The 57,671-nt window shown below is 60.5% G+C and carries 53 protein-coding genes and 1 pseudogene (2 of these 54 only partly in view); 24 read left to right on the top strand and 30 right to left on the bottom strand.

Annotated features, from left to right (window positions below; genetic code table 11):
* Window positions 1-758: the 3' portion of a DEAD/DEAH box helicase gene (locus tag ACA054_RS07880; RefSeq protein ID WP_497688897.1), read on the top strand. Its footprint begins 583 nt before the window's first position; the window shows 758 of its 1,341 coding nt (coding positions 584-1,341); its start codon lies off the left edge, out of view; its stop codon occupies window positions 756-758.
* Between the two features lie 905 nt (window positions 759-1,663).
* Here ACA054_RS07880 and ACA054_RS07885 read toward each other — a convergent pair.
* Together ACA054_RS07885 and ACA054_RS07890 are read right to left on the bottom strand one after the other, a co-directional pair.
* Window positions 1,664-1,939: a hypothetical protein gene (locus ACA054_RS07885; RefSeq protein WP_497688898.1), complete on the bottom strand. Its 276-nt coding sequence runs from the start codon at window positions 1,937-1,939 to the stop codon at window positions 1,664-1,666.
* 103 nt (window positions 1,940-2,042) lie between these two features.
* The gene (locus ACA054_RS07890) at window positions 2,043-2,777 is read right to left on the bottom strand and encodes a DUF899 domain-containing protein (protein ID WP_497688899.1); all 735 of its coding nucleotides are present in this window, start codon (window positions 2,775-2,777) and stop codon (window positions 2,043-2,045) included.
* 178 nt (window positions 2,778-2,955) lie between these two features.
* On the opposite strand from ACA054_RS07890, the gene ACA054_RS07895 reads away from it, so the two are divergent.
* Window positions 2,956-3,345: a transcriptional regulator gene (locus ACA054_RS07895; RefSeq protein WP_497688900.1), complete on the top strand. Its 390-nt coding sequence runs from the start codon at window positions 2,956-2,958 to the stop codon at window positions 3,343-3,345.
* A 127-nt stretch (window positions 3,346-3,472) separates the two neighbouring features.
* On the opposite strand, the gene ACA054_RS07900 is transcribed toward ACA054_RS07895, so the two are convergent.
* From ACA054_RS07900 to ACA054_RS07910, 3 genes are all read right to left on the bottom strand, one after another.
* Window positions 3,473-4,336, bottom strand: a complete 864-nt coding sequence (locus ACA054_RS07900) for a DUF6279 family lipoprotein (RefSeq protein ID WP_497688901.1) — start codon at window positions 4,334-4,336, stop codon at window positions 3,473-3,475.
* A 77-nt stretch (window positions 4,337-4,413) separates the two neighbouring features.
* Window positions 4,414-5,136, bottom strand: a complete 723-nt coding sequence (locus ACA054_RS07905; RefSeq protein ID WP_497688902.1) for a TorF family putative porin — start codon at window positions 5,134-5,136, stop codon at window positions 4,414-4,416.
* Between the two features lie 206 nt (window positions 5,137-5,342).
* Entirely contained in the window at window positions 5,343-5,531 is a 189-nt protein-coding gene (locus ACA054_RS07910) for a PFL_1563 family small protein (RefSeq protein ID WP_172668627.1), read from the bottom strand.
* Between the two features lie 347 nt (window positions 5,532-5,878).
* Here ACA054_RS07910 and ACA054_RS07915 point away from each other — a divergent pair, with 347 nt between their 5' ends.
* The 4 genes from ACA054_RS07915 to ACA054_RS07930 all read left to right on the top strand — a co-directional run bounded on the left by ACA054_RS07915 (window position 5,879) and on the right by ACA054_RS07930 (window position 8,545).
* Window positions 5,879-6,715 carry a CvfB family protein gene (locus ACA054_RS07915; RefSeq protein WP_497688903.1) on the top strand — a complete coding sequence of 279 codons (837 nt, stop codon included), beginning with the start codon at window positions 5,879-5,881 and terminating at the stop codon, window positions 6,713-6,715.
* Window positions 6,716-6,741: 26 nt separating this feature from the next.
* The gene (locus ACA054_RS07920; RefSeq protein WP_497688904.1) at window positions 6,742-7,134 is read left to right on the top strand and encodes a DUF2177 family protein; all 393 of its coding nucleotides are present in this window, start codon (window positions 6,742-6,744) and stop codon (window positions 7,132-7,134) included.
* Between the two features lie 163 nt (window positions 7,135-7,297).
* Entirely contained in the window at window positions 7,298-8,230 is a 933-nt protein-coding gene (locus ACA054_RS07925; protein ID WP_497688905.1) for a DMT family transporter, read from the top strand.
* A 186-nt stretch (window positions 8,231-8,416) separates the two neighbouring features.
* Window positions 8,417-8,545 (top strand): PA1414 family protein, encoded by a 129-nt coding sequence (locus ACA054_RS07930; protein WP_007914492.1) that lies wholly within the window; start codon window positions 8,417-8,419, stop codon window positions 8,543-8,545.
* A gap of 73 nt (window positions 8,546-8,618) precedes the next feature.
* On the opposite strand, the pseudogene ACA054_RS07935 reads toward ACA054_RS07930, so the two are convergent.
* The 6 genes and pseudogenes from ACA054_RS07935 to speB form a co-directional block, all read right to left on the bottom strand.
* A pseudogene (locus tag ACA054_RS07935) lies at window positions 8,619-8,869 on the bottom strand (acyl carrier protein).
* A 68-nt stretch (window positions 8,870-8,937) separates the two neighbouring features.
* Window positions 8,938-9,663 carry an MBL fold metallo-hydrolase gene (locus ACA054_RS07940; RefSeq protein WP_497688906.1) on the bottom strand — a complete coding sequence of 242 codons (726 nt, stop codon included), beginning with the start codon at window positions 9,661-9,663 and terminating at the stop codon, window positions 8,938-8,940.
* 85 nt (window positions 9,664-9,748) lie between these two features.
* Window positions 9,749-11,128 (bottom strand): sodium:solute symporter family protein, encoded by a 1,380-nt coding sequence (locus ACA054_RS07945; RefSeq protein ID WP_497688907.1) that lies wholly within the window; start codon window positions 11,126-11,128, stop codon window positions 9,749-9,751.
* A gap of 163 nt (window positions 11,129-11,291) precedes the next feature.
* Complete coding sequence (locus ACA054_RS07950; protein ID WP_497688908.1) at window positions 11,292-12,809, bottom strand: purine-cytosine permease family protein; 1,518 nt, start codon at window positions 12,807-12,809, stop codon at window positions 11,292-11,294.
* A 54-nt stretch (window positions 12,810-12,863) separates the two neighbouring features.
* Window positions 12,864-13,286 (bottom strand): YybH family protein, encoded by a 423-nt coding sequence (locus ACA054_RS07955; protein WP_497688909.1) that lies wholly within the window; start codon window positions 13,284-13,286, stop codon window positions 12,864-12,866.
* Between the two features lie 9 nt (window positions 13,287-13,295).
* Window positions 13,296-14,246 (bottom strand): agmatinase, encoded by a 951-nt coding sequence (speB, locus tag ACA054_RS07960; RefSeq protein ID WP_497688910.1) that lies wholly within the window; start codon window positions 14,244-14,246, stop codon window positions 13,296-13,298.
* 304 nt (window positions 14,247-14,550) lie between these two features.
* On the opposite strand from speB, the gene ACA054_RS07965 reads away from it, so the two are divergent.
* Window positions 14,551-15,444, top strand: coding sequence for a LysR family transcriptional regulator (locus ACA054_RS07965; RefSeq protein ID WP_046816836.1), 894 nt, complete (start codon window positions 14,551-14,553; stop codon window positions 15,442-15,444).
* Between the two features lie 5 nt (window positions 15,445-15,449).
* Window positions 15,450-16,046, top strand: a complete 597-nt coding sequence (locus ACA054_RS07970; RefSeq protein WP_497688911.1) for a tRNA-uridine aminocarboxypropyltransferase — start codon at window positions 15,450-15,452, stop codon at window positions 16,044-16,046.
* 149 nt (window positions 16,047-16,195) lie between these two features.
* On the opposite strand, the gene ACA054_RS07975 is transcribed toward ACA054_RS07970, so the two are convergent.
* The 4 genes from ACA054_RS07975 to ACA054_RS07990 form a co-directional block, all read right to left on the bottom strand.
* Window positions 16,196-17,560: an HlyD family type I secretion periplasmic adaptor subunit gene (locus ACA054_RS07975; RefSeq protein ID WP_497688912.1), complete on the bottom strand. Its 1,365-nt coding sequence runs from the start codon at window positions 17,558-17,560 to the stop codon at window positions 16,196-16,198.
* Between the two features lie 9 nt (window positions 17,561-17,569).
* Window positions 17,570-19,729 carry a type I secretion system permease/ATPase gene (locus ACA054_RS07980; protein WP_497688913.1) on the bottom strand — a complete coding sequence of 720 codons (2,160 nt, stop codon included), beginning with the start codon at window positions 19,727-19,729 and terminating at the stop codon, window positions 17,570-17,572.
* Window positions 19,730-19,862: 133 nt separating this feature from the next.
* Window positions 19,863-21,221, bottom strand: a complete 1,359-nt coding sequence (locus ACA054_RS07985) for a TolC family outer membrane protein (RefSeq protein WP_497688914.1) — start codon at window positions 21,219-21,221, stop codon at window positions 19,863-19,865.
* Window positions 21,222-21,695: 474 nt separating this feature from the next.
* Entirely contained in the window at window positions 21,696-21,818 is a 123-nt protein-coding gene (locus tag ACA054_RS07990) for a hypothetical protein (protein WP_497688915.1), read from the bottom strand.
* Between ACA054_RS07990 and ACA054_RS07995 the strand changes: the two genes are divergently transcribed.
* Window positions 21,817-28,878 (top strand): retention module-containing protein, encoded by a 7,062-nt coding sequence (locus tag ACA054_RS07995; protein ID WP_497688916.1) that lies wholly within the window; start codon window positions 21,817-21,819, stop codon window positions 28,876-28,878. The two genes, ACA054_RS07990 and ACA054_RS07995, sit on opposite strands and share 2 nt — an antisense overlap.
* Window positions 28,879-28,973: 95 nt before the next feature.
* On the opposite strand, the gene lapD is transcribed toward ACA054_RS07995, so the two are convergent.
* Genes lapD through ACA054_RS08015 form a run of 4 tightly spaced genes read right to left on the bottom strand, consistent with a single transcriptional unit; the run spans window position 28,974 to window position 32,692 of the window.
* Entirely contained in the window at window positions 28,974-30,914 is a 1,941-nt protein-coding gene (lapD, locus tag ACA054_RS08000) for a cyclic di-GMP receptor LapD (protein ID WP_497688917.1), read from the bottom strand.
* Window positions 30,915-30,936: 22 nt separating this feature from the next.
* Window positions 30,937-31,644, bottom strand: a complete 708-nt coding sequence (gene lapG / locus ACA054_RS08005; RefSeq protein WP_497688918.1) for a cysteine protease LapG — start codon at window positions 31,642-31,644, stop codon at window positions 30,937-30,939.
* Between the two features lie 54 nt (window positions 31,645-31,698).
* Window positions 31,699-32,094: a YbaN family protein gene (locus ACA054_RS08010; protein WP_497688919.1), complete on the bottom strand. Its 396-nt coding sequence runs from the start codon at window positions 32,092-32,094 to the stop codon at window positions 31,699-31,701.
* A gap of 10 nt (window positions 32,095-32,104) precedes the next feature.
* Window positions 32,105-32,692, bottom strand: a complete 588-nt coding sequence (locus ACA054_RS08015; protein WP_034146211.1) for a UPF0149 family protein — start codon at window positions 32,690-32,692, stop codon at window positions 32,105-32,107.
* 390 nt (window positions 32,693-33,082) lie between these two features.
* Between ACA054_RS08015 and recQ the strand changes: the two genes are divergently transcribed.
* The 4 genes from recQ (at window position 33,083) to ACA054_RS08035 (ending at window position 37,742) form a co-directional block, all read left to right on the top strand.
* Entirely contained in the window at window positions 33,083-35,209 is a 2,127-nt protein-coding gene (recQ, locus tag ACA054_RS08020; RefSeq protein ID WP_497688920.1) for a DNA helicase RecQ, read from the top strand.
* A 120-nt stretch (window positions 35,210-35,329) separates the two neighbouring features.
* On the top strand, window positions 35,330-35,764 hold the full coding sequence (locus tag ACA054_RS08025) for a MarR family transcriptional regulator (protein ID WP_497688921.1): 435 nt from the start codon (window positions 35,330-35,332) through the stop codon (window positions 35,762-35,764).
* Window positions 35,765-35,892: 128 nt separating this feature from the next.
* Entirely contained in the window at window positions 35,893-37,110 is a 1,218-nt protein-coding gene (locus ACA054_RS08030) for a type IV pilus assembly protein FimV (RefSeq protein ID WP_497688922.1), read from the top strand.
* A gap of 341 nt (window positions 37,111-37,451) precedes the next feature.
* The gene (locus tag ACA054_RS08035; protein WP_497690257.1) at window positions 37,452-37,742 is read left to right on the top strand and encodes an Rdx family protein; all 291 of its coding nucleotides are present in this window, start codon (window positions 37,452-37,454) and stop codon (window positions 37,740-37,742) included.
* Here the strand turns inward: ACA054_RS08035 and ACA054_RS08040 are convergent.
* Together ACA054_RS08040 and ACA054_RS08045 are read right to left on the bottom strand one after the other, a co-directional pair.
* Window positions 37,736-38,629, bottom strand: coding sequence for a DMT family transporter (locus ACA054_RS08040; protein ID WP_497688923.1), 894 nt, complete (start codon window positions 38,627-38,629; stop codon window positions 37,736-37,738). The two genes, ACA054_RS08035 and ACA054_RS08040, sit on opposite strands and share 7 nt — an antisense overlap.
* A 171-nt stretch (window positions 38,630-38,800) precedes the next feature.
* A complete protein-coding gene (locus ACA054_RS08045; protein ID WP_497688924.1) occupies window positions 38,801-39,559 on the bottom strand; it encodes a helix-turn-helix transcriptional regulator in 759 nt (252 codons plus the stop codon).
* 172 nt (window positions 39,560-39,731) lie between these two features.
* On the opposite strand from ACA054_RS08045, the gene ACA054_RS08050 reads away from it, so the two are divergent.
* Entirely contained in the window at window positions 39,732-40,547 is an 816-nt protein-coding gene (locus tag ACA054_RS08050) for a UDP-2,3-diacylglucosamine diphosphatase (protein WP_497688925.1), read from the top strand.
* Window positions 40,548-40,694: 147 nt separating this feature from the next.
* Here ACA054_RS08050 and ACA054_RS08055 read toward each other — a convergent pair whose 3' ends face one another.
* Both ACA054_RS08055 and ACA054_RS08060 read right to left on the bottom strand, forming a co-directional pair.
* The gene (locus ACA054_RS08055; RefSeq protein WP_497688926.1) at window positions 40,695-41,285 is read right to left on the bottom strand and encodes an HD domain-containing protein; all 591 of its coding nucleotides are present in this window, start codon (window positions 41,283-41,285) and stop codon (window positions 40,695-40,697) included.
* Between the two features lie 18 nt (window positions 41,286-41,303).
* On the bottom strand, window positions 41,304-41,615 hold the full coding sequence (locus ACA054_RS08060) for an Mpo1-like protein (protein ID WP_034146218.1): 312 nt from the start codon (window positions 41,613-41,615) through the stop codon (window positions 41,304-41,306).
* Between the two features lie 161 nt (window positions 41,616-41,776).
* Here ACA054_RS08060 and ACA054_RS08065 point away from each other — a divergent pair, with 161 nt between their 5' ends.
* Window positions 41,777-42,838, top strand: a complete 1,062-nt coding sequence (locus tag ACA054_RS08065; protein WP_497688927.1) for an AraC family transcriptional regulator — start codon at window positions 41,777-41,779, stop codon at window positions 42,836-42,838.
* Here ACA054_RS08065 and ACA054_RS08070 read toward each other — a convergent pair.
* Window positions 42,795-44,249 carry a TrkH family potassium uptake protein gene (locus tag ACA054_RS08070; RefSeq protein ID WP_497688928.1) on the bottom strand — a complete coding sequence of 485 codons (1,455 nt, stop codon included), beginning with the start codon at window positions 44,247-44,249 and terminating at the stop codon, window positions 42,795-42,797. The two genes, ACA054_RS08065 and ACA054_RS08070, sit on opposite strands and share 44 nt — an antisense overlap.
* Before the next feature lie 119 nt (window positions 44,250-44,368).
* Here ACA054_RS08070 and ACA054_RS08075 point away from each other — a divergent pair, with 119 nt between their 5' ends.
* Entirely contained in the window at window positions 44,369-44,935 is a 567-nt protein-coding gene (locus ACA054_RS08075; RefSeq protein ID WP_497688929.1) for an NAD(P)H nitroreductase, read from the top strand.
* Window positions 44,936-45,043: 108 nt separating this feature from the next.
* Here the strand turns inward: ACA054_RS08075 and ACA054_RS08080 are convergent, their stop codons facing one another.
* The 6 genes from ACA054_RS08080 to ACA054_RS08105 all read right to left on the bottom strand — a co-directional run bounded on the left by ACA054_RS08080 (window position 45,044) and on the right by ACA054_RS08105 (window position 49,365).
* Window positions 45,044-46,387, bottom strand: a complete 1,344-nt coding sequence (locus ACA054_RS08080) for a sensor histidine kinase (RefSeq protein ID WP_497688930.1) — start codon at window positions 46,385-46,387, stop codon at window positions 45,044-45,046.
* A gap of 190 nt (window positions 46,388-46,577) precedes the next feature.
* Window positions 46,578-47,039, bottom strand: a complete 462-nt coding sequence (locus tag ACA054_RS08085; RefSeq protein ID WP_497688931.1) for an LTXXQ domain protein — start codon at window positions 47,037-47,039, stop codon at window positions 46,578-46,580.
* Between the two features lie 218 nt (window positions 47,040-47,257).
* The gene (locus tag ACA054_RS08090) at window positions 47,258-47,935 is read right to left on the bottom strand and encodes a response regulator transcription factor (RefSeq protein WP_497688932.1); all 678 of its coding nucleotides are present in this window, start codon (window positions 47,933-47,935) and stop codon (window positions 47,258-47,260) included.
* A gap of 7 nt (window positions 47,936-47,942) precedes the next feature.
* Window positions 47,943-48,356, bottom strand: a complete 414-nt coding sequence (locus ACA054_RS08095) for an SH3 domain-containing protein (protein ID WP_497688933.1) — start codon at window positions 48,354-48,356, stop codon at window positions 47,943-47,945.
* A gap of 111 nt (window positions 48,357-48,467) precedes the next feature.
* Window positions 48,468-48,767 (bottom strand): YciI family protein, encoded by a 300-nt coding sequence (locus ACA054_RS08100; protein WP_057715934.1) that lies wholly within the window; start codon window positions 48,765-48,767, stop codon window positions 48,468-48,470.
* Window position 48,768: 1 nt separating this feature from the next.
* Entirely contained in the window at window positions 48,769-49,365 is a 597-nt protein-coding gene (locus ACA054_RS08105) for a septation protein A (RefSeq protein ID WP_008055521.1), read from the bottom strand.
* A gap of 87 nt (window positions 49,366-49,452) precedes the next feature.
* Here ACA054_RS08105 and ACA054_RS08110 point away from each other — a divergent pair, with 87 nt between their 5' ends.
* The 8 genes from ACA054_RS08110 to ACA054_RS08145 form a co-directional block, all read left to right on the top strand.
* Window positions 49,453-50,316: a PHP domain-containing protein gene (locus tag ACA054_RS08110; protein WP_497688934.1), complete on the top strand. Its 864-nt coding sequence runs from the start codon at window positions 49,453-49,455 to the stop codon at window positions 50,314-50,316.
* 13 nt (window positions 50,317-50,329) lie between these two features.
* Window positions 50,330-50,959, top strand: coding sequence for an L-threonylcarbamoyladenylate synthase (locus tag ACA054_RS08115; RefSeq protein WP_272605128.1), 630 nt, complete (start codon window positions 50,330-50,332; stop codon window positions 50,957-50,959).
* Window positions 50,960-51,778, top strand: coding sequence for a segregation and condensation protein A (locus ACA054_RS08120; RefSeq protein ID WP_007984128.1), 819 nt, complete (start codon window positions 50,960-50,962; stop codon window positions 51,776-51,778). It abuts the gene before it with no gap.
* 11 nt (window positions 51,779-51,789) lie between these two features.
* Entirely contained in the window at window positions 51,790-52,773 is a 984-nt protein-coding gene (scpB, locus tag ACA054_RS08125) for an SMC-Scp complex subunit ScpB (protein ID WP_497688935.1), read from the top strand.
* A 294-nt stretch (window positions 52,774-53,067) separates the two neighbouring features.
* Window positions 53,068-54,285: a 23S rRNA pseudouridine(2605) synthase RluB gene (gene rluB, locus ACA054_RS08130; protein WP_497688936.1), complete on the top strand. Its 1,218-nt coding sequence runs from the start codon at window positions 53,068-53,070 to the stop codon at window positions 54,283-54,285.
* Between the two features lie 868 nt (window positions 54,286-55,153).
* Complete coding sequence (locus tag ACA054_RS08135) at window positions 55,154-56,566, top strand: amino acid permease (protein WP_497688937.1); 1,413 nt, start codon at window positions 55,154-55,156, stop codon at window positions 56,564-56,566.
* Between the two features lie 220 nt (window positions 56,567-56,786).
* On the top strand, window positions 56,787-57,200 hold the full coding sequence (gene arfB, locus ACA054_RS08140) for an alternative ribosome rescue aminoacyl-tRNA hydrolase ArfB (protein WP_180202868.1): 414 nt from the start codon (window positions 56,787-56,789) through the stop codon (window positions 57,198-57,200).
* Window positions 57,201-57,429: 229 nt separating this feature from the next.
* A protein-coding gene (locus ACA054_RS08145; protein WP_497688938.1) for a hypothetical protein crosses the window boundary here: on the top strand, window positions 57,430-57,671 show its start. The gene runs 1,072 nt beyond the window's last position; the window shows 242 of its 1,314 coding nt (coding positions 1-242); its start codon is at window positions 57,430-57,432; the stop codon falls past the right edge of the window.

Genomic DNA, 57,671 nt, shown 5'->3' on the forward strand with positions numbered 1-57,671 from the left:
TCGCCAAGGTCCTGAACAACCCTGAGCACCTGCAGCTCAATGCGGTCAGCCAGCTGAACGAAACGACCCGTCAGCAAATCATCACCGCTGACCACAACCAGCACAAAGAACAGATCGTCAACTGGCTGCTGGCCAACGAGACCTATCAGAAGGCCATCGTCTTCACCAATACCCGGGCCATGGCCGACCGCATCTACGGCCGCCTGGTGGCCCAGGAATACAAGGCGTTCGTGCTGCACGGCGAGAAAGACCAGAAGGATCGCAAACTGGCGATCGACCGTCTGAAGCAGGGCGGGGTGAAAATCCTCGTAGCCACCGACGTCGCCGCTCGCGGCCTGGACGTGGACGGCCTGGATCTGGTGATCAACTTCGACATGCCGCGCAGTGGTGACGAATACGTGCACCGCATTGGCCGTACCGGTCGTGCCGGCAACGATGGCCTGGCCATCTCGCTGATCTGCCACGGCGACTGGAACCTGATGTCGAGCATCGAGCGCTACCTCAAGCAGAGCTTCGAGCGCCGCACCATCAAGGAAGTCAAAGGCACCTACGGCGGACCGAAAAAGGTCAAGGCCTCCGGCAAGGCCGTCGGCGTGAAGAAGAAAAAGACCGACGCCAAGGGCGACAAGAAAAAAGTCGCCGCCAAGACCCCGACCAAACGCAAGAGCGTCAACCGCCCGAAGAGCGACTCTCTGGTCAGCAAGGACGGCATGGCCCCGCTCAAGCGCCGCAAGCCGGAAGCGCCGGCGGCTGAATAAGCGCTTCGGCTAGCCCAATAGAAACCCGGTGCATATTTGGCTTGGGTGAATATCCGTTGCTGCGGTAACGGCCACTGGCGGTTTCGCTCTTACAGCGAGTCACTTGGAAAAGCCTGTAGGAGCGAGCATGCTCGCGATGGTGGTCAACGATGACGCGGCGAGCTTGACACCCCGTGGTGCCCTCAGGTTTTTCGTCGGAACGCCGCCCGGAGCATACTCGCTCCTACAGGGCCCGCCGCGATGGGCCATCCATGGCCCAGCGCGGCTAAACCGGCATCCATGCCGGGTTACCCACTGCGCAGAACCTCACTTGGCCTCTCGATATAGGGCAAGAAAATCAAGAGCTAAAGCAGAGCGAGGCGGCCTTAAAGCCGACCTGATTGCAGGTCTGCCCGCGATCCCATTGTGGGAGCGAGCTTGCTCGCGATGGACTTCCAGACAACGCGTTCATCCAGACAGGGCGCGTAATCGTTGACGTCCATCGCGAGCAAGCTCGCTCCCACAGGGGATTGGGGGGGATCAGCCAAAGTCAGGTCGGCTGTCAGGCCGCCTCGCTTTGGCTTTAGATTTGGGCGCCCCGTTAAACCACGATGGCCGAACGCAGGCATTGCGCAGTGGGTAAACCGGCAGGACGCCGGTTTAGCCGCGCTGGGCCAGGGACGGCCCATCGCGGCGACCCACGGAGCAATGCCGGAGAGAGGGCATGCCGAGCCCTAGCGAGGCACCGAGTGGTGGGGCAAGAGCGCTTTGGTTACTTTCGCGCTTTTCGAAAGTGACTCGCCGTAAGGGCGAAACCATAGGTAGCCGTTACCGCAGCAATGGATATCCCCCCAATCCAGCTCTTATACACAACCCCATCCTTAAGTGAACAGCATTAGGACAGTGTCCGGGTTTTTTGCATCCCTTCAGCTCTCGGCTTTCTTTTCTGCCGTTCCCAACTCTTTCAATCGCTGATCGATCAACTGGCACTTGTCCGGCAAATCCTTGGAGGCAGTGCCCAGATCCATCTTCTGCAGCTCGTCGTTGATCTCCTTGGCCTTGGTCGGGTTCTGTTCGGTGAGCTTGGTGACTTCCTTGGCCAACTGCTCGCGCTTGAGGGTGGCCTCTTCCGGCGTGCAGGCCCAGACGGGCAGGGCGCAAGCGAGGGTGGTGGCGAGGGTGAGTTTCAGCAAGATTTTCATCTGTCGGGCCTCAGTTCCGGTTAAGGCGGGTTAACCGGTTGAGGGCCACTGGAGGGAAAAAGTTCACCGCCATCCCCTATGGGTCACGACTCCGTTTCGAGATCTATCCACCATGGCAGCAGCTCGTCTGTGCCTTATCCTCATACCGATCATGATGCCGCACCCAATCCATGATTTCTTCTTCGTTGCGCCCCTTGGGCATCAGGTCGAGGTAGTTGTAAGTACCCACCAATAGATCCAGGCCGCGTGCATAAGTCGAGTAGGTGTGGAAAATCTCGCCGGTTTCGTTGCGATAAAACACACTGAGGCCGGGCAGTTCTTCTTCCGAGCCGTCGGTTTTTTCGTAGTTGTAGGTGGCCTTTCCGGCGGCGACGTCTTCGGGGCGGGCCGTCACACCGAAGTCATAGTTGAAATCGCAGCCTTCGGACGACACCCAGTCGAATTTCCAGCCCATGCGCCGTTTGAAGGCCTGGAATTCGGCGAACGGTGCGTGAGACACCGCCACCACCGCGACGTCGTGGTGCGCCAGGTGCTGGTTGGCGCCGTCGATGTGGTCGGAGAGGAAAGAGCAACCGGGACAGCCTTCGTCCCAACCGTCGGCGAACATAAAATGGTAAATGACCAACTGACTGCGGCCACCGAACAGGTCGGCAAGCTTCAGTTCGCCGTCAGATCCCTGGAAGTGATAGTCCTTGTCGATTTTCACCCAGGGTAGGGCGCGTCGCTCGGCACTGAGCCTGTCTCGTTCCTTGGTGAACGCCTTTTCGTTGGCGAGGTGTTGCTTGCGGGCGGTGAGCCATTCTTCCCGGGACACGACCGGGTGATTCTGAATGTTCATTGGGTTTTCTCCTGCGTGATGCGGGGAGGTGACTTACACAGCCTAGTCGTTTGACCTGCCGGTAATTCGACATACCGCCGGTCGGTAGCGGCAAAAAAGAGGGCTGAACGGCTGCCGAGCACTTCTGTCACAACCTATGAAGGCCCTCTCACTCACGGCCACCGGAGGTTGAATCAGGATGACGACTTATAACTGGGATTTGATTGAGCGCTTGCTGCATGAAGTGCAGAACGGTGCGAGCAGCTTCACGCCACGGCCCTACGCCGAGCAGTACGCTGCGCAGAAAGCGTCGGAAGGTGAGCAGACTGAAAACCTGGACCACTTGAAAGCGGTGGCCGGCGAGTACGAAAAGTTACTGCTGGCGCGAGGTTATATCGAACCTCGGCCCGAAGAGCAGGGAGGCACCGGTTCGAATTACATTTTGACGCCTCGGGGCTCAAGCCTATTGAGCCTGATCGACAGCAGCATTCCGGGTAATGAGCATCCGCGGCAGGTGCTGGATGACCAGGAAGATGCACTGGACGAATCGACGTTTGATGAGGTGGCTTCGAAGGCGCAGATTGCCTGATCTTATATGATGCCCCTGTGGGAGCGAGCCTGCTCGCGAAAACGAATTAACATTCAATGATGATGTTGGCTGTTAGTCCGTCTTCGCGAGCAGGCTCGCTCCCACAAGGTATTTGTTGCATTCAACCCTATTTGGCTGATTTGAGACACTTCAAATCACTAAAATCCTTCTTCACGCCCTCGATCTTCGTCAACAAGCGCTGACGTTGTTGCGGCGTACTTTCCGCCATCAAATCCACAAACAGTGCCCGCGCCTGGGCTTCGGTCTTGGCGAAGGCCTGGCGGTAGGCCGGCGTCCATAAGCTCTCGCGGTTGACCAGAAGCGTCTCGATTCGCTGTGGGAATTGGGGCGTCTGGCGCTGCGCCACCGCGGCACTGAACTGTTTCTGCCAGTGGATGCGGTTGGCGATCCATTGCGTGTACTGGTCGCCCAAGGCAGTGGACCAGGCCATGACTCGCTGTTGTTGAGAGGCGTTGAGTGGCCCGAGCCATTCATTCAGGCGTTTCTCCATGCGCACGGCACGGTTCTTGATCTGCTGGTCCAGCGACGGTTTCAGGTATTGCTCCTGACGCTTGCGCTGGTCCTTGGCGAAGGCCTCGTTCATTTCTGCGACCTGAGTGTCATCCAGGCCTTGCAGCAGTTCGATGGCTGATGGCGTGATTTCCCGGGCCGTCTCGGCAATCGCCTTTTCGGCTTCGGCGGTGCGAGCCTGCAGCGCGGCATCGGTAACCTGATTGGTCTCGATCATGGTCTGCAAGCGGTCCAACCAGTCAAGATACCCCGGCATTTGTGTCGTGCAATGCCAGCTCAGGTGTTCCTTAAGGCGTTCGTTGAGCCAATTCTTTTGCTCACCGTTCATGTCCAGGTAATCGCTGAGCGTCCAGGGAACGATCACGTCGAGGTTACGATAGGCCAGGCCCATGCGGCTGCACCCGCCGAGGGCAAGGGTGAACATGAGCACAAAGGCAATATGTTTAATCCAGTGAGACATGGGCAAATCCTTGCGAAAGCCGGGCTTCTGGAGCTGATTCTCTTCTGAACGCAAAGTGAACCCGGCAGTTCAGCTCATCAGTAGAACGCGCGTTCGGCCTTGAGGGTGAGTAGTGCGTCGCACTGGCTATTTTGACCGGTATAGGCTGAACAATAGCTGCCATTGAGGCTGGAATCGCTGTAGATCAGATCGAGGTCGATGCCCATGAACGGTCGGGACAGTTTCACCGACCAATCGGTGAAGCTGCCGACATAACCGCCGTCCACCGCGACCGGCGTGTTCAACTGGTGGGTGGTGTATTTCATGCTGACCCCGATGCCGAACGGCTGGTTGCCGCGCAGGTCGGCAAACAGCGTGCTGTTCTGTTTGTCCGGGTCGTTGCTCAAGGCAGCGCCGAAACGGCTGCCCAGCAGGGTCAGGCCACCGAACACTTCCTGGCTGTCGAGGGTGTCAACTTCCGGGTAGCTGTAATGGATGATGCCCACTTCGTAGCCGAGGACCTGGTCGAAGGGTTGCTTGAAGCCCGCGTAAGAGTCGATCTCGAGGTTTTTCCCCGGGCTGATGCCCATGCTCGGCGACCATTGGCCAAAGTAGAAACCGCTGTCATGGGTCAGGTCCAGGCCGCCATGAAACGAACCGACGGCGGATGGCTTGACGAGGCCTTGGGCCATGCTGCGGCTGGGGCTGGTCCCGAGCTTGAGGTCGAAATCCCCCAGCTCGCGTTGAAAGATTTGCCCGTGCACCCCCGGACACGCCAGTAGGCCGCCGAGCAGCAAGGATAAACAAGAGGGTGTGCGCATGCGTCACTCCATGAACAGCGAGGGCAGGCTTGGGCCTGCTGAAACGCTTGATCTAGACGCGTGCAAGGATACCGACGAATGACAGGCCGGGTGGGCCGTTCGTCGATTTCTACAAGATTGGAAGGGGTAAGGCGAGGGTGTTGCTAGGTTCCAGTCCAAGCGCTTCGAAGCTCAAAGCGCTTAGGGACCAGGTGCAGGGCTGGGTATTACTTCTTGCCCAGGGTGATCTGCTTGGATGGGCCGAATGTCTGACCGCTGACACCTTTGGCAATTTGCTGGATTTCACCGCCGGATTTGAGGAACGCAGCGATCTGGCTGTTGATCGACTCGCTGGTTTCGACGGCTGGAGCTGGCTTTGCTTTGCTGTTGGATGCTTTTACGCGCATGGCGGCCATTAACCTGTAGAAAATTAACTTGGCCAGGCATCGTACAGGATTGACTTCATATTTGCTTGGCAAATATCCGCTGGCGGACATTGAGCGGGGACGCCACAAATTGCAAGTTGTTATTTGCATATGGATCTAAGCCGCTGTTTTAACTAAGAACCTGGCGTGGAAAACAGCGTTTCGCCCAGCGACGGCGGCAGGATGATCGCCGGCCCGGTCTGACGAGCGGCGGCCCGAAAAAGGTAAAACCGAGAAAAATTAAGGCTTTGCGGGGAATTTCTGGCGCCACCGGGCTGACTGGCGAACCTGACCGCCAAAACCGGGTAGAATGCCGCCACGCAATGAGGGTATTGGACATGGCTTTAGTCGGGCGTTACAACAGTTTGCAAGTGGTTAAACACACTAACTTCGGTTTATATCTGGACGGTGGCGCGGATGGCGAAATCCTCTTGCCTAATCGTTATATACCAAAAGATATTCCCAGCGAAGATGAAGACTGGCTCAACGTTTTTGTTTATCTGGACAGCGATGACAAGCTCATCGCAACTACTGAAAAGCCGAAAGTGCAAGTCGGTGAATTCGCCAGTTTGAAAGTTGTTGAAGTCAACAGTATTGGCGTATTCCTGGATTGGGGACTGCCCAAAGACCTGTTGCTGCCGTATTCGGAAGAAAAGCGCCAGATGACGGCCGGTGAATACGCCGTGGTGCATGTCTACCTCGACAAGCATACCCGCCGCATTACCGCGACCGCACGTCTGGACCGCTACCTGGACAAGACGCCCGCCAACTACACCCCAGGGCAGGAAGTTGACTTGCTGGTGGCCGAGTCCACCGACATGGGTTTCAAGGCGATCATCAACAACAAGCACTGGGGCCTGATTCACAAGAACGAAATCTTCAAGTTCATGCGCGCCGGCAAAGAAGAGAAGGGCTTCATCAAGGAAGTTCGTAGCGACGGCAAGATCAGCCTGAGCCTGCAACCGGTGGGCGTCGAAGCGGCCAGCAGCCTGAACTCGAAGATCCTCGCCAAGTTGCGCGAGAACAACGGCAGCCTGGCAGTCAGCGACAAAAGCGATCCGACATTGATCAGCAGCATGTTCGGCGTCAGCAAGGGCAACTTCAAAAAGGCCATCGGTGCGTTGTACAAGAATGGCCAGATCGTGATTCACGCCGACCGCATTGAACTGAGCTGACCCGCCAACCGAGAAGGTCCGCTGCCATGAAGAAAACGCTCGCAGCCTACATCGGTACGTTGCTGGCGTTTGTGCTGTTGGACGGCCTCTGGCTCGGACTCCTGATGGCGCCGATCTACCGTGCGCAACTCGGTGCGTTGATGCGCGACCAACCGCTGCTGGCCCCGGTAGCGGTGTTTTATCCCTTGTATGTACTCGGTTGTGTGGTGTTCGTGGTGCTGCCGGCGCAAAGCTGGCAGCGCGCCGCGCGGCTGGGTGCGATATTGGGCCTGGTGGCGTATGGCACCTATGACCTGATCAACTGGGCGACCTTGCAAGGATGGCCGGCCCAGGTGACGTTGCTGGACATGGCGTGGGGGGCGTTCGCCACCTGCGTCGCCTGCTGCGTTGGGTACTGGGCTGCGCGCAAGGTGTCGTGACGTCTTCGCGTACAGGGTCTCGGACAGGCGGCATTTTCTGTCCATCTGGTTAATAATCGACTGCATAATTCTTCCGCCCCGGCGTCGTGTGTTCAACAAGCAACCTGGGGCTTTGCTTTGACTGTCGAGCCACTGCCATGTTCTGTGTTGTCGAGGTATCAAGGTGAGCGCCACCCGGCGTAGCGCCGATGGATTTGCCCTGCAAGTGATGGTGGGGTTGTGCCTGGTCTGGGGCATTCAGCAGGTGATGATCAAGTGGGCGGCACCCGATATTGCGCCGGTCATGCAGGCAGCCGGACGTTCGGGAATGTCCGCGCTGCTGGTGGGGTTGTTGATCTGCTGGAAGGGGGGCTGGGATCAGGTGGGCGCCACCTGGCGCGGCGGGCTGTTGGCCGGGGCCTTGTTTGGCCTGGAGTTCCTGTTCATTTCCGAAGGCCTGCAACTGACCACGGCGGCGCACATGTCGGTGTTCCTCTACACCGCGCCGATTTTCACGGCGTTGGGCGTGCACTGGTTGTTGCCGAGTGAGCGTTTGCGGCCTGTGCAATGGTTGGGCATTTTCCTGGCCTTCATCGGGATCGGTATTGCGTTTGCCGCAGGGTTGTCCTGGGATAACCTCGATCGCCGCATGTTGCTGGGCGATGCGTTGGGCGTTCTGGCGGGGGCTTGCTGGGGGGCGACCACCGTGGTGGTGCGCGCTTCGCGTTTGTCGGAGGCGCCGGTGACCCTGACATTGTTCTACCAGTTGATCGTCGGTTTCGTCGGCCTGCTTTTGATTGCGTTGCTCAGCGGCCAGATCACCCATGTCAGCCTGACCAGCGTGGCGGTGGCCAGCGTGCTGTTCCAGGGCATCGTGGTGTCGTTCTTCAGCTACCTGATCTGGTTCTGGTTGCTGCGCCGTTATCTGGCGGCCAACCTGGCGGTGTTTTCATTCATGACGCCGTTGTTCGGCGTCACGTTCGGGGTGGTCCTGCTGGGGGAGGCGCTGAGCCTCAATTTCGTCATCGGTGCCGTGCTTGTGTTGCTGGGGATTACCTTTGTCAGCGCTGAGCAGTGGGTGCGTCGCCGTTTGCGCAGAGCGCTTGGGCAGCCTTGAGTGGGCTGCCAGGCAAACTGCCCGCCGTCGGTAAAGCGCTATGCTGAACTCATGTCGTCGGATTGTGATCCATTCAGTAACAGATCGTTGCTATGTTCGGCGAGCATTGCTCGGCACTTCGGACTATTATCAGTGCGAAGCGACTACAGAATTCCGGTCGCCCGGCACTACCCTGAAGGGGGCATCATGAAAGAGAAAATCCAAAACTGGCTGCACGACCTGGGTGTTGCACTCGGTTTGATCGAACCGCCTCTGCAACCTGTGCCTATTCGCACCGACGACGAACAACGCCGGCGCCAGCAGCGTCGCCGGTAAACGCGACGTCGTTTTGCAGCAGCAGCAAGGGCTGCTGCTCGATGAATGAGTGCTTCCAGGGAGATCGGCCAGGTCAATGCCGCCCGATCTCCATCAAGAACCGGCTCAAGTCGTTCGCCGTCCTGGCGGTCTTGAGCATCCGGTCTTCCTCGGCGGTAAATGCCGTCAAGCCGAGTTCGTCTTCCAGATGGAAGATCAGGTCTTCGATATCCGCTTTATCCATCCCAATTGCGCCAGGCTGGCGTTGTCGTCGAAGTCATCCCGACCTTCAAGCAGGCGGCTGATGAAGTGATGGATGGTGGCACGCACGGCAGCTCTTTTCATGGAAGGTCTTCGACGGCGTTGTTGTGATCGTCCCTGCTGTTTGTTGCTGAGGTTGAGTACAGCAGGCTTCAGGCGTGCGAGCGTTGCCACTGGTCAATCATGTGGCGCAGATGCTCCCCGGAAAAACTGCCGAAATGCCCGCCATGTACCGTACGGATCGGCAGGGCGCGCAAGCGCTGCAGGCTGCGTGCGTAGTCGTCGAGGTTGGAGTGGTAGGCATCTTCGATCAACGGCCCGTCATAGATGATGTCGCCGCTGAACAGGGTCTCGGTTGCCGCTTCGTACAGGCTGATGCCGCCCGGGGAGTGCCCTGGCGTGTGCAGCACTTGCAGCACCCGATTACCCAGGTCCAGGACATCGCCTTCGTCGATGGTTGCGGTGGCTGGTGCGGCCTTGACCCGATACTCGGCGTAGCACAATGGGCAATCGGGGTGCGCTTCAAACATGTCGTCGCCGACAAAGGCTTTGCTCAAGTCGTTATCGCCGTCCGGTGCGGCAAGGATATCCGCTTCGGCGGGGTGCACCAGGCGCTCCGCGAATTCGTGGTGCCCGGCGATGTGATCGAAATGGCAGTGACTGGCCACCGCTACCAAGGGCCGCTCGGTGATCCACGGCAGTTGTTCACGCAGACTGACCAGCCCCGAGCCGCTGTCGAGCAACAGGTCTTTGTCGCGGCCTTGAATGTGCCAAAGGTTGCAGCGATAGAAGGGACGAATGTAGGGCTCGTGAATCAGGCGGATGCCATCACTGAGCTGTTTGACTTCGAACCACTGATCGCTGCTGACGATCTTCATGGGCAGTTTCCTTCAGGCGAAAAAAAACGAGTGTGGCAACCGACGCCACACTCGTCGAAGAAAGCATCAAGTCGTTATATTCAGCTTAGGCGGCGCTTGCCTGCATCGCCGGGCGACGGGACAGCAAGCTGACCACCACGAAGCTCACCAGGCCTACGCCGAGGCTGTAGTAGATCGGCGTGTTGGCGTCCAGGCCGTCCTTGAACATGAACAGCAGCGCGGTGGCGAAGCCCAGGCCCATGCTGGCGATGGCGCCGGCGGTGGTGGCGCGCTTCCAGAAAATGGCGCCCATCAGCGGGATCAGCATGCCGCCCACCAACAGGTTGTAGGCCAGGGTCAGGGCGCTGATCACGTCGTTCACCACCAAGGCAATACCCAGCACCACGATACCGGTCAGCAGGGTGACCAGACGATTCAGACCCAGGCTCGACTGTTTACCGCCGCGCAGTTTTGGCAGCAGGTCTTCGGTCAGGGTGGTGGCGGCGGCGAGCAGGCCGGCGCTGGCGGTGGACATCATGGCGGCCAGAGCGGCAGCGATCACCAGGCCACGAATACCGTCCGGCAGGGACAGTTTTACGATCGCGGCGAAAGCGTTGTTGACGTTGTCCAGATCCGGAATCAGTACGTGAGCCGCCATGCCGATCAGGGCGCAGGCCAGACCGTAGAGGATGCAGTAGACACCGGCGACCGTACCGGCGACCTGGGCCACTTTGGCGGTCTTGACGGTGAACACCCGTTGCCAGATGTCCTGACCGATCAGGATGCCGAAGAAGTAGATCATGAAGTAGGTGATGATGGTGTCCCAGCCGATGGTGGTGAAGCTGAAGCTTGCCGCCGGCAGTTTCAACACCAGTTCATCCCAACCGCCGACGCGGTACAGGCAGATTGGCAACAGGATGAACATCAGGCCCACGGTCTTGATGACGAACTGGACGATGTCGGTCAGGGTCAGCGACCACATGCCGCCAATGGCCGAATAGATCACCACGACGCCACCGCCGAGCAGTACCGAGACCCAGAATGGCAAGCCGAACAGCACTTGCAGCACGGTGCCGATCGCCAGGATCGAGGTCACGCCGATCATCAGTGCGTACGCCAGCATGATCGCCGCGCTCGCGGAGCGGGCCATCGGGTTGTAGCGTTTTTCCAGCACCTGGGTAACGGTGTAGATCTTCAGCTTCAATAGCGGTTTGGCGAGGAACAGGTTCAGCGCGACGATCCCGCAGCCCAGTGCGGCGCACAGCCAGAAACCGGAGATGCCATGCACGTAGCCCAGACGCACGGTGCCCACGGTGGACGCGCCGCCGAGGACGGTGGCGGCCATGGTGCCCATGTACAGGCTCGGGCCGAGGTTACGACCGGCGACCAAAAAGTCTTCGTTGGTCTTGGCCTTGCGCATGCCGTAATAGCCGAGTATCAGCATCGCGGCGGCGTAGATGAGTACGACGAATAAATCCAAAGCCATTGTAGCGTGTCTCCGATTGTCTTTTTTATGTGAAACAAAGTCGTTTCTGTGGGGCTGCTTTCTGTGGGAGCGAGCCTGCTCGCGAAAGCGTTCTGTCAGCTACATCTATGTTGGATGTGCCGCCATCTTCGCGAGCCTGCTCGCTCCCACAGGTGGATCTGCATCAGGCCGGCTGACGCAGTTCAGGTTTTGTCGTAATGCTTGTGCTCTTGCTGCGAGAATCATTCGGGCCGAACACCGCGCTCGATTCCGGGAACAGGCTCAGCAGCGCCAGGTACACCAGCGAGGCCAGGCCCAGGGTTACCGGCAGGCTGATGTCGATACCGCCGGCCATTTCGCCCAGTGGTCCGACGAACTGCCCCGGCAGGTTCACGAAGCACAGGCCGACGGCCGCGCTCGGGATCCAGGCACCCAAACCTCGCCAGTTCCAACCGTGGGTGAACCAGTAGCGGCCACCTTTTTCGCCGCGGGTGAACACCTGCAGGTCATCCGGGCAGTAGAAGCCGCGACGCACCAGCAGACCGATGATCATGATCACCATCCACGGGGTGGTGCAGGTGATGATCAGCACGGCGAAGGTCGACACGCTCTGCACCAGGTTCGCCGCAAAGCGACCGATGAAGATGAAGGCAATCGACATCACACCGATCAGCAGGGTGGCCTTGACCCGCGACAGAACCCGAGGGAACACGCTGGACATGTCCAGGCCGGTGCCATAGAGCGAGGTGGTACCAGTGGACATGCCGCCGATCACCGCAATCAGGCATACCGGCAGGAAGAACCAGCTCGGCGATACCGCCAGCAAGCCGCCGACATAGTTGTTGGCCGCGATGTAGTCCGGTGCCTTGATCGCTACGATGGTGGCGGTGGCGAGGCCGAACAGGAACGGAATCAGCGTGGCCAGTTGCGCAGCGATCACCGAAACCATGATCCGGCCTTTCGGCGTTTCACGCGGGATGTAGCGCGACCAGTCGCCGAGGAACGCGCCGAAGGAAATCGGGTTGCTCATGGCTACCAACGCAGCGCCGATGAACGCAGCCCAGAAACCGGCCTGACCCATGGCCACAGTGCCGGCGTACTGGCTGTCGAACGCCGGGGCAAAAGCGAAGATGCCCAGCAGGAACAACAGGCTGGCCGCCCACACCGCGATGCGGTTGACCCACAGCATGAAGCGGAAACCGTAGATGCACACCGTCAACACCAGCAGCGCGAACAAACCGTAGGCCAGGCCCAGGGTCAGGTCGGTTTCCGGCAGGTCGATCAAGCGTTTGGCGCCGCCTACCAGTGCGTCGCCCGAACTCCAGACGGAGAGCGAGAAGAACGCGATGGCGGTCAACAGCGACAAGAAGGAACCGACGATGCGCCCGTGCACACCGAAGTGAGCGCCGGAAGACACGGCATTGTTGGTGCCGTTGATCGGACCGAACAGGCCCATAGGCGCGAGGATCAATGCACCGAGCACCACACCCAGCACAATCGCCCATACGCCCGCCTGGAAAGACAGGCCGAACAGTACCGGGAAACTGCCAAGCACGGCGGTTGCAAAGGTGTTGGCGCCACCGAAGATCAAGCGAAACAGGTCGCTGGGCCGGGCGGTGCGCTCATTGTCCGGGATCTGTTCGACCCCGTTTGTTTCGATGCTAAGGCTGTTTTCGTTGTTTTCGTTGTTTTTGTTATTCATGATCTGCTCCGATCATAAAGGCGCGCTCATCGTGTGTGAGCGTCACCTGTTTGGCTAAGGGGTTGGCAGCCCTTCCGGCATCGCGGACAAATGTTCGTGGCAGGCCAGCCATAGGCCTTGTTGTTCTTGGCCAGACGCTTGTTTCTTGAAAACAATCGTCTCGCGCTCCTGGCTGAAGTGTTGCTCCCCTAGCATGCGCAGCTCGGTGGCCACGTCATGGATAAAAATCGCCACGTCACCTTGCAGGCTGACGAAGGCGTTGCTCGAGGTGCACGAGAGCACCTCGAAGCCATCCTCGGCACGCCAGCTGTCCCACAATGCCTGGTAGGCATCGCGCGACAGCAGCGGCTGTTCGAGGGTGTAGAAGACGAAGCTGGCGTCGGCGCTGAACGCGCCGAAGTAGGCTTCGCGATCGTTGCGGGCGAAGGCGGACACCAGATCGGCAGCCGCTTTCAAAACCTGATCGCGTTCATTCATGACCGATCCTCAGCGATGGACCACGCCAGGCAGTACGCAGAGCATTTCGTACAGCAGGTTGGCGGCCAGCAGCGAGGTGTTGCCGGTGGTGTCGTAAGCGGGCGAGACTTCTACCAGATCGCAACCCACCAGGTCGAGGCCTTGGCAGCCGCGAACGATTTCAATTGCCTGAATGGTCGTCAGGCCACCGATTTCCGGGGTGCCGGTGCCAGGTGCCCAGGCCGGATCGATACCGTCGATGTCGAAGCTCAGGTACACCGGACCGCCGCCGACTTTCTCGCGCACTTCGGCCATCAGTGGCGCCAGGGACTTGTGCCAGCACTCTTCGGCCTGAACCACACGGAAGCCCTGGTTGCGGCTCCAGTTGAAGTCGTCAGCGGTGTAGCCCTGGGCGCGCAGACCGATCTGGACCACACGGTCCGGGTCGATCAGGCCTTCTTCAACGGCGCGACGGAAGGTGGTGCCATGGGCGATTTTCTCGCCGAACATGTGATCGTTCACATCGGCGTGGGCGTCGATGTGCACCAAGCCGACCTTGCCGTGCTTTTTATGGATGGCACGCAGGATCGGCAGGGTGATGGTGTGGTCGCCGCCCAGGGTCAGGGGGATCACATCGTGTTCAAGGATGTTGTTGTAGGATTCTTCGATGATCCGTACGGCATCCAGCAGGTTGAAGGTGTTGATCGCCACGTCGCCGATATCGGCAACCGACAACGAGTCGAACGGCGCGGCACCGGTGGCCATGTTGTACGGGCGAATCATTACCGATTCAGCGCGGATTTCGCGAGGTCCGAAACGGGTGCCAGGGCGCAGGGAGGTACCGATGTCCAGCGGCACGCCGACAAAAGCAGCGTCCAGACCTGCAGCGGTCGGTACATGGGGGAGTCGCATCATGGTGGCGATGCCGCCGAAGCGCGGCATTTCGTTGCCGCCCAGTGGTTGGTGAAGAATCTTGTCCACGGGTAGGGCCTCATCGTCGTTGTTTTATTTATTGGGTTACACCGTTCACGGAAGGACGGGTACCACGAGTAGGTGCCGATTCTGCGAAATGTAGTGGCCGGGAAGAATCGCTACGGGCAAATACTTAGTTCAGATTTTTCTAAACTAATGGTGATGGGGACGATAGACTTCACCACGATCGTTCCCACGCTCTGCGTGGGAACGCATCCCGTGACGCTCCGCGTCACAGCCGTGAAGCGGACGCAGAGCGTCCGAGGCGGCATTCCCACGCAGAGCGTGGGAACGATCTTTGGAGAGAGCCCTCATGGCCAACGCTTTACCCGACCTCAAACTTTTGCGCATTTTCGTCAGCGTGGTGCGTCATCAGGGCTTCGCCAACGCTCAGCAGGAACTCAACCTCTCGACGTCCGCCATCAGCACCTATATGAGCCAGCTCGAATCCGCCCTGGGCCTGGTGCTGTGCCATCGCGGCCGTGGCGGGTTCAGCCTGACCAGCAAGGGTGAACTGTTTCATCAGGAAACCCTGCGTCTGTTAGCCGAGCTCGAAGGTTTCGAACAATATGCCGCCGCGCTCAAGGGCGAATTGCGCGGCACGCTGAACCTGGGGGTGATCGACTCCACGGTCAGCGACAAGGCCTTGCCGTTCGCCGAAGCCATCGGCGCCTACAGCCAGGAGCACCCGGCGGTGCACTTGCACCTGTCGGTGATGAGCCCCTACGAACTGCAACTGGGCGTGCAGGACAACCGCCTCGACCTGGCCATCGGTGCTTTTTCCACACGCATGAGCGGTCTGGTGTACATGCCGCTGTACCGCGAACAGCACTGGTTGTATTGCAGCACGCGGCATCCGCTGTTCAATGAGCGGCGCATCCCCGAGCAAGTCATCACCCAGCAACGCATGGTCGGTCGCGGTTACTGGAGCCAGGCCGAACTGGCCCGTCACGGTTTCAAGCACAGTGCCGCGACCGTGGAAAGTATGGAGGCGCAGCTGATTCTGGTGCTGTCCGGTGCCTACATCGGTTACTTGCCGGAACACTACGCCCAGGCGTGGGCCGACAAGGGCGACCTGCGCGTACTGCTGCCGGCCACCTTCGGTTATCAGGCTCCGTTCTCGATGATCGTGCGCCGGGGCCGCAGCCGTGAGCCGCTGATCCAGACCTTTCGCGACCTGCTCAAAGCACAACTCAATCAGGCGTGAAGAAGATGTCGAGAATCCAATGTCCGCGCTGTCTGCGCCCGCAAAGCCATTGCCTGTGCCCGCTGATTCCCAGCCTCGACAGCCGCACCCGGGTGTTGCTGTTGCAACATCCGAGCGAAGTGAACCATGCACTGAATACCGCGCGGTTGGCGGCGCTTGGGTTGAAGAATGCCGAGTTGATCGTCGGTGAGGTGTTCGAGGATCTGCCGAGGTTGTTGAATCAGCCTGGGTATCAGGCGCGGTTGCTGTTTCCCGGGGAAGACGCGCGGCCGATGCAGGCCTATGCCGACACCGATGAGCCGTTGTTGCTGGTCGTCCCCGACGGCACCTGGCGCAAGGCGCGCAAGATGCTGCATCTCAATCCATTGCTGGCAGCGTTGCCGAGGGTGACGCTGGCCGAGGGCGGGGTGTCGCGTTATCGACTGCGCAAGGCGCCGGGACCGGGAGCGTTGTCGACGGTGGAGGCGATTGTGCAGGTATTGGAAACCCTTGAGGCGCCGACTTCTTTCGAGCCTTTGTTAAGGCCATTTGAAGCCTTGATCGAGGGGCAGATTGCGGCGATGGGGGAGGAGACTTTTCAGCGCAATCATGGGCCGAAATAGTCGGTGTTTTTGCGGGCCCCTTCGCGAGCAGGCTCGCTCCCACAGGGGATTTTCGATGGTTACAAAATTTGTGTTCACCGAAGAGCCAATGTGGGAGCGAGCCTGCTCGCGAAAGCGGTGGAACCAACACAACAAATCTTGAATGGTAACTACCGTTCCCGCATCGCCTCGGTCCGCGCTTTCAACACCGGTTTAAGCAGATAATCCAGCACCGTCTTCTCCCCGGTAATGATATCCACCGTCGCCACCATCCCCGGAATGATCAGCAGTGGTTTCGCGTCCCCGCCGAGGTGGTTTTTGTCGGTGCGCACCTGAATCAGGTAGAAGCTGTTGCCCTTGTCATCGGTGATGGTGTCCGCGCCGATCAGCTCCAGCTTGGCACTCAAGCCGCCGTAGATCGTGTAATCGTAGGCACTGAACTTGACCATGGCTTTCTGGCCCGGATGCAGGAACGCCACGTCCTGTGGCCGGACCTTGGCCTCGATCAGCAGGTTGTCTTCCAGCGGCACGATTTCCACCATGTCACTGCCCGGCTGGACCACGCCGCCGATGGTATTGACCTTCAGCATCTTGATGATGCCTTTGACCGGCGAGAGCACCGTTGTGCGGGTCACGCGGTCGTCGATGGCAATGCTCGAGGCTGTAATTTTCGACAGGTCGGTGCGTTTCTCATTCAGCTCTTTCGCGGCGTCCGAGCGGAACGACTGTTCGGACTCGTCGATCTTGCTCCTGATCTCGGCAATCGCCGATTCCGCCCGGGGAATGGCCAGGGTGGTGGCGTTCAGCGAACCGCGGATTTCCACCGCGCTGCGCTTGAGCCGCAGAATCTCCACGGGCGATACGGCGCCGGTCTTGACCAGTGGCTCGGACATGTTCATTTCCTGATTGACCAGCGCCAGGCTGGAGCCGTATTGCCCGGCTTTCGAGCGAAACTCCGCCAGTTCCTGGGTTTTTTGCCGCAGTTGCTCTGTCAGCGTGCGTTGTTCGCTGGCCAGTCGACGTTGCCGCTGTTCGTACAGTGAGCGTTCGTCTTCGGCGACTTGTGGCGCCTTGGCGATCACTTCTTCTGACAGCTTGAATGGCCGGCCTTCGGCTTCGGCCGACAGGCGCTCGACCTGCGCGGTCAGCGCGTAGCGATCGACCTCGCTTTCGCCCTTGTTCGACAGGTAGCGCGTGTCGTCCAGGCGCAGCAAGGTGTCGCCCTTGTTCACCATCTGCCCTTCACGCACGAAGATCTCGGTGACGATGCCGCCCTCGAGGTTCTGGATCACCTGAACCTTGCTCGACGGAATCGCCTTGCCTTCGCCCATGGTAACTTCCTGCAGCACCGCGAACTTGGCCCAGGCCAACGCGCTGATCAGCAACGCGGCGGCCAGCCACACGGTGATCCGCGACCAGCGTGGGGAGTCCTGCAACGAGGCACCGGCGGTTTCCGGCATGAATTCGACTTCGGCACTTTTGCCGAAGCTGTCGAAGTAGCCACGTGCTTTCGAAGAATCCGATGAAGCAGACATAGGCAACTCCTAGACGGCCGCAGAGCCGACACGGCCCTTGCGCAGTGCATCGATGACTGCTTCTTTCGGGCCGTCGGCGACGATCCGCCCGTTGTCCAGCACGATCAGGCGATCGACCAGGCTGAGCATCGAGGTGCGATGGGTTACCAGCAGCACGGTCTTGCCCTGGACCCAGGGGTGGAGTTTTTGCCGCAAGGCGTCTTCGCTGCTGTTGTCCATGGCACTGGTGGGCTCGTCGAGCAGCATGATCGGCGGGTCGAGCAACAACGCCCGGGCCAGCAACACCGCCTGGCGTTGACCACCGGACAGCAACTGCCCGCGCTCGCCGACCGGGCGGTCGAAGCCTTGCGGGTGTTGCCGGGCCAGTTCGGTGACGCCGGTCAGTTCGGCCACTTCGAGCATGCGCGCATCACTGATGTAGCGCGCGCCCAGGGTCAGGTTGTCACGCAGGCTGCCGGCCAGCAGCGGCAGGTCATGGGCGACGTAGCCGATCTGATGGCGCAGATCCGCGACGTCCAGTTGCCGCAGGTCCAGGCCATCGAGCAGTAATTGGCCTTGCGCCGGTTCGTAGAACCCCATCACCAGGCGTGCCAGGGTGCTTTTGCCCGAGCCGCTGCGACCGATGATGCCGATCCGTTCGCCGGGTTTCACGCTGAAGCTGATGTTGGCCAGCGCCGGGGCGTTCTGGCCGTTGTAGTGGAAGGTCACGCCAACCACATCCAGGGCGCCTTGCAGTTGTGTGCGTTCCAGCGGCCGTTGTTTGGCATCGCGCTCTTGCGGCAGGGACATCAGCGCGTCGGTGCTTTTCATGGTCAGCTGCGCTTGCTGGTAGCGCGTGATCAGGCCGGCGATTTGTCCCAGCGGCGCCAGTACCCGGCTGCCGAGCATGTAGGTCGCCACCAGCGCGCCGACGCTGAGGTTGCCGGCGATGATGCTGTAGACCCCGGCAACGATGGTCGCCATGCCGGAAAACTGCTGGATGAACAGCGTACCGTTGGTGGCCAGTGCCGAGAGGTTACGCGCATGGCTGTCGAGGCGGGTGAGAGCGCCGTGGGTGCTTTCCCATTTGTGCTGGCGTTCGCTTTCGGCGCTGCAGGCCTTGAGGGTTTCCAGGCCGCCGAGGGTTTCGATCAGCAAGGCCTGGCGTTCGGCGCCCAGGCTCAGGCTTTTCTGCACGGTGTCGCGCAAGCGCGACTGAATGATCATGGCGAAAATGATCGTGATCGGAAACGCCAGCAGCGGAATCACCACCAGCCAGCCGCCCAACAGGCCGATCACCACCAGCATCAACACGGCAAAGGGCAGGTCGATCAGGCTGGTGAGGGTCACGGCGGTGAGGAACTCACGCAGGCCCTGGAAATCGTGAATGCTCTGGGCGAACCCACCGATGGTCGCAGGCTTGGCTTTCATCGCCATGCCGGTGATGCGTTCGAACAGGGTCGCCGAGAGAATCACGTCGGTCTTCTTGCCTGCGGTGTCCAGCAAATGCGCGCGCACCACCCGCAGCACCAGTTCGAAACCGGTGCCGATCAGCAGGCCGATGGACAGCACCCACAAGGTCGAGGTGGCCTGGTTCGGCACCACGCGGTCGTAGGTCTGCATCACGAACAGCGGCACCATCAGCCCCAGCAGGTTGATCAGGAAACTCGCCAGGATCGCATCGCTGTACAACCATTTCGACAGCTTCAGGGTGTCGCGAAACCACGCCTCTACGCGCGGCACCAGCGGTGAACGAAGGTCTTCGAGTTCATGCCGTGGCCGGGCAAACAGGGCCTGGCCACTGTAGTGCTCGGCAAGCTCTTGTGCGGTGGTCCATTGTTCGCCGCCATCGGCTTCGCTGGGCAGGACCAGGACCCGGCCATCCTCGCCATAGCGGCGCAGCACGGTGGTACGGCCGTTGTTGAGCAACAGCAGAACTGGCAGGTTGAGTGCAGAGATGTCTTTCAAGTCGCGGCGCAGCAGGCGCGCCTGCAAACCAGCCCGGGCCGCTGCGCGGGGCAGCAGGTCCAGGCTCAGGCGTTGGTGTGCCATAGGTAGCCCGGCACTCAGGCTGGCGCGACTGACCGTCGCGCCGTGGAGTTTGCAGAGGATCAACAGACCGTCCAGAAGCGGGTCATCGAAGCTCAGGCGTGGATCGACACCGGTGTTGGCGGTTTCCATGCTGGTCACATTGATCGCTCCGGTAATTGCATAGATACCTGCCCATCACTGTAGGAGCTGCCGCAGGCTGCGATCTTTTGATCTTGTCTTTTTAAAATCAAAGTCAAAAGATCGCAGCCTGCGGCAGCTCCTACAGGGGTATTCACTTGAGTTCAGGTAAGCGAGCTTCGCTTTTCACTTCAGCCTGGGCGATTGCGTCGGCGGGCAGCACCACGCGTTGCTTGCTCAGCAACTGGCCCATGTTCGCCAGCACACGGTACATCGAATACTCCTCGGTGTAGCGTACTTCGGTGTAGCGGCGGTTGGCGTTGTAAAGCTCGTTTTCGCTGTCCAGCAGGTCGAGCAGGGTACGTTGGCCGAGTCCGAACTGATCCTGATACGCCACGCGCACGCGTCTGCTGGTATCGGCGTATTCACGGGCGGTCGGGGTTTGTTTCTTGGCGTTGACCATCGCGTTCCAGGCCAGGTGGATGTTTTCGTTGAGCTGGCGCAGGGCGTTGTTGCGGATGTCCATCGCCTGATTGATCTTGTGGGCATCGGACTGCAGGCGCGCCTTGTCGCTGCCGCCGCGGAACAGGTTGTAGTTCATCACCACGCCGACCCGCCATTCGTTGTCATGGCCTTCTTCGCCCGCGATGTTGTTGTTCGCGCCCACCGCGGCTTCGGCATCGAAGCGCGGGTAGAACGGCGACTTGGCGACTTCGTACTGGCTCTCGGCCGATTGCACATCGGCCTGGGCGGATTTCAGGTACGGGTTGTTGTCCACCATGCTTTGCTGGGCATCCGTCAGGGAGGCTGGCAATTCGCCACGGATCGACGGCGGGGCTTCGAGTTCATCGGGCAGGCGCCCGACGACGGCGGCGAAGTTCGACTCGGCGTCGGCCAGATCGACTTCGGCGGTGTCGAGGTTGTTCTCCGCCAGTGCCCGGCGAGCCGTGGACTGATCGGCGTCAGCGTTGCTGCCGACCCCACGCTCGGTACGCAGGCCGATCTGGTCGTTGACCCGCAAGTGCGCTTGCAGGTTGTTCTTGGCCAGCGTCACCAGTTCGCGACGCTTGAGCACTTCGAGGTAGACCTCGGTGGTGCGCAAGGCCAGGTCTTGGGCGGTGCCCTGGGCGTAATACGCCCGGGAGTTGACGACGCCCTTGGTACGCTCGACTTCGTTGGCGGTGTTGAACCCGTCGAAGAGCATCTGCCGCAGACGCAGTTCTGACTGGGTGTAATTGAGAATTTCGGTGTGGTGATTGCCCAGCGCCCGAGTGTTGGTGTTGTCGCTGTACCCGCGCCCGTACGCGGCATTCAAGTCCACCGATGGATAAAAGCCCCCCTTGGCGACTTTCACGTCTTCGTCAGCCGACAGACGGCTGTCCACTCGCGATGCCAGCTCCGGGTGGGTCGCGATAGTGCTCTGGATCGCTTCGGTCAGTGACATGGCATGCGCTTGAAAACTGCAGGCAATTGCCAGCAAAACCGCGCTGCAAAGGGGGGTTAATAGGCGCATCGTGCATCTCCCTGAATCCTAATGGTGCTTTATGCGTCGCCAATTAATTGACGACATTTATAGGCAAAACCGTCTCATGCTTGTTACAAGAGAGCTAAGAACATTTTGAGGCGAACCTAAGAAGTTTTTTTCATAAGACTTATGCCAAAAAAAACTTATGCGCTCTGCAAAATCCAGCACATTGTTCACTGCGGAAGCCCTTGATATATGTGCTTTGTGGCGCACATCAGGGCTTGAGGAAAGTTCAAATTCATTGATCGACAAAGAGCGGAGAAGTGCTGGAGGGGAGGGACGCGGCGCAGACTGGGGTGACGGTTTTTTGTCGCCGAGGTGATTCAGGACTGTTACGCATCGCTGGCGGATTACGTTGTTTTCGACAGGTAGCCCAATGCCATTGATTGCAAAGGGTTTACCCAGGTCGCGGACAACTACCGCGAGCAACACGCTGGACGAGATCGTCGCCAGGGCACCGGCTTACTTCAGGTAACCCGTGTTGACCGGCAGTGATCCGCCCGGTAACCCGCTTGAGCCCATGTGCATGTTCTCCGCATTCAACCAGGGTGCCGACAAATCGTTGGCAGCGGAGGGAATGCACATGGCTACGCTCATCGGTATCGTCAGCAAGGTTATCGGTCAGGTCTTCGCGGTGGCGGGTGATGGCACTCGTCGAGTGCTGATCGAGGGGGACCGATTGTTTGCCGGCGATCAACTGGTGACCGGGGCCGAAGGCGCGGTGGCGGTGCATCTGCAAAACGGCCAGGAACTGACGCTGGGCCGCGGCAGTAGCCTGCAAATGACTGCCCAGTTGCTGGAGCACATATCGCCCCATGTGGATACGGTTGAAGCGACGACCCCGAGCCAGGCGCAGCTGACCGATGTCGAGCAACTGCAAAAAGCCATAGCCGCCGGTGACGACCCGACCCAGACCGCTGAAGCGACGGCGGCCGGCCCGGGTTCGACCGAACCTGCCGATGGAGCACAGGGTGGGGGCCACAGTTTCGTCATGCTCGAAGAAGTGGGGGGGCGGGTCGATCCGACCATTGGCTTCCCTACTGCCGGGTTCAACGGCATTCCGGAGTTCCCGCTTGCGCGGCACGACGGCGATGGCAACAGCGATCAAAGCGCCTCGGCTCCGCTGATTACGCCACCAGTGGTCACGCTGCCCGAAGTCCCACCACCGGACGTCACACCGCCGGTAGTCATACCGCCTATTGTGACGCCGCCTGAAGTTTTACCACCTGTCATCACGCCACCCGTGAACAATCCGGTCACCCTTGATGGGCTGTCGGTGGCGGGCGGTGAACTGACCGTCAAGGAAGCCAACCTACCTGACGGTTCGGCAAGCAATCCCGCCGCGCTGACCCAGAACGGCACTTTCACCGTCACGGCGCCTGACGGGCTGACCAGCCTGAGCATCGGCGGGATCAATGTGATCAGCGCTGGCGTGGCCAACGGTTTTCCGCAGTCGATCACCACGCCGCTGGGCAGCACCCTGACCATCACCGGGTACAACCCGACCACGGGCGTGGTGAGTTACAGCTACACCCTCAACGACAGCGAAAACCATTCGACCGGCGACGGCACCCAACTCAGTGAACACTTCACCGTGGTTGCCGGTGACAGCAACGGCGACACCGCCACCGGTTCCCTGGACGTCAACATCACCGACGACGCGCCCAAGGCAATCGATGACAGCAACCTCAACACAGCCTCGGAAACCTTGCTCACCCTCGAAGGCAACGTCCTGGGCAACGACGTGCAAGGCGCCGACCGTGTAGCGACCGGCCCCAACAGCGGCCCGATCACCCCCGGCACCTTCATCGGCACCTACGGCACCCTGGTGCTCAATGCCAACGGTACCTACACCTACACTCTCAACCCCGGCGATGCCGACTTCAAGGCCTTGCACGCCGGCGGCAACGGCACCGAGACTTTCACCTACACCCTGACCGATGCCGACGGCGACAGCAGCACCGCCAACCTGGTGTTGAACGTGCACAACAACGATGACGGGGTGACCCTCGGCGGCCTGGGCGTCGAAGGCGGCGAACTGACGGTCTACGAGAAAAACCTCACCTACGGCAGCGACCCCGACGCCCCGGCGCTGACCCAGCACGGGACCTTCACCGTCAACGCCCCGGATGGCCTGCAGAGCCTGAGCATTTCCGGCGTCGCGATCATCAGCGGTGGCGTGGTGCAGGACTTGCCGATCTCCGGCAGCACCTGGCTGGGCAGCACCCTGACCGTCACCGGCTATGACCCGGCCACCGGCGTGGTGAGCTACAGCTACACCCTGAACTACACCGACACCCACCCCAACGCCGACGGCGCCAACAGCATCACCGAGAACTTCGAAGTCATCGCCATCGATGCCGACGGCAGCGAGGCGCGTGGGGAAATCAACGTCAAGATCGTCGACGACCTGCCGACCGCCAACCCCGATGCGACGTCGGTGGGCGAGGGCGGCACCGTCACCGGCAACGTACTGTCGAACGACGTCGGCGGCGCCGATGGCTCAGGCGGTGGCGTGGTCGGCGTGCGTGCCGGCTCCGACACCTCGGCCCCTGTGCATGGCGGCCTGAACAGCCAGATCAACGGCACCTATGGCTACCTGACGCTGGATGCGGCGGGCAACGCCGTGTACCACAGCTACCCGAACTCGGTGAGCGGCCCGGGTGCGAGCGACGTGTTCACTTACACCCTGCGTGATGCCGACGGTGACGAAAGTACTACCACCGTGACCATCGACGTGCACAACAGTTGCTTTGTGGCGGCCAGCGACCACGACGTGACCGCCTACGAAAAAGCCCTGGATCTGCACCAGGACGGCCAAGACCTGGCCCCCGGCATCGTGACCGGCAGCCAGCCTGGCAGCCCAGGCGAAACCGCCAGCGGCACCCTGGTCGGCGCGGTCCACGGCGGCAGCGGCGCTATCACCTACAGCCTGCTCAGCAACGCCATTGGCACCTACGGCCAACTGCTGCTGCATGCCGACGGCAGCTACACCTACACCCTGACTTCGCCAGCCAGCACCGCGCCGCAGGCCAACGACGGCGCCAACACCCTGCACGAAAGTTTTACCTACCAGGCCACCGACGCCCTGGGCAACGTTGCCACCAGCACCATCGTGGTCAACATCGTCGACGATGTGCCGACCGCAATTCCTGATATAGCCACGGTGGGAGAGGGCGGCTACATCGGTGGCAATGTGTTGTGGAACGACAACGCCGGTGCCGATGGCCAGTTCGCCGGCGGTGGCGTGGTCGGCGTGCGCGCCGGCTCGGACACTTCGACCCCGGTTCATGGCGGCCTGAACAGCCAGATCAACGGCACCTATGGCTACCTGACGCTGGATGCGGCGGGCAACGCCGTGTACCACAGCTACCCGAACTCGGTGAGCGGCCCGGGCGCCAGTGATGTGTTCACCTATACCCTGCGCGATGCCGACGGTGACGAAAGCACCACCACCGTGACCATCGACGTGCACAACAGCTGCCTGGTCGCGGCCAGCCACCAAGACGTCACCGTCTACGAAAAAGCCCTGGACCTGAACCAGGACGGCCAGGACCTGGCGCCCGGCAGCGTAACCGGTAGCCAGCCCAGCAGCCCGGGCGAAACCGCCAGCGGCACCCTGGTCGGCGCGGTCCATGGCGGCAGCGGCGCAATCACCTACAGCCTGCTCAGCAACGCCATCGGCACCTACGGCCAACTGCTGCTGCATGCCGACGGCAGCTACACCTACACCCTGACCTCGCCAGCCAGCACCACACCGCAGGCCAACGACGGCGCCAACGTCCTGCACGAAAGCTTCACCTACCAGGCCACCGACGCCCTGGGTAACGTCGCCACCAGCACCATCGTGATCAACATCGTCGACGATGTGCCAACCGCGACCCTCGACATAGCGTCGGTAGGAGAGGGCGGCTACATCGGTGGCAATGTGTTGTGGAACGACAACGCCGGTGCCGATGGCCAGTTCGCCGGCGGTGGCGTGGTCGGCGTGCGCGCAGGCTCTGACACCTCGACCCCGGTGCATGGCGGCCTGAACAGCCAGATCAACGGCACCTACGGCTACCTGACGCTGGACGCGGCGGGTAACGCCGTTTATCACAACTACCCGAACTCGGTGAACGGCCCGGGCGCGAGCGATGTGTTCACTTACACCTTGCGCGATGCCGACGGTGACGAAAGCACCACCACCGTGACCATCGACGTGCACAACAGCTGCCTGGTCGCGGCCAGCGACCAAGACGTGACCGTCTACGAAAAAGCCCTGGACCAGCCATGTGATACCGGCGAAATCGCCAGTGGCACCCTCGTCGGCGCGGTTCACGGCGGCAGCGGCGCCATCACCTACAGCCTGGTCAGCAACGCCATCGGCACTTACGGTCAACTGCTGCTGCACCCCGACGGCAGCTACACCTACACCCTGACCTCACCGGCCAGCACCACACCGCAGGCCAACGACGGCGCCAACGTCCTGCACGAAAGCTTCACCTACCAGGCCACCGACGCCCTGGGCAACGTCGCCACCAGCACCATCGTTGTCAACATCGTCGACGATGTGCCGACCGCTATCCCCGACATAGCCACGGTGGGAGAAGGCGGCTACATCGGCGGTAATGTGCTGTGGAACGACAACGTCGGTGCCGATGGCCAGTTCGCGGGCGGTGGTGTGGTCGGCGTGCGCGCCGGCTCCGACACCTCGACCCCGGTGCATGGCGGGCTGAACAGCCAGATCAACGGCACCTACGGCTACCTGACGCTGGACGCGGCGGGCAACGCTGTGTACCACAGCTACCCGAACTCGGTGAGCGGCCCGGGCGCGAGCGACGTGTTCACCTACACCCTGCGCGACGGCGATGGTGACGAGAGCACCACCACCGTCACCATCGACGTGCATAACAGCTGCCTGATCGCGGCCAGCGACCACGACGTGACCGTCTACGAAAAAGCCCTGGACCAGCCATGCGATACCGGTGAAACCGCCAGCGGCACCCTCGTCGGCGCGGTCCACGGCGGCAGCGGCGCAATCACCTACAACCTGGTCAGCAATGCTATCGGCACCTACGGCCAACTGCTGCTGCACCCCGACGGCAGCTACACCTACACTCTGACCTCACCGGCCAGCACCACGCCGCCTGCCAACGACGGCGCAAACACCCTGCACGAAAGCTTCACCTACCAGGCCACCGACGCCCTGGGCAACGTCGCCACCAGCACCATCGTTGTCAACATCGTCGACGATGTGCCGACCGCGACTCCAGACATTGCCTCGGTAGGAGAAGGCGGCTACATCGGTGGCAATGTGTTGTGGAACGACAACGCCGGTGCCGATGGCCAGTTCGCGGGCGGTGGTGTGGTCGGCGTGCGCGCCGGTTCCGACACCTCGACTCCGGTGCATGGCGGCCTGAACAGCCAGATCAACGGCACCTACGGCTACCTGACGCTGGACGCGGCGGGTAACGCGCTGTACCACAGTTACCCGAACTCGGTGAGCGGCCCGGGTGCGAACGACGTGTTCACCTACACCCTACGCGACGGCGACGGCGACGAAAGCACCACCACGGTGACCATCGACGTGCACAACAGCTGCCTGGTCGCGGCCAGCGACCAAGACGTGACCGTCTACGAAAATGCCCTGGCCCAGCCGTGCAACACCGATGAAACCGCCAGCGGCACCCTGGTCGGTGCAGTCCACGGCGGCAGCGGCGCAATCACCTACAGCCTGCTCAGCAATGCCATCGGCACCTACGGCCAACTGCTCCTGCACCCCGACGGCAGCTACACCTACACCCTGACCTCACCGGCCAGTACCACGCCCCCTGCCAACGACGGCGCCAACACCCTGCACGAAAGCTTCACCTATCAGGCCACCGACGCCCTGGGCAACGTCGCCACCAGCACCATCGTGGTCAACATCGTCGATGACGTGCCCACCGCAATTCCTGATATAGCCACGGTGGGAGAGGGCGGATACATCGGCGGCAATGTGTTGTGGAACGACAACGTGGGTGCTGATGGCCAGTTCGCTGGCGGTGGCGTAGTCGGCGTACGCGCCGGCGCCGACACCTCGAGCCCGGTGCATGGGGGCCTGAACAGCCAGATCGAGGGCACCTACGGCTACCTGACGCTGGATGCGGCGGGCAACGCGCTGTACCACAGCTACCCGAATTCAGTGAGCGGCCCGGGCGCCAGTGACGTGTTCACCTACACCCTGCGCGATGGTGACGGTGACGAAAGCACCACCACGGTGACCATCGACGTGCACAACAGCTCCCTGGTCCCTGCTTGCGACAGCGACATGACCGTCTACGCAAAAGCCCTGAACCAGGACGGCAAGGACCTGATCGCAAAAGGGGCGGACTTTACCGGGACCAAACAGACCTACAGTGTCTCCGGCAGCAATGCCGCCATTGCCCGCAGCGCCTTCGTCGCCAACACGGCGGCCATGACCGCGGTGCTGGTGGTCAGTGGAGCGCTGGGTTCGGTCAACGGGCATCACAACGATGACCTGATCACCGTCAATCTCAAGCAGGGGGAAACCCTCAACCTGGATCACAACCTGACAGCCGGCCACATCAACATGGAGTACTCGATCAACGAAGGCGCCTACATTGCCATCGCTGACGGCCAGACCATCAAGGCGACGTCGGATGCGACCTATAACATCCACATCACTCCCATCCCCGACAACGGCGCAAACGGTGCTGAAAACTACCAGTTGAAGATGACCGTCGATTACTCCGGAGCCCACGACACCACGCCGGACGGCATCTACACCGCCAGCGACAACCATGGCGGCAGCGACAGCGCCAACCTGACCATCAGCTACCAGGATGGCCACACCCTCACCGGGACGGCGGGGGACGACACACTGGTAGCCGGTACTGGCGACAACGTCATCAATGCCGGTGACGGTAACGACGTTCTTACCGCAGGCTCCGGCAACAGCGAGCTGCACGGTGATGCCGGCAATGACTTGTTCTATAGCGGACCTGGCAACGACCTGCTCGATGGTGGTACCGGCATCGACACCGCAAGCTATGCCCACGCCACCGCCGGTGTCACGGTCAATCTCGGCGAGGCTGGAGCACAGAACACCTTCGGTGCCGGCAGCGACACCCTGACCGCCATCGAAAACCTGACAGGCTCCAACTTCAATGACGCACTCAGCGGCGACAACAACAGCAACATCATCACCGGCGGCCTGGGCAACGACGTGCTCAACGGCGAGGGCGGCGACGATTTCCTCATCGGCGGGCTGGGCAACAACACCCTCACCGGCGGCGGTGGCGCCGACACCTTCCAGTGGCTCAACGGCAACAGCGGCCACGACATCATCACCGACTTTACACCGGGTGCCGACAAGCTCGACCTGTCGCAACTGCTGCAAGGGGAGAACAGCACCGCGGCCTCACTGGATGACTACCTGCACTTCACCGTCAGTGGCAGCGGCGCGTCACTGGTGACCAGCATCGACGTCAGTGCCATGGCCGGCGCGGCACCGAACCAGACCATCGACCTGGCGGGTGTCAACCTGGCCAGTCACTATGGGGTTACGCCGGGGGCGGGCGGGGTCATTGGCGGAGCGGATACGGCAACCATCATCAACGGCATGCTCAATGATCATTCGCTGAAGGTGGATACCGTGTGACCTGAAAACCGCAATAAAAATACCGCTCTCCCTGTGATAGGGAGGGCGGTTTTTTTTGCCTGCGACAAAAGCGTTTGTGTTCGATCGTTCGCAGATCACATCGGCTGCGGCTGTCCGATCAAGCGCCCCATCACGCCAAATACCCCCAGTGCCCTGATCGTTTCCAACTCCCCTTGGGTTTCTACTCTCTCCGCTATCAACGGTAAGTCGATGCTGTGGGTCGTGCGGCAAACCGCCTCAATGAACAGCCGTTTGTCACTCTCCACATCTATGCCACGGATGTAGGCACCGTCGATTTTAAGGTAAGCCAGCCCCAGTTGAGTGAGGTTGCCAATTTGACTGAAGTGCCCGCCAAAATGCTGCAGTCCGATACGGTAACCGGTGTCGAGCAGGCTGTGGCTCAAGCGTTGCAATTGGTCCGGTGGTGGCAGTTGGCGTTCATCGATTTCCAGGGTCAGCAGGGGCGCCAGGTCCGGCAGGGATTCCAGCATGTCGAGGATCAGTTGCAGCTGCGCATGATCGCGCAAGGTGCTGCCGGACAGGCTCAATGCCAGGGGTAAACGGTTGATGACGAGGTATTCGAGGGTGGCTTCGAGCATCGCCAGGTCGAATCGCCCCGACCAGTCAAACCGCTCGATCCACGGCAAGAACTGGCCGGCGGCAATCGCTTCGCCCTGTGGATCGAGCAGACGTGCGAGGACTTTGTGATGCAGCACCTGGCGGGTGTCGGCGCATTGCACCACCGGTTGAAAATACAACTGCAGTTTGCCTTCGGTCAGGGCATCGTCGATCCAGGTGTGCCAGTGGTGTTGTGCCTGTTTTGGCGCGCTGTCGCTGCGGCCCAACACGGCCCAGGGGCGCTCGGGATGTTGCCGGGCTTCGCTCAGTGCCTGGTCAAGTTGATGCAGAACTTGGCTTGCCGGGTCGCCGGGGTGGAAGGCGACGATGCCCAGATGGGCGACAGGCATGCAATCACTGTCACCGGTCAGGCGCAGGTTTTCCAGGGTGGCGCTGAGCTCGGCGGCCAGGCGCGTCGCATCCTCGGTATCGAGATCCGGTGCCAGCAGGCTGAATTCGCCCCCGCGATTGCGCGCTGCCAGCCAGGTGCGTCGTTCAGGAACTTGAGTCAGGCGCTTGAGCAATTCGCCGACCGCGCCAATCAACGCATCGGTGCGTTGCCCGCCAAGGCGTTGATTGAGCCCGGCCAGATCGTTGAGCCGCAGCATCAGCAGATGACCGTCGCCATTTTGCTCGGCCACCAGCAGTTGATCGGCCAGTTGCTCATCGAGCAATCGCCGGTTGGCCAGCCCTGTCAGGCTGTCCTGGTAGGACTCGTTGAGCAGTTTTTCACTGCGCGCAGCCTCTTCGGCGAACAACGTCTTGAGCTTCTCGACCATCTGGTTCATCGCCAGCACCACACGCTTCAATTCCGGTGTGCGCGGCAGCGTCGGCAAGCTGAGAAACTCGCGTTTACTGATGGCTTCGGCCTGCCGGACCATGGTGTCGAGCGGACGAAATTGTCGACGCAGCAGCCAGCCACCGAACACCGCACTGAGCAGCCCGCAGAGCAACAACCAGACGAGGCTGCCCAGTGTGCTGTCCCAGAGTTTGGCCAGGGCGAATTGTGGATTGCTCAACACTTCGACCCGCGCCACCTGTTGCCAGCCACGGGTGACCAGTGCATCGCCACCCTCGGGGCGCAAATTCACCAGGTTGACGAACCAGCCAGGTACGCCGTCGATTTGCTCGGGGATGCTGCGTTGCACCAACACCTGCCGATTCTCGAGGTGGGTGACGCGGATGTCGCTGAAATAGCCGCTGTCGAAAATCGAGCTGACCAGCAACTCCATCATGGCCGGGTCGTCGACCTGTGTGGTCAAGGTCAGGCCCAGCGCGGTCGCGGCGTCCTGGGCATGGGCACGCAACTGCCCAAGCGTCTGCTCGCGAGAGCTTTCCAGGCTGGCATAAAAACTGCCGCTGAACGCCACCAGCAAGAACAGGCAGATGGCAAGAAACAACTGGTTGCGCAGTTTCATCGAGCGCTCCTTGCCGTGGCGGCTAACCGTCGCCCACGGCGAACCCTTCGGTTTGCATTTTTTTCAAGACGTCTTGCCAGCGCGAAAGCTTTTTCGAGTCGCCGCTGCGCTGGTTGCCAGGCTTGCCGGGCAGGTACAGGCCTTCGGCGTTGAATGCATACACCGGTAACAGGTCCTTGCGCTGCGAGGCGGGGCGGATTTCGCCGATCAGGTTATCGAGCACCAGCGGTTCGGCACCAGGGCTGCTGTAATAGGTCAGCACCATGTGCGCCTGGTTCTGGTTCAGGGCCTTCACATAGGTAATGCGCAGCTTGTCGCTGGGAATGCCCAGTTGGCGCAGGCTGAAATACTTCGCCAGGGCATAGTCTTCGCAATCGCCGGCGGCCTTGATCAGCGCCTCGACGGGTGTGGCCCAGTAGTCACTCTGGTGCCAGATGCGGGCGTCGTCCTGGAAATCCAGCTGCTGGTTGAAGTAGCGATTGACCGCATTCAATTGCTCCTGCTCGGGCAGGTTACGTTCGCCTTGCAGCATTTCACTCCAGGACTGGATACGTCCCTGCGTTGGCCCCAGGCTGGCATAGCGTTTTTCGGCGGTTTGCGAAATTTGCGCGAAATCCCAGCCGTGCCAGGCACTGCCAGGCACGGCCAGCGGAAAACCCGCCAGCAACAGCCATCCGCCAAACCGAAGTCGGAGTGTTGGCCATCCTGGACTACCCGGACTTCGCGGCATGTCTGGCTGCTCAAGTGCAGAGATTTGAAGTCTAGGTGGTGTTTACAACGACAGTCAGGATTTACGCAGGGTTTTCTGCCGAAGAATGTAAAGGGTCACCAGCACCGCACTGGTCAGCATGAATCCCCGTGCCCAAGGCATTGGCACCAGGTAGCAGGAGAACAGGATGCTGGCCCACATCAGGCTGATGGCGTAGACCTTGCCCTGGAGCGGAATGCCGTTACCCTCGAGGTAGTCACGAATCCATGGCCCGAGCCGCGGGTGCTCGACCAGCCATTGATAGAAACGCGGCGAACTGCGGGCGAAACAGGCAGCCGCCAGCAACAGGAAGGGTGTGGTGGGCAACACCGGCAGGAAAATCCCGAGCACCCCCAGCGCTACGCTCAGCCAGCCGATGGCCAGCAGCACGTAGCGCAACATCAGGGAGCGGTTGCCTATGGGGTTGTCCATAGGCAGGACCTTAGTGGTGACGAGGCTTGAGGATCGCCGGTTTTTCGTCCGGTGCGTTGCACAGCAGGTACAGCGCAGTCAGGGCTTCCGGGATCTGCACGATCATGTCATCCATCAGGTTGGCGTCGGCGGCGATGTCGGAGAACTCCGGTTGCTCGTCGAACAGGCCCGAACCGACCATGATCGGCAGCAGCATTTCGCTGACTTCGTCTTCGGCGGTTTCGAACCAGGCTTCTTCACGCAGGAAGACGCCTTCCATGAAACCGATGCACCAGCCGCGCAGGTCGGAATCGTCCGGGTCTTCGCCCAGGTCCAGGTCGCACGGCAGCTCGAACTCTTCATCAGAGGCCAGTTGACGGGCGATGTGGGCCTTGAGGGCCAGCAGGGTGGATTCGATCGCTTCACGCTCGGTGTCATCGGCGTAATGCGGCTCTTCGGCGAACAGGGCATCGATCCATTCACGATCAGGAACGACTTCCGAACAGATCGACAGCGCGGTGAGGTAGCCGTGGGCGGCCACGTAGTCCAGCGCCTCGTCATGCAGTTCATCGGCGTCGAGGAAGACTTGCAGGCGGGTTAGTTGCTCAGCGAAGGACATTAAAGGGCTACCTTGGGGAATATTCGATGCGGGAATTCTAGGCCTTCTTGAGCGCTTGGGCCAGCCGCGCGGCATATTTGCCCCCTCAAGGACACCGCATTCCCTGTAGGAGCTGCCGAAGGCTGCGATCTTTTGATTTTGTTTTCAAGAAGCAAGATCAAAAGATCGCAGCCTTCGGCAGCTCCTACGGAGGATTCATGTGCATTCCCTCTTATCAGCGGCGCCCTTTGCCGGACAGCGCTCGGGTATACTCGCGCGTTTTGTGATGCCCTGCCGGTTTCGCGGCTCAAATGCAAAGCGTCATGCAATCTGCACTTACGATTTGTCGGTGCAGAGTTGCGGATTCTGCACCAGCCTTGCAGGGATGTTTCGGTGATTTTTGGAGTTTTTATGCTCGAACAGGCTCAGCGCGTCCTCAAGGACATCTTCGGCTACGACAGTTTCCGTGGCCGCCAGGGTGCGATCATTGAGCGCGTGGCCAATGGCGGCGATGCCCTGGTCCTGATGCCTACCGGTGGTGGTAAATCCCTGTGCTTCCAGGTGCCGGCGCTGCTGCGCGATGGCCTGGCGGTCGTGGTTTCGCCGCTGATCGCGCTGATGGACGATCAGGTCGCGACCTTGGAAGAACTGGGGGTGGCCGCTGCGGCATTGAACTCCACGCTCAGTGCCGAACAACAGCGTGACCTGGCGGCAAGGATCCGGCGCGGCGAGGTCAAAATGCTCTACCTCGCGCCCGAGCGTCTGGTCCAGCCACGCATGCTGAGCTTCCTGCAAGGGCTGAACATCTCGCTGTTCGCCATCGACGAAGCCCATTGCGTGTCCCAATGGGGCCATGACTTTCGCCCGGAATACCTGCAATTGGGCCAGTTGGCGGAACTGTTCCCCGACGTCCCGCGCATCGCCCTGACCGCCACTGCCGACAAGCGTACCCGCGAAGAGATCGTCACGCGCCTGCACCTGCAGGATGCCGAGCGCTTCCTGTCGAGCTTCGACCGGCCGAATATTTTTTATCGCATCGTGCCCAAGGAACAGCCGCGCAAGCAGTTGCTGGCGTTCCTCGCCGAGCGTCGCAGCGATGCCGGCATCGTCTACTGCCTGTCGCGAAAGAAGGTCGAGGAAGTCGCCACGTTCCTCACCGAACAAGGTTTCCCGGCGCTGCCGTATCACGCCGGCCTGCCCAACGATCTGCGTGCTCACCACCAGAAACGCTTCCTCAACGAGGAAGGCTTGATCATGGTCGCCACCGTGGCCTTTGGCATGGGCATCGACAAGCCCAACGTGCGCTTTGTCGCTCACCTCGACTTGCCGAAGTCACTTGAAGCCTATTACCAGGAAACCGGTCGCGGCGGCCGTGACGGTCTGCCGGCCGATGCCTGGATGGCCTATGGCCTGCAGGACGTAGTAATGCTCAAGCAGATGCTGCAGAACTCCGAAGGCGACGAACGCCACAAGCGTCTGGAGCAACACAAGCTCGATGCCATGCTCTCGCTGTGCGAGGAAACCCGCTGCCGTCGCCAGACCCTGCTGGCCTACTTTGACGAAGACATGCCCGAGCCCTGCGGTCATTGCGACAACTGTGTCGATGGCGTGCAAACCTGGGACGCTACCGAGCCCGCCCGTCAGGCGCTGTCGGCGATCTACCGGACAGGCCAGCGCTACGGTGTCGGGCACCTGGTGGATGTCTTGCTGGGCAAGGACAACGAAAAGATACGCAACTTCGGGCATCAGCGCCTCTCGGTGTACGGGGTCGGCAGGGCGATGGCCGAAGGCGAGTGGCGTTCGTTGTTCCGCCAGTTGGTGGCCCGAGGTCTGGCCGACATCGATCTGGAAGGCTACGGCGGCCTGCGCCTCAGCGACACGTGCCGGTCGCTGCTCAAAGGTGAAGTGACCCTGGAACTGCGTCGCGACCTGAAGGCGCAAACGACTGCCAAGAGCAGCAAGAGCCAGGCGAGCCAGCTGGTCCGGGGCGAAGAGCGCGAACAGTGGGAAGCCCTGCGTGCCCTGCGCCGCAAGCTGGCCGAAGAACATGGCGTACCGCCGTACGTCATTTTTCCCGACTCGACCTTGCTGGAGATGCTGCGCAGCCAACCAACCTCGCTGGCGCAAATGGCCCGGGTCAGTGGCGTCGGCGCCCGCAAGCTGGAGCGTTATGGCGAGGCTTTCCTCGAAGTCCTCGGTGGCCAGGTCGAAGCACCGAAAGTCGTGGCGGACCTACGCCACGAGCTGATCACCCTGGCGCGTGCCGGCATGACGCCGTTGCAGATCGCCGGGCAGTTGCAATGCTCGGAAAAGAACGTCTACACCCTGCTCGCCGAGGCGATCGGCAAGCAGCAGTTGTCACTGGAGCAGGCGCTGGATCTGCCGGAGGACTTGATGGGCGAAGTCCAGGATGCGTTCCTCGACGGGGAGGGCGAACTGCCGCCAGTGTCGGAAATTTCGGCGCTGTTTGCCGGTCGGGTGCCCGAAGGGGTTTTGTACTGTATTCGGGCCGCTCTGCAGTCCGAATTCGAACTTTGAGCGACCGGTCTCACTGATGTAACGATTCAGTACAGAACAAGTCTTGCCTCTGGCCAAGGCTCATGCTTAGCTGACTAATTATTAGTATTTCTCTTTTTTCAGTCTAATTATGAGTGTTTTATGTCGTTGACCGATCAACACCGTTTTGGCATGCAACTGGCCCAGATGTCGCGTGGCTGGCGTGCCGAGCTCGACCGCCGCCTTGCCGGACTCGGATTGTCCCAGGCCCGCTGGCTGGTGCTGCTGCACCTGGCGCGCTTCGAGCAAGCGCCGACCCAGCGTGAGCTGGCGCAAAGCGTCGGTGTCGAGGGGCCTACCCTGGCTCGGCTGCTCGACAGCCTGGAAAGCCAGGGCCTGGTGCAACGTCAGGCGGTGGTAGAAGACCGTAGGGCGAAAAAAATCGTGCTGTGTGCCCCGGCGCGTCCCCTGATCGAACAAATCGAAACCATTGCCAACCAACTGCGTCATGAACTCTTCGAGGGTGTCGATGAGGCGGATGTAAAGGTCTGCATGCGGGTTCACGGGCACATTCTGGCCAACCTCGAAAAATCCTGAGACAAAACCTCACGCCAGGTTTTTGAGCCAGCGCACTGGGCGGACTATAAGAACTAGTCGGCAATATCGTGTTCGTAACGGATGTGCGAACACGTGCAGATTGGTTTTTGGTTACCTAAGGGATGCTCATGCTCGAGAGTCGACTATTGGTTGTACGGTATGGCGCCAGGTTGTTGCTGGCCAGTGCCGCTGTCACGTACTCGGCCTGGGTGCCGGCGTTGGGCCTGGGTGAAATCACCCTGCACTCGGCATTGAATCAACCGCTGCGCGCCGACATCGCCCTGGTGGATGCGGCCGGACTTACGGAAGGCGAGCTGTCGGTCAGCCTGGCGACGGCGGACGAGTTCAGCCGCGCCGGGGTCGAGCGGGCGTTCTTCCTCAATGATCTGACATTCACGCCCATCCTGCGTGGCGATCGCAGCCTGATCCGGGTCAGTTCCAACAAACCGGTGAAGGAACCCTACCTGGATTTTCTGGTTCAGCTCGACCAGCCCAATGGCCGCTTGTTGCGTGAGTACACCGTACTCATTGATCCTCCGGGTGCCGCAGATATTGCCCCGATCGGTGATGAGCCGCCGCTGAACCGTCCTTCTTCTGCATTTCCGAGTGTTCAGCCGGCTGGGGCAACATCACCTGCACCCAGGAAATCGGCGGCAAAGCCTGTTGCAGCCCCCATAGTGGAACCTCTGGCGGAACAACTGGCTGCCAGCGTCCTGCACAACCAGCAGTTGCAGGCGACCATCGATGAACTCAACGGGAAGCTTCAGGCACAGGAGGAGCAGATCGCCGTTGAGAAAAAGCAGGTGACCGAGCTGCAAACCAAATTGGCCGAGGTCAAGCAGGCACCGACGGAGCCGGTTGCGCCGGTTGCCGTGGCGCCAGCGCCTGTCGTGGTTGAGGAGCCTGGGGCGAACTGGCTATGGATGGTTGGGTTTGTGGCGCTGTTGGCCTTGGCGTTGCTGGTTGCATGGGTTCGTCGACAACGACAGCAGGATCAGCCATCGATCGAGCCATCGCGACCTGACCCGCAGGCCAATCGACCAGCAGCGCACGATGAGCAGACACTTCAGGAAGTCCGCGTCCACCCTCCACAACTGGCCGCTCTTGCGCCGGTCGCGCTTGTAACCTCGGCGGTGTTGCCCCCGACAACACCCTCGCAGCCGTCACCCACCGATGAGTTCCAGTTGAATCTGGACGACTTGTCGATGGATACGAGTTGGGATTTGGGCCTGATGGACAATGCTCCTTCCTCCGACCAGCCGCCGAGAGAGCCAGCGCTGCCCGAGCCTGAGATTGAATGGACAATCGAACCGGCTTCCCATGCCCTGGACGACACCAACAGATAACTGTAGGAGCCAGGCTTGCCGGCGAACCAGACGCCGCGGTGTATCTGCCGCACTGCGTCATCGTTCTTCGCGGGCAAGCCTCGCTCCTACAGGCGAACCAGACGCTGCGGTGTGTCTGTTGCACCGCGTTATCGTTCTTCGCCGGCAAGCCTGGCTCCTACAGGCGAACCAGACGCCGCGGTGTATCTGCCGCACCGCGTCATCGTTCTTCGCTTTGTAGGAGCCAGGCTTGCCGGCGAACCAGGCGCCGCGGTGTATCTGCCACACCGCGTAATCGTTCATCGCGGGCAATAAAGATCGTTATCATGGCAGCGCCCTCTGCCTCTGGAATTTCGCCGATCATGACCACCAGCAAACCGGAAATCGTCATTACCTATTGCACCCAATGCCAGTGGTTGTTGCGTGCAGCATGGCTGGCCCAGGAACTGCTCAGCACCTTTGGCGATGACCTGGGCAAGGTGTCCCTAGTGCCCGGCACGGGCGGGGTCTTTCACATTTTCTGTGACCAGGTGCAGCTCTGGGAGCGCAAGGCTGATGGCGGTTTCCCCGAGGCCAAGGTGCTCAAGCAGCGAGTCCGCGACCAGATCGATCCGGACCGCGACCTGGGGCACAACGAACGCACCAATCAGTGAGACACCGCCTCCGCGGCAACGGCTTTCTTGCTCGAACCGCTTGAAAGCCTGCTGGACACCACGATTGCGACGATGATCAATGCACCGCCGAGCAGCATGCGCAGGGTCGGGTTTTCATTGAACAGCAGCCAGGCCATGGTGATCCCGTAAACCGGCTCCAGGGCGAAGACCACGGCGGCGGTCCGCGCCTTGATCACCGCCAGGCTGGCGACAAACAGACTGTGGGCAACGCCGGTGCAGAACACCCCGAGCAGGCCGATCCACAACCAGTCGATGGCACGCACTTCGCTCAGATGCGGGGCCGCCGCCGGCAGCAGACACAATCCGACCACCACGTTCTGGCACAACGCCGCCTGCACCGGCGGAATGCGCGCGGAGCTGGCGCGGTTGGTCAGCGACAGCAGGGAAAACAGCAGGCCCGAGGCGATCGACCAGAGCAGACCGGTTGTGGCGCCACTGCCCAGATCGAACTCAGGCGTGACCAGCACCAGTCCGACACTGACCAGCGCCACCAGGAGGATTTCATTGGCGCGGATCCGCTCCCGGAAAATCAGCCCTTCAAGGATCACGGTAAAGGCCGGGAAACTGGCAAAGCCCAGGGTCGCGATGGCCACGCCGGCGATCTTCACCGAAATGAAGAAGCTCACCCAGTGCCCGGCCAGCAGCAAACCGCTGAGCAACAGTCGGCGCACATCCACGGCTTCGAGTTTTTGCCAGCGGGTCTGGCTGGCAAAGCGTGCAAAGAACGCCAGCGCCACCACCGCGAACACCGCCCGGCCGAAGACGATGATCGCTGGGGACGCGGCGGCAAGTTTGCCGAACACGCCAGTCAGGCCGAACATCAATGCGCCGATATGCAGGGCGCCCAAGGCGGTACGGGGAGTCATGGCAATCCTTGATAAACGTATCGAATCTGGCCGACAACAACGCCGACCCCTGTAGGAGCTGCCGCAGGCTGCGATCTTTTGATCTTGATCTTCAAAGTCAAAAGATCGCAGCCTGCGGCAGCTCCTACATTGAACGTGCAAACGCCCGTTGTGTCTGTCGCCAGACTCGCGTTATTTGTCGCCAGCCTCGCGCCGCAGCTTACCCGGCGATGCGCCGAACTCACGCAGCACCGCGGCGGCAAAGGCGCTCTGGGAGCTGTAACCGACCCGACAGGCAATCTCGCCAATGGGCAGCGCCGAATTGCGCAGCAACTCCACGGCCTTGTGCAAGCGTCGGCTGCGGATGTAATCCATCGGCGTCTGCCCGCATTCGGCCACGAACCGTGCGTGTAAACGTGCGCTGGAAAGACCGGCCACCCGGGCCAGGTCGGCGACTTGCAGCGGGTAGGCGGCGTATTGGTCAATGTGCGCATTAAGTGCGGCGTAGGGCAGGCGCCGGCCGCCTACAGGGTCGGGCCTGGCGTTGTTGAGGCTGGCCAGCAACAGTACCGCACCCTGTTGCGCAATCACCGGGTCATCGACCTGGCTGTTGGCCAGCCACTCGACCAATTGGCTCTGTCCCGCATCCAGCGACAAGCGACCGGCGTTGTCGAGCAGGCGTCGACTGGCATCGGCATGATCGCCCAGGGACTGGCCAAGCCATTGATCGCCGGGCACGTCCAGGACCAGGCATCGGCTGCCGTTGGGGCTGCCGCAGGCATGATGAAAACCGGAAGGAATCACCACGAAACTTTGCTGAACCACCTGACTGCCACGCCCATCGACCTCGAAATCCAGCGCGCCCGACAGCCCGAACACCAGTTGTGCGTGCTCATGACTGTGGACGATCAGGTCTTGGGTGTACTGGCGCAGGGTAAGGATCGGTCTCATCGCGGCTCTCTTTACAAGCTCTCGTTACAGGCTTTCATTACAGGGTTGATGAGTCAGGTCGCAGTCTACACCGACACGGCTTGTGCGCGCTGTCACAGGACTGACTTGCTGCTGTCATGGGCCATTAACCCGACCGGGTCAAGCTTGCCAAAACTTGTCCTGAGGGTTGCCCATGACCAGCGCCGAGCTCGCCAAACCCAGTCGTAAGCAACGTGTGCGCACCTTGTGGATTTCTGACGTGCACCTGGGCACGCGCGATTGCCAGGCCGAGCACCTGTCGCAGTTTCTCAAGGGCTATCACGCGGACAAGATCTACCTGGTCGGCGATATCATCGACGGCTGGAAACTGCGCGGCGGCATGTACTGGCCCCAGGCGCACACCAATGTGATCCGGCGCCTTTTGACCATGAGCAAGCGCGGCACCGAGGTGATCTACGTCACCGGCAACCACGACGAATTCCTGCGCCGCTATTCGAAGCTGATCCTGGGTAACATCCAGTTGGTGGACGAAGCGGTGCACGTGACCGCCGATGGCCGGCACTTGCTGGTCATTCACGGCGACCAGTTCGATGTGATTACCCGCTATCACCGCTGGCTGGCGTTTCTCGGCGACTCGGCCTACGAATTCACCTTGACCCTCAACCGCTGGCTCAACCATTGGCGCGCCCGTTATGGCTACGGTTATTGGTCGCTGTCGGCGTACCTCAAGCACAAGGTAAAGACCGCGGTCAGTTACATCAGCGATTTTGAAGAAGCCATTGCCTATGAGTGCGTCAAGCGCGAGTTGCATGGGGTGGTGTGCGGGCACATTCACCATGCCGAGATTCGCAAGGTTGGCGAGGTGGATTACCTCAATTGCGGCGACTGGGTGGAGTCGTGCACGGCGCTGATCGAGCATTGGGATGGCACGATCGAGTTGTATCGGTTGGCCGATGCCCAGGCGCGGGAGGCGCAGTTGAAGGTGGCGAAGGTGGCGGAACTGGCTTAAGAATTACGGCGTCCGGACTGGCCTCTTCGCGAGCAGGCTCGCTCCCACAGTTAATCTCGGGTGGTCACAAAATAGGTGTGCACTGGAGATCCAATGTGGGAGCGAGCCTGCTCGCGAATGGACCGCGCAGCGGTCCCGCTCGATTGATCAGGCTGGCGAATGCTCCTCCATCGCCGCCTTGTAGATCGAGTTCTTCGGCTGCGCAAACAAGCGCTCCATCATCGGCTCGAAAAAGCTCAGTGGCAGCGTGTCATACGCCGGATCAAACGCCGCCGCATCGTACCTGGCGCAGAATTCGATGGTGGCCTTGTACTGCGGGTGGCCGCTGAATTGCTCGCGCAGGTGCCGATCCATGCCCAGGTGATGGAAGAAGTAGTAACCCTGGAAAATCCCGTGTTTCTCCACCATCCACAGATTCTCGGTGCTGACGAAAGGCTTGAGGATCGCGGCGGCGATGTCCGGGTGGTTATAGGAGCCCAAGGTGTCGCCGATGTCGTGGAGCAGGGCGCAGACCACGTACTCTTCGTCACGGCCATCGCGCCAGGCGCGGGTGGCGGTTTGCAGCGAGTGGGTCAGGCGGTCCACGGGGAAACCGCCGAAGTCACCTTCCAGTAACTTCAGGTGCGCGACGATCCGTATCGGCAATTGACGAGCGTAGGCGCTGAAGTCCGCGGCAATGATCGCCCAGTCTTCCTGAGTACCATCCTTCATGTGAGTAAAACGGGCATTGGCATTCATCGGCAATCCTCTGGTGATCTAGAACGGCACGCGTCCCAGGATCATGTCGCGATACATGACGAAATCGCCGAGAAGGCTGTAGAAAGGGTGCTGGAAGGTCGCAGGACGATTCTTCTCGAAGAAAAAATGCCCGACCCAGGCGAAGCTGTAACCCGCCACCGGCAATACCCACAGCAGCATCCAGGCGCCCCGACCGATGGTCAGCGCCAAAATGAAAATAACCAGTGTCGTGCCGATGAAGTGCAATCGTCGGCAGGTACTGTTGCTGTGTTCGCTGAGGTAATACGGGTAAAACTCAGCGAAACTGTTGAAACGCTTGATGTTTTCCACGACTGCGATCTCTGTGGTTATTGTTCTGACTGCAAGTTGTTCGGCGGGTAGCTTATTTGAGTCTAGAGTGATCAATGGCATCAGCCAGTGACAATGGGCGCCACTTTAGTATCCTTCGGAAAATTTGCCGCGACAGACGGCTCACCAAGACAGTAGACGCCATGAGCGAACGAACGACTTCTTCAAGCTGGGCGATGGGGATTGTCAAAGCACTGGAAATGGACGGCCTGGATTGCCGGGTTCTGTTCAAGCAGCTGGGGCTCGACTACGCGGCACTGGATGATCCGGATGCGCGCTTCCCGCAAGATTCCATGACGCGACTGTGGCAACGGGCGGTTGAACTGTCCGGCAACCCGGCGATTGGCCTGAACATGGGCAAGGTGGTGCGACCGGCGCAGTTTCACGTGACCGGCTACGCCTTGATGTCCAGCCAGACCTTGGCCGAAGGTTTCAGGCGACTGGTGCGTTACCAGCGGATCATTGCCGAAAGCGCCGACCTGAGTTTCCGTCTGCTGGATGAGGGCTACGCGCTGATTCTGACGGTGCATGGCGACCATTTGCCGCCGACCCGTCAAAGCGCCGAAGCCTCCCTGGCTTGCGCCCTGGCGCTGTGCGGCTGGCTGACCGGACGCACGCTGCAGCCGCGCAAGGTGCTGGTGCAGGGCGATCAACCGGCCGATCTCGAACCCTACAAACAAGCCTTCCATGCGCCGTTGGTGTTCAACGCGCCTTACGATGCGCTGATTTTCGAACGTGCGGACATGGAAGCGCCGCTGCCGACGGCTAACGAGGCCATGGCGTTGTTGCATGACCGCTTTGCCGGCGAATACCTGGCGCGGTTTTCCGAGAGTCGAGTAACGCACAAGGCGCGGCAGGTGTTGTGCCGTTTGCTGCCCCAGGGCGAGCCCAAGCGTGATGCCGTGGCGCAGACGCTGCACCTGTCGCAACGCACCTTGCAACGGCGTCTACAGGAGGAGGGCACGAGTTTTCAGACGTTGCTCGACGACACCCGTCGTGAGCTGGCCGAGCAATATCTGGCACAACCGACCATGACCCTGCTGGAAATTGCCTACCTGCTGGGGTTCGCTGATCCGAGCAATTTCTTCCGGGCCTTCCGCCGCTGGTTTGACAGCACGCCCGGCGAGTACCGGGCGCGACTGACGGAAACGCCTGTGCCGGTCAGTGACGCCAGAACGCCGGAATACACAGCACAAACACCGTAATGATCTCCAGTCGGCCCAAGAGCATGCCGAACGAGAGAATCCACTTGGCGGCGTCCGGCAGCGAGGCGAAGTTACCTGCCGGGCCGATGGTCTCGCCCAGCCCCGGGCCGACGCCGGACACGGTGCTGGCGGCGCCGGTCAGGGCGGTCATCCAGTCCACTCCAAGCAGTGACAGCAACAGCGCGATGACGCAGATGGTGATGGCGAAGAAGAACGAAAAGGTCAGGATCGAACGCACGATCTCTTCATCGAGGCGGTGGCCGTTGTACTTCTGCTTGATCACCGCGCGCGGGTGAATCAGCTGGTTAAGGTTGGCCTTGAGCAGGATGTAGGCGACCTGGAAGCGGAAAATCTTGATCCCGCCGGCGGTCGAACCGGAGCAGCCGCCAACAAAGCCCAGATAGAAGAACAGCATCAACGAGAAGTTGCCCCACAGGCTGTAGTCCCCCAGCGCGAAACCGGTGGTGGTGACCACCGACGTCACGTTCAGCGCCACATGGCGCAACGCATCCAGCCAATGCAGCTGGGTGGTCCACCAGTACCAGGTGCCGAGCACCAGCCAGGTCACCAGCAGCATGCCGAGCAAGCCCTGAACCTGTTGGTCCTTGATCAGCGCCCGGCGGTTACCGCGCAGGGTCGCCACGTACAGGGTGAACGGCAGGCTGCCGAGAATCATGATGACGATGGCCACCCAATGCACCGCCGGCTGCGTCCACTTGGCCAGGGACTGGTCCGAGGTGGAGAAGCCACCGGTGGAGATCGCCGACATCGCATGGTTGATCGCGTCGAACGGACTCATCCCGGCCCACCAGAACGCCAGGCTGCCGAAAATGGTGATGCCGACATAGGCCGCCACGATCAGGCGCGCCACCATGTGTGAACGGGGCATGACTTTTTCGGAGCGGTCTGACGACTCGGTCTGGAACAGCCGCATGCCACCGATGCGCAACAGCGGCAGGATCGCTACCGCCATGCCGATAAATCCGATGCCGCCGATCCAGTGCAGCAGCGAGCGCCAAATCAGGATGCCGGGGGACATGTCGTCCAGGTGGTTGAGCACCGTCGCACCGGTGGCGGTGATCCCGGACATGCTTTCGAAGAACGAATCGGTGTAGCTGATGCGCTGGGTCAGCAGGAAGGGCAGCGCGGCGAAGATACACACCACCAGCCAGCTGCTGACGGTCAGCAGGTACATGTCCCGTGGCCGCAGATGGACATGCTCCGGGCGCCCGGGAATGACCAGGGCGAGGCCGGCGACAAAGGTGATCATGCTGGCCCAGAGGAACGACGGCAGGTCGCCGGTGCGATCGAAGACCACCAGCGTGCCCATCGGCACGACCATGGCGATGGCCAGGGTTATCAGGAAGATGCCGATGATGAAACCAATGAGACGTAAGGTCGGCAACGCCATGAAATCCGCTCGGCTGAAGTAAGGAGGGCGCCATTCTACCTGCGGGGCGGGGCATGTAAACCGCACTGCCTCAGTAGTTACAGCTAGAATAGCCGCACAATTTTTTCTGGAGGTGGCCGATGCAGGCTCTCGACGTTTTGCTCAACCGTGTTTCCGTCCCGCGCCTGATCGAACCGGCACCTACCCCGGCGCAACGCGAAGCGCTGTTTGCCGCGGCCATGCGCGCCCCGGATCACGGCCATTTGCAGCCTTGGCGTTTCCTGACGGTCGAAGGCGCGGCGCGCGAGCAAATGGGCGAGTTGCTGGCCGAAGCGGCGAAGTTGCAGGACGCTGAAGTGACCGAAGCGGCCATTGACAAGGCGCGTAACGGACCGCTGCGGGCACCTTTGGTGGTGGTCGTGATCGCGCGGGTGCAGGATCACGTCAAGTATCCGAAGTCCGAGCAGCTGCTGGCGGCTGGTTGTGCGGCCCACGGGATTTTGCTGGCGGCCTATGCGCAGGGTATTGGCGCGGTCTGGCGTACTGGTGACTTGGCCTATTCGCCGCATGTGGCCAAGGGGTTGGGACTGGCAGAAGGGGAGGAGGTCATTGCCTTCCTGTACCTCGGCACGCCGCAGAAGGAACCACGCGTTGCGGAGAAAGTTGACCTGGCCGAGTTCGTCAGCGCTTGGCCCGGTAAAGCCTGACGCCACCGATCAAATGTGGGAGCGAGCCTGCTCGCGAAAGCGGTCGTTCATTCACTACGATATTGAATGTGCTGCCGCTTTCGCGAGCAGGCTCGCTCCCACAGTGGTTCAGGGTTGGACCACAGCCCCTGGGACGAGAGGCAATTCCAGGCTGGCAATGAACCCGCCTTCCGGGTGATTGGCCAGCACCAGGCTTCCGCCATGGCGCTCCGCTGCGCGGCGCGCAATGGCCAGTCCCAAACCGTGGCCTGCAGCGGTCTGTCCCGGCGCCCGATAAAACGGCTCACCTAGCTGATTCAAATGTTCAGCGTCCGCCCCCGGCCCATGGTCACGCACGGTCACCACAATCCGTTCCCCTTGGCGCAACGCCTGCATTTCAATCGGCAGGCCGCCTACCGGGTTGAAGCGCTGGGCGTTGCGCAGCAGATTGTCCACGGCGCGTTCGATCATGGTTGGCCAGCCCTTGAGGGTCAACTGCGTCTCGGCTTCGAGGTGCACGAGCTGATCGGGTGAACCCAGTTGTGCATCCTTTTGCAGGGTATTGAGCAGCGCGTTGAGATCCACGTCTTCGGCACTGGCGTTATCGGCGTCGACCCGTGCCAGCACGAGGATTTCGCTGATCAACGCTTCGAGACGGTCGCATTCGCGGGTGAGGCGCGGCCAGAGTTTTTCCCGTTCTGGCGGCGTGGCCCGCTCGGCCAATGCCAGCGCAATGCGCAGGCGAGCGAGGGGCGACCGCAGTTCGTGAGACACATCGCGCAGCAATTGTCGTTGACTGCCGATCAGGCTTTGCAGGCGCGCGCCCATGCGATTGAAGTCGTTGGCCAGCACGCCGAATTCGTCGCGGCGGTTGGCCAGCTTGACCAGGCTGTTCTGTTGGTAGGTGGTTTGTCCAAGATCATGCACCGCACCGCGTAGACGACTGAGCGGGCGGGTGATGGAAAAGGTCACCAGCAGGCTGAACAGGGTCAGCACCACCAAGGCGATCCCCAGCGCACTCAACGGCCAGAGCAGGCTTTCGCGGTGCCAGGCGTCAAGTTCCGGGTGGGGGATGCGGTAGATGAACAGGTAGGTATCACCGCTTTTGTCGCTGGTGAACTCATCGGTCAGGCGTCGCCATGGCAGGCGACGGTCATCGTTGTTCTGCCGCGCTTCGAAGGCCGCCGCGCGGCGCGGGAAGGTACCGCGAACCACTGGGTCACCGCTTTCGTTGAGCACCTGAACGTCGATGTGGTACTGGTGTTTACGCTCCTGCAGAAGGTCCTGCGCGGCGTCCTCACCCTGGGATTCGTAAGTCTGCGTCCATTGTTCGGCCAGGGTATTGAGGCCTGGATGACGGCTGAGAATCCACGCGTCCTGATTGAGCATGTGCCCGAGCAGAATGGAGAGCCCTGCAACCAGAGCGATGGCCAGCCAGAAGCTGGCCAGGATCCGCCAGAACAATGAGCGCACAGAAAATCCTCGAACTAAAAAGAAACCGTCAGTCAAACGCAAAACTTTGTGGGAGCGAGCTTGCTCGCGATAGCGTCGGCACATTAAACATCAACGTGACTGCAAGTCCGCTATCGCGAGCAAGCTCGCTCCCACATGGATTTTCACCATCAGTGCCAACGGTATTCAGTCGTTGGGTCCCGTTAGCGCATTATTGCGCTTTTTGCGCCTGTTGCGCTTTCCAGGCCTTGAACTCGGCCCATTCGGCGCGACGTTCAGCTTGTTTCTTCTGGATCTCGTCGAATTTCTTCTGTTGATCCGGCTTCAGCAACGCTCGCACGTCTGCTTCGGCTTTTTTGTGGTTGGCGGCCATTTCATCTTTCATGGCCTTCTGGTCGGCTGGCGATAGTTTTTCCAGGTACTTGTCGACCACTTGCTTACGCTCATGCATCTGCTCGCCCATGATCTTGCGGATCTGCTCGCGCTGTTCGCGGCTCAGGTCCAGTTGGCTGTACGGGCCTTTACCGTGCATGCCGTGCATCTGACCGCCGTGGCGCGAACCGTCCATCGGGCCACCCATCGGGCCACCCATCGGGCCTGCGCCTTCAGGCATGGCCATGGCAACGGTCGGCAGGGCGGCGGCGAACATCAGAGCGATAAGAGTCTTGCGCATGGTGAATCTCCTTGTCTCATTCCCGGTACGTTCCGGATGTGTGCAGATTACGGAGTTCAAGGTCAGCGGCGGTCAGCGATACGTAAAGCTTGGGTAAAGACGGATTGCCGACGACCTGACAAACACTGCAACCCTGTAGGAGCACGGCTTGCCGGCGATGGCGTCCTGTAGATCGCCATCGCCGGCAAGCCGTGCTCCTACAGGAATGATGTTCGTGTTCAAAGGCTGTAATAGTAACCACGGCTACGCAGGGCCACGATGCGCGGGCGGCCATCGGAATGCGGGCCGATCTTCTTGCGCAGGTTACTGACATGCATGTCGAGGCTGCGGTCGTACAGGGTCAGCTTGCGGCCGAGGGCTATTTGCGCCAGTTCCTGTTTGTCCAGCGGCTCGCCGGGTTGCTTGAGCAGGGCTTCGAGCAGGCGGCTTTCGGAAACCGTAAGGGTGAATTCCTGTTCATCAATGCTGACCACGCCGCGCACCGGGCTGAAACACAGGTCGCCCAGCTCCATTTGGCTGGATACCGCCGCCGGATGGCTGCGGCGCAACACGGCGCGCAGGCGGGCTGTCAGTTCCCGTGGGTCGCAGGGTTTGGCCAGGTAGTCGTCGGCGCCGAGCTCCAGGCCGAGAATACGGTCCAAGGGTTCGCCGCGGGCTGAAAGCATCAGCACCGGCAAGTCCGGGTGATCGCTGCGCAGTTGCTTGAGCAGCTCCAGGCCACTGCCGTCCGGCAACATCACGTCCAGCACCACGGCCGCCGGTGAGGTTTCGGCCAGCGCGCGGCGGGCGCTCTGGCCATCGTGACAGGCGCGCACCTGAAACCCTTCCTGGCTCAGCCAGCTGCTCAGGAGCTCGCACAGCTCCTGGTCATCATCAATTAGTAACAGCTCGCTCATGGATCACTCAATTTAGCCATTGTCGACGTTTTCGACTTGCACCACTGGCGAAGATACCGCAGAGCAGGGCCAATAGCGCAACTCCGGCGCCGACGACGAACCACTGTTGCTGATCGGTCAGCAAGCGCGGGATAGAACTGCCGGCCTGTGCTTCCCGAAGTTGCAGCTTGAGTCGCTGATTCTCCTGGCGCAACCGGACCAGCTGGACGCTTTCGCGTTCGCCATCGGCAGTGTTCAATTGTTTGCTCAGTTCTTCTCGTTGCCGCTCGCTTTCTTTCAAGCGTTGCTGCAGTTCGTTGATCTGGCTGCCGGCGCTCAAGGACAGCGGCGTGGAGTTCGCGCCCTCGGCGGCTTCTTCACCGTGGGCGGGCGCCACGATCGACAAACTGACCAACATCAGACACAACGGACCTTTGCGCATCGCGACTCCTGATTCCAATACGGATATTGGGGAGTTTGTCGGCAGGCAAACGAGAATAATGAGCGATTGAGAACGCGATGAACCGATAAGGTTCACCGCGTAAGGGGGGAGTTACGGCAGGACTTGCTTGAACGGCTTGACCAAAACGTTGGCGTAGACGCCTGCGGCGATGTACGGATCGGCGTCGGCCCAGGCCTGTGCGGCGCTCAGGGAGTCGAATTCGGCGACGATCAGGCTGCCGGTGAAACCCGCTGCCCCGGGATCATTGCTGTCGATCGCCGGATGTGGGCCGGCCAATACGATGCGACCTTCGCCCTTGAGCACTTGCAGGCGCTCGAGGTGTGCAGGCCGTGCGGCCAGGCGGGCTTCCAGGGAGTTGGCGACGTCTGTGGCAATGATTGCGTAAAGCATGTCAGTCCTCGGTTTTCGGCGTTGTGGTATCGGCGTCGTGCAGGTGGCGGGACAGGTAGATGCCCTGGCCGACCAGGAACAGCAAAGTCATGCCCAGGCTGCCGAAGACCTTGAAGTCGACCCAGTAGCTCTGGAAGGTGAACGCGACGAACAGGTTGGCGGCGCCGCAAAACAGGAAAAACGCGATCCAGGCAATGTTCAGTCGCGTCCAGACCGGCTCCGGCAGGCTCAGTGCGTGGCCCATGATGCGCTTGATCAGCAGCTGGTCACCGATGAAGTGGCTGCCGATAAAAGCGAGGGCGAACAACCAGTTGACCACCGGGGCTTTCCACTTCAGGAAGGTCTCGCTGTGGAAGGCCAGGGTCAGGCTGCCGAAGACCAGGCAGGCGATGAGGGTCAGCCACTGGCTCTTCTCCAGCTTGCGCTGCTTGATGAACAGTGTGCCGTAGACCACCAGCGAACTGATGATCAGCATAGCGGTGGCGCTGTAGATACCGCCTACAGTGACCTCATGGCCGGCAATGTCGACGACCCGTGGATCGATTTTGAAGACGATGAAAAACAGCAGGAGCGGGATGAAATCGATGAATTGTTTCACAGTGGCAGCCAGAAGCAGGATGTGGCGGCATAATAACAAACATATGGGCGCGCGATAGCGCCAGCTGATTTGAGGTTACAAAGCCCTGTGAATGTTGATTTGCACTGCCATAGCACGGCCTCCGATGGCGCCCTGGCGCCTGCGGTTCTGGTTGCGCGTGCGTTCGAGAGAGGCGTGCGAGTCCTGGCCTTGACCGATCACGACACCCTTGAAGGCCTCGACGAGGCCCGCTGTGCAGCGAATGCGCTGGGGATGCAACTGGTCAACGGCGTCGAATTGTCCTGCACCTGGGGCGGCGCGACCATTCATGTGCTGGGCTACGGCTTCGACGTCAATGCCGCGCCGTTGGTCGAGGCGATTGCAAAATTGCACGATGGTCGCTGGCTACGGTCCGAGGAAATAAGTCGCAAGCTGGCGCTCAAGGGCATGCCCGGTGCGCTGGAAGGCGCCCGGGAAGTCCAGCAGACCCTGGGTGACAGCGGTAACGCTCCGGCCCGCCCGCACTTCGCCGACTGGATGGTGCGCGAAGGTTTCGTCAAGGATCGCGCCGAAGCGTTCCGCAAATGGCTGGGCGCCGGCAAGCTGGGAGACGTCAAGCAACACTGGCCGACCCTGGAAGAAACCGTCGAAACCCTGCGCGCGGCCAAGGCCTGGGTCAGTCTGGCCCACCCTTGGCATTACGAATTCACTCGCAGCAAACGTCGTCGCCTGATTGCCGACTATATTCAAGCAGGGGGCCACGCGATCGAAGTGGTCAATGGCCATCAGCCTGCCGAGCAAGTGGGCAGCCTGGCGATTCTGGCCCGCGAGTTCGGTCTGCTGGTCAGCGCCGGCAGTGATTTTCATGGCCCTGGAGGCTGGTCCGAGATCGGTGAATACCGCCCGCTTCCGGAGGATCTGCCACCACTGTGGTGTCGATTCAAACATGACCCAAATATTGCCGCCGTCTGAACAGGTAGAGAATGTGAGTCAATTTTTCCAGATTCATCCGGAAAACCCGCAGGCGCGCCTGATCAAACAGGCTGTCGAGATCATCCGCAAGGGCGGGGTGGTGATTTATCCCACGGACTCCTCCTACGCAATCGGTTGCCAGATCGGCGACAAGGTCGCCGTGGAGCGCGTTCGCCGCCTGCGCCAGCTCGACGAAAAACACAACTTTGCGCTGATATGCAGCGATTTGTCACAACTGGGGCTGTTCGCCAAGATCGACACGGGCACCTTCCGACTGCTCAAGGCCCATCTTCCGGGACCCTACACCTTCATCCTCAACGCCACCCGCGAAGTCCCGCGCCTGCTGTTGCATCCGAAAAAACGCACCATCGGCCTGCGGGTGCCGAGCCATCCGATTGCCCTGGCGCTGCTGGAAGAGCTTGGCGAACCGCTGATGAGCGTGACGCTGATCATGCCGGGCGATGAAGATCCAATGACCGATCCTTACGAAATGCGCCAACTGCTTGAGCATCAGGTCGACCTGATCATCGATGGCGGTTTCGGCGGGATCAAGGCCTCCACCGTGATCAACCTCGCCGATGGCGAGCCGGAAGTGATCCGTGTCGGCTGCGGCGACCCTGCGCCGTTCATGGTCGAGGCCTAGATGTCTGCAGTAGAACCCGTCGACAGTCAGGCCGGAGCCCAGCAAGAGCTGCCTTTCGCCATGGTCTATGGCCAGGCGGTCATGGAAATGCCGCTCGACCTGTACATTCCGCCAGATGCGCTGGAAGTCTTTCTCGAAGCCTTCGAAGGCCCGCTCGACCTGCTCCTGTACCTGATCCGCAAACAGAACATCAACATCCTTGACATCCCGGTGGCGGAAATCACCCGGCAGTACATGGGTTATGTCGAGTTGATGCAGTCGGTGCGCCTGGAACTGGCCGCCGAATACCTGGTGATGGCCGCGATGCTGGCCGAGATCAAGTCGCGGATGTTGCTGCCGCGGGCCGAAACCGTCGAGGACGAGGAAGAAGACCCTCGCGCCGAACTGATCCGCCGCTTGCAGGAATATGAGCGTTTCAAGGCCGCCGCCGAAGGTATCGACGGCCTGAGCCGGGTCGGTCGCGACGTGGTGGTGCCCAAGCTCGATGCCCCGGAAGCTCGGGCGCGCAAACTGTTGCCGGATGTGCGTTTGTCAGAGCTGTTGCTGTCCATGGCCGAGGTACTGCGCCGGGGCGACATGTTTGAAAGCCATCAGGTCAGCCGCGAGGCGCTGTCCACCCGTGAACGCATGAGCGATGTGCTGGAACGGCTCAAGGGCGGCGGTTTCGTGCCGTTTGTCGAGCTGTTCACCGCCGAGGAAGGGCGCCTGGGGGTTGTCGTGACCTTTATGGCGATCCTCGAACTGGTCAAGGAATCCTTGGTCGAGCTGGTGCAGAATGAGCCGTTCGCCGCGATCCACGTCCGAGCACGAGCCGAATAACGAGTCCAATCATGAACCTGAGTGAACCCCGCGAGCTGGCGCCACTGCTCGAAGCCTTTCTGCTGGCCTCCGGAAAACCGCAATCGCTGGAGCGCCTGTTCGAGCTCTTCGAAGAGGCCGAGCGCCCGGAACCGGCGGTATTCAAGAAAGCCCTGACCATTTTGGGCAAGTCCTGCGATGGCCGTGCGTACGAGTTGAAGGAGGTGGCTTCCGGCTATCGCCTGCAAATCCGTGAAAAGTTTTCGCCGTGGGTCGGGCGTTTATGGGAAGAGCGGCCGCAGCGTTACTCGCGCGCCATGCTCGAAACCATTGCCTTGATTGCCTATCGCCAACCGATCACCCGGGGCGAGATCGAAGATGTGCGGGGCGTGGCGGTCAACAGCCAGATTGTCAAAACGCTGATGGAGCGCGAGTGGATCCGCATCGTCGGTTACCGCGACGTACCGGGTAAGCCGGCGATGTTCGCCACCACCAAGGCGTTTCTCGATCACTTCAACCTGAAGAACCTTGATGACCTGCCGCCGCTGGCCGAGGTGCGCGAACTGGAGCCTGATCCGGTGCTCGATTTCGACGACGCGCCAGTTCCCGCCGGGCTGCAGGAATTGGCCGACGCCAGCGCCGAGCCGGAAGAACCCAAGGAAGAGACCAGTTTCCATACGCTGTTGCTGGAGCTCGACAGCATGGAGGAGGGGATCAAGACTGATTTCGATGATTTGTTGCGTGATGGGGAGGTGCCGGAGATTGATCTGGAGCAGCCCGACATCGAGCCGGAAACCGCAGATGTTCAGATAGAGTCTGAATCCGAGCCAGAGCCAGAAATCGAACCGGAACAAGAAGATGACATTCTCGGTGTTGCCGAGGCTCGCGAAAAACTCTTGGCTGCCGTCGCCGCACTCGAACAAACGCAACCCGAGCCCGGACTGTCGGATGAAGAGGCAGAAGCCCAGGCCCTGGCCGAAGCCATCGAAGCCGAACGCCGCGAGCTCGAAGACTGATGCGAATCTCATGAACAATGAAGATTCACTGTGGGAGCGAGCTTGCTCGCGATGGCGGCAGGTCAGTCGCTTCGATGTCGGATATGCCTCCGTCATCGCGAGCAAGCTCGCTCCCACAGGGGTTTGTGTTCGCAAGCAAGTTGTTTGTCACCGGTCGGCGGAAAAAACCGGTAAGTCCTGATCGATCAGCTAGTCTCTGATGCGCAAACGCCCGCATGCGCGTATGATTCGCGACCCTTCGGCGATCCCTTCGCCAAAGTACCCAGTTTTCAGAACACACCGGGAGGTGCCCAGATGAGTATCAAAGACCAGAAAGACGACCAGGAAATCGGCCCAGCAGGCGAGAAACTGCAGAAAGTCCTCGCCCGTATCGGCGTCGGCTCGCGCCGTGACGTGGAAGCCTGGATCAGCCACGGCCGGATCAAGGTCAACGGCAAAGACGCCACCCTTGGCCAGCGTGTCGACATGCACGACGCCATCACCATCGATGGCAAGGTAATCAAGCGTGAAGAGGCCGCCGAGTCGGTCCGCCGCGTGATCATGTACAACAAGCCCGATGGCGAAATCTGCACCCGTGTCGACCCGGAAGGTCGTCCGACCGTGTTCGACAAAATGCCGCGTCCGAAAGAAGGTCGCTGGATCAACATCGGTCGTCTGGACATCAACACAACTGGCCTGCTGATGTTCACCACCGACGGTGAGCTGGCCAACCGCCTGATGCACCCCTCCTACGAAATGGACCGCGAATACGCGGTACGTGTGCGTGGCGAAGTCGACGACGAGATGATCGAGCGTCTGAAAGCCGGCGTGGTCCTCGAAGACGGCCCGGCCAAGTTCACCGATATCAAGCAAGCTCCGGGCGGCGAAGGTTTCAACCACTGGTACCACTGCGTGGTGATGGAAGGTCGCAACCGCGAAGTACGTCGTCTGTGGGAATCCCAGGGCCTGGTGGTCAGCCGTCTGAAGCGCGTGCGTTTCGGTCCGGTGTTCCTCAACTCCGACCTGCCGATGGGTCGCTGGCGCGAAATGAGTCAGTACGAAGTCGACATCCTCAGTGCCGAAGTCGGCCTGACGCCGGTGGCGATGCCGCAAATGAATGCCAAGAGCAAGGACAAGCTCGATCGGATGCAGCGTAAATCATCGCGCCCGATGGCCAAGACCGAGCGCGTGCGGACCTTGCGTCCAGCCACTGGCGCAGCCGCCGCACCTGCTGCGCCTCGTGCCAGCCGCGAGCCGCAGATCGAAGGCGAGCGTCCAGCACGCAAGCCAGCCGCCCGTCAGGACGGTGAGCGCGGTCCACGCACGCCACGTCCGGCCAATGGCCGTACCGAGCGCGGTGAAGGTCGTGGTACGCCGGTGGCGGATCGTCCGGCCGACACCAAGCGCCCGGCCAAGCCTGCGCCGAAGCGTCCGGGGATCAAGCTGGTAGACGATGCGCCTTCGGGCAAGCGTCGTGGAGCGCCGGCGGGTTCGGGTCAGCGTCCGGGCTTTGGCCGTCGCAAGCCGTTGTGAAGCAGCGGTAAGCTTCAAGCGGCAAGCTGCAAGTGAAAACGCCAACCTTCGGGTTGGCGTTTTTTTTCGCCTGACTTTATCTCTTTGTCGTTTTTGAGGCCGTCTTCGCGAGCAGGCTCGCTCCCACAAGGGATCGCATTCTGCGAAACAACTCAATCTCCTGTGGGAGCGAGCCTGCTCGCGAAGACGCCAGTCGCCGTACCGGGATCTCCGAAGTGGAAAGCCAAAATTACATGCTGTAAAGAATTCATGACGAAATCCACAGATTAACCCCATGAAATCGCCGCTCCCGAAATACCGTAAGAAAATGCTTACGCTCCATTCTCTTATTTCCTTCTCCCGCCGCTCTAGCGTGCTTGTTTCCCGACCCCATGCAAGGTGTTATGCGCGCCATGCCTGTCGTGCAGGTGCATAACAAAAAGGAGGCGCAATGACCGCCGCAATCCGTTTCCAGCTTTCATCGCGGGCCGGTGTTTCCGCCGTCCCCGTCCTGGACCTGCAAAGGTCTGACCTCCTTTTGGCCGCCGCCCGAACTACTCGAGGCGGACACACGCAATCCCGGCTACCGACACGCTGATCCAGCGGGGTCTGGCAGCAGGGGGTTACAGGTGTACAATGCGCCGCGTTTTACCTGTGACCTCCTGCGCATCTGCGCAAACCTCAAGGCTATCCGCCTTGTTCACTCCGCCGCGTCACAAGCGTGTCGGGTTCGATTTCGTCACAGATAAAAACAAACAGGTGACGCATGACCGTTGTAAATACGCTGAATTCCTGGTGCCTGCGCTGGGGTTTGATCGACGCTGCTTAACGTCTTTCCTGAGTAGCAACGTCAACTGAATATCATCAAACCTTGCGTGAGACCCTTTTCATGAGTGGACAAAACTCGCATTCAGGCGAGCTGAAACGCGGCCTGAAAAATCGCCACATTCAACTGATTGCCCTCGGTGGCGCGATCGGTACCGGTCTGTTCCTCGGCTCGGCCGGGGTGCTGAAATCCGCCGGCCCGTCGATGATCCTCGGCTATGCCATCTGCGGCTTCATCGCCTTCATGATCATGCGCCAGCTGGGCGAAATGATCGTCGAAGATCCGGTGGCCGGCTCCTTCAGCCACTTTGCGCACAAGTACTGGGGCGGCTTTGCCGGCTTCCTGTCGGGCTGGAACTGCTGGATTCTGTACATTCTGGTAGGCATGTCGGAGCTGACGGCGGTCGGCAAATACATCCACTACTGGGCACCGGACATCCCGACCTGGGTCTCCGCAGCTGCTTTCTTCGTGTTGATCAACGCCATCAACCTGGCCAACGTCAAAGTGTTTGGCGAGGCCGAGTTCTGGTTCGCGATCATCAAGGTCGTGGCGATCGTCGGCATGATTGCCTTGGGCAGCTACCTGCTGGTCAGCGGCAATGGCGGCCCGCAAGCGGCGGTCAGTAACCTGTGGTCCCACGGCGGCTTCTTCCCGAACGGTGTCAGCGGTCTGGTGATGGCCATGGCGTTCATCATGTTTTCCTTCGGCGGCCTGGAAATGCTCGGTTTCACCGCAGCCGAAGCCGACAAGCCGAAAACCGTGATTCCGAAAGCGATCAACCAGGTGATCTACCGGATCCTGATTTTCTACATCGGTGCGCTGGTCATCCTGCTGTCATTGACCCCGTGGGACAGCTTGCTGGCCACCCTGAACGCCTCCGGTGATTCCTACAGCGGCAGCCCGTTCGTGCAAGTGTTCTCGATGCTGGGCAGCAACACCGCCGCGCACATCCTCAACTTCGTGGTCCTGACCGCTGCCTTGTCGGTGTACAACAGCGGCACCTACTGCAACAGCCGCATGCTGCTGGGCATGGCCGAGCAGGGCGATGCGCCGAAAGCATTGGCGAAGATCGACAAGCGCGGCGTGCCGGTGCGTTCGATCCTGGCCTCGGCCGCCGTGACCCTGATCGCGGTGCTGCTGAACTACCTGATTCCGCACAGCGCACTGGAACTGCTGATGTCGCTGGTGGTGGCCACCCTGGTGATCAACTGGGCGATGATCAGCTACTCGCACTTCAAGTTCCGCCAGCACATGAACAAGACCAAGCAGACGCCGCTGTTCAAGGCCTTTTGGTATCCGTACGGCAACTACATCTGCCTGGCGTTCGTGTTGTTCATTCTCGGTGTGATGTTGTTGATTCCGGGGATCCAGACATCGGTGTACGCGATTCCGGTGTGGCTCGTGTTCATGTGGGTCTGCTACGGCATCAAGAACAAGCGCAGCGCACAGCGCGCCTTGCAGCCAGCTGTGGAATAACTCCACACAGAAACAACAAACCCGGCCATGTGCCGGGTTTTTTGTTGTAGGGGTGCACACCAAACCCTGTGGGAGCGAGCCTGCTCGCGAAGGGGCCCTGTCAGTTGACATCACTGTTGCCTGACACGCCGCCTTCGCGAGCAGGCTCGCTCCCACAAGGTCCGTATTCCTTCAATCTATTCGCGGTATCCTGAACACCCTCGAACACGGACGCTTTTCCATGCTGGTGATTTCCAACAATGTGCATCTGCCGGATGCCGAGATCGAGTTGACTGCCATTCGCGCCCAGGGAGCCGGTGGGCAGAACGTCAACAAGGTTTCCAGCGCCGTGCACCTGCGCTTCGACATTCCGGCCTCGTCCTTGCCCGAGTTCTACAAGGAGCGACTGCTGGCGCTGCGCGACAGTCGCATCACCAGCGAAGGCGTGTTGATCATCAAGGCCCAGCAATACCGGACCCAGGAGCAGAACCGCGCCGATGCGCTGGAGCGTTTGATCGAGTTGATCCAGAGCGCCACCAAGGTCGAGAAGAAACGCCGGCCGACCAAGCCGACCCTTGGTTCCAAGACGCGGCGACTCGAATCCAAAAGCAAGCGCGGCAATATCAAGGCCGGGCGCGGTAAGGTGGATTTCTAAGTTTTTGCACCTATGCGCTACTGCCTCTGATTAGGATTTTTCAATTTCTCTCTTTTCCAGGCGCTCGCATGTCTTTACGTTTTGGGCAGTGGGTTCTAAACATAAAATAAACAAAAAATAATCTTAATATTTCTAAACAGTCTTGGGTACTGTCATATTTGTCAGGTTTAAAAAGTTTCTAATTCGTTTTGAATGAGATCTCTTTTTGGTTGATAAAGGGGCGGCGCAAATGGCTAGCACAATTGATGATAATGATACGGTACGTGGGGGGCTGGATAACTCATTTGGTGTTGGGGGGAGAGTCTATCTGTATGAGGATACAAAAAAATTACGCCTTCAGTCGCGGGCTATTTCTGTCCTTCCAGACGGACAAATACTCTGTGCCGCCTCTTCCGACGAGCTCGAGTCCACCTATTTGGTGATGCTTGATAGTCGTGGTGTTGTGAATAATAGCTTTGGGGAGAATGGTAT

The organism is Pseudomonas sp. LBUM1653, assembly GCF_059716115.1.

Coding starts and splice junctions, on each gene's coding strand:
- ACA054_RS07885 (WP_497688898.1), bottom strand. CDS start 1,939: ATGAAAATCTTGCTGAAACTCACCCTCGCCACCACCCTCGCTTGCGCC.
- ACA054_RS07890 (WP_497688899.1), bottom strand. CDS start 2,777: ATGAACATTCAGAATCACCCGGTCGTGTCCCGGGAAGAATGGCTCACC.
- ACA054_RS07895 (WP_497688900.1), top strand. CDS start 2,956: ATGACGACTTATAACTGGGATTTGATTGAGCGCTTGCTGCATGAAGTG.
- ACA054_RS07900 (WP_497688901.1), bottom strand. CDS start 4,336: ATGTCTCACTGGATTAAACATATTGCCTTTGTGCTCATGTTCACCCTT.
- ACA054_RS07905 (WP_497688902.1), bottom strand. CDS start 5,136: ATGCGCACACCCTCTTGTTTATCCTTGCTGCTCGGCGGCCTACTGGCG.
- ACA054_RS07910 (WP_172668627.1), bottom strand. CDS start 5,531: ATGGCCGCCATGCGCGTAAAAGCATCCAACAGCAAAGCAAAGCCAGCT.
- ACA054_RS07915 (WP_497688903.1), top strand. CDS start 5,879: ATGGCTTTAGTCGGGCGTTACAACAGTTTGCAAGTGGTTAAACACACT.
- ACA054_RS07920 (WP_497688904.1), top strand. CDS start 6,742: ATGAAGAAAACGCTCGCAGCCTACATCGGTACGTTGCTGGCGTTTGTG.
- ACA054_RS07930 (WP_007914492.1), top strand. CDS start 8,417: ATGAAAGAGAAAATCCAAAACTGGCTGCACGACCTGGGTGTTGCACTC.
- ACA054_RS07940 (WP_497688906.1), bottom strand. CDS start 9,663: ATGAAGATCGTCAGCAGCGATCAGTGGTTCGAAGTCAAACAGCTCAGT.
- ACA054_RS07945 (WP_497688907.1), bottom strand. CDS start 11,128: ATGGCTTTGGATTTATTCGTCGTACTCATCTACGCCGCCGCGATGCTG.
- ACA054_RS07950 (WP_497688908.1), bottom strand. CDS start 12,809: ATGAATAACAAAAACAACGAAAACAACGAAAACAGCCTTAGCATCGAA.
- ACA054_RS07955 (WP_497688909.1), bottom strand. CDS start 13,286: ATGAATGAACGCGATCAGGTTTTGAAAGCGGCTGCCGATCTGGTGTCC.
- ACA054_RS07965 (WP_046816836.1), top strand. CDS start 14,551: ATGGCCAACGCTTTACCCGACCTCAAACTTTTGCGCATTTTCGTCAGC.
- ACA054_RS07970 (WP_497688911.1), top strand. CDS start 15,450: ATGTCGAGAATCCAATGTCCGCGCTGTCTGCGCCCGCAAAGCCATTGC.
- ACA054_RS07975 (WP_497688912.1), bottom strand. CDS start 17,560: ATGTCTGCTTCATCGGATTCTTCGAAAGCACGTGGCTACTTCGACAGC.
- ACA054_RS07985 (WP_497688914.1), bottom strand. CDS start 21,221: ATGCGCCTATTAACCCCCCTTTGCAGCGCGGTTTTGCTGGCAATTGCC.
- ACA054_RS07995 (WP_497688916.1), top strand. CDS start 21,817: ATGGCTACGCTCATCGGTATCGTCAGCAAGGTTATCGGTCAGGTCTTC.
- ACA054_RS07990 (WP_497688915.1), bottom strand. CDS start 21,818: ATGTGCATTCCCTCCGCTGCCAACGATTTGTCGGCACCCTGGTTGAAT.
- lapD (WP_497688917.1), bottom strand. CDS start 30,914: ATGAAACTGCGCAACCAGTTGTTTCTTGCCATCTGCCTGTTCTTGCTG.
- lapG (WP_497688918.1), bottom strand. CDS start 31,644: ATGCCGCGAAGTCCGGGTAGTCCAGGATGGCCAACACTCCGACTTCGG.
- ACA054_RS08010 (WP_497688919.1), bottom strand. CDS start 32,094: ATGGACAACCCCATAGGCAACCGCTCCCTGATGTTGCGCTACGTGCTG.
- ACA054_RS08015 (WP_034146211.1), bottom strand. CDS start 32,692: ATGTCCTTCGCTGAGCAACTAACCCGCCTGCAAGTCTTCCTCGACGCC.
- recQ (WP_497688920.1), top strand. CDS start 33,083: ATGCTCGAACAGGCTCAGCGCGTCCTCAAGGACATCTTCGGCTACGAC.
- ACA054_RS08025 (WP_497688921.1), top strand. CDS start 35,330: ATGTCGTTGACCGATCAACACCGTTTTGGCATGCAACTGGCCCAGATG.
- ACA054_RS08030 (WP_497688922.1), top strand. CDS start 35,893: ATGCTCGAGAGTCGACTATTGGTTGTACGGTATGGCGCCAGGTTGTTG.
- ACA054_RS08035 (WP_497690257.1), top strand. CDS start 37,452: ATGACCACCAGCAAACCGGAAATCGTCATTACCTATTGCACCCAATGC.
- ACA054_RS08040 (WP_497688923.1), bottom strand. CDS start 38,629: ATGACTCCCCGTACCGCCTTGGGCGCCCTGCATATCGGCGCATTGATG.
- ACA054_RS08045 (WP_497688924.1), bottom strand. CDS start 39,559: ATGAGACCGATCCTTACCCTGCGCCAGTACACCCAAGACCTGATCGTC.
- ACA054_RS08050 (WP_497688925.1), top strand. CDS start 39,732: ATGACCAGCGCCGAGCTCGCCAAACCCAGTCGTAAGCAACGTGTGCGC.
- ACA054_RS08055 (WP_497688926.1), bottom strand. CDS start 41,285: ATGAATGCCAATGCCCGTTTTACTCACATGAAGGATGGTACTCAGGAA.
- ACA054_RS08065 (WP_497688927.1), top strand. CDS start 41,777: ATGAGCGAACGAACGACTTCTTCAAGCTGGGCGATGGGGATTGTCAAA.
- ACA054_RS08070 (WP_497688928.1), bottom strand. CDS start 44,249: ATGGCGTTGCCGACCTTACGTCTCATTGGTTTCATCATCGGCATCTTC.
- ACA054_RS08075 (WP_497688929.1), top strand. CDS start 44,369: ATGCAGGCTCTCGACGTTTTGCTCAACCGTGTTTCCGTCCCGCGCCTG.
- ACA054_RS08085 (WP_497688931.1), bottom strand. CDS start 47,039: ATGCGCAAGACTCTTATCGCTCTGATGTTCGCCGCCGCCCTGCCGACC.
- ACA054_RS08090 (WP_497688932.1), bottom strand. CDS start 47,935: ATGAGCGAGCTGTTACTAATTGATGATGACCAGGAGCTGTGCGAGCTC.
- ACA054_RS08095 (WP_497688933.1), bottom strand. CDS start 48,356: ATGCGCAAAGGTCCGTTGTGTCTGATGTTGGTCAGTTTGTCGATCGTG.
- ACA054_RS08100 (WP_057715934.1), bottom strand. CDS start 48,767: ATGCTTTACGCAATCATTGCCACAGACGTCGCCAACTCCCTGGAAGCC.
- ACA054_RS08120 (WP_007984128.1), top strand. CDS start 50,960: ATGTCTGCAGTAGAACCCGTCGACAGTCAGGCCGGAGCCCAGCAAGAG.
- scpB (WP_497688935.1), top strand. CDS start 51,790: ATGAACCTGAGTGAACCCCGCGAGCTGGCGCCACTGCTCGAAGCCTTT.
- rluB (WP_497688936.1), top strand. CDS start 53,068: ATGAGTATCAAAGACCAGAAAGACGACCAGGAAATCGGCCCAGCAGGC.
- ACA054_RS08135 (WP_497688937.1), top strand. CDS start 55,154: ATGAGTGGACAAAACTCGCATTCAGGCGAGCTGAAACGCGGCCTGAAA.
- arfB (WP_180202868.1), top strand. CDS start 56,787: ATGCTGGTGATTTCCAACAATGTGCATCTGCCGGATGCCGAGATCGAG.